Raw genomic sequence first — 57180 nt, 5'->3', positions numbered from 1 at the left:
ATCCGAAGGAACCGGGTTGATTGCGGGTGGAGCCGTCAGGGCAGTGCTGGAAGTAGCCGGAATCCGAAATATCCTTACAAAATGCTTAGGCTCTCACAATCCGCATAACCTTGTTAAGGCAACTCTTGAGGGACTGCGTCGATTGGACAGCCCGGAAAGGATTGCTTCTCTGCGCGGCAGGACCGTAGCGGAACTATAGAATTAAGGGGACGGTACATTGACTAGGAAACTGAAGATAACGCTCAAGAAAAGTATGATCGGGAGACCTTCCAAGCAGAGGGATATCCTTAGGGGCATGGGACTTTTGAAGATCAACAAGGCGGTCATCCTAAAGGACAGTCCTGAAATAAGAGGTATGGTGAACAAGGTGAGTCATCTTGTGATTTGCGAGGAACTTGAGGGAGGGGAATAATGGATCTCAGTCAATTAGCGCCGCCTGCGGGTTCGAGGAAAAAGAAGAAGAGAGTCGGCAGAGGAAACGGTTCCGGACACGGCGGGACAGCCTGTAAAGGCCACAAAGGCCAGAATTCAAGGTCCGGCGGTGGTGTCAGAGACGGATTCGAAGGCGGACAGATGCCCTTGACGCGGCGTTTGCCAAAAAGGGGATTCCGGAGCAGGCTCTGCAAGGATATCGCTACGCTCAATCTTGATAAGCTGAATGTCTTTGAGACCGGCATGGTCATCGATGTGGATCAGCTGAGGAAAAGCGGGCTGATTAAGAATTCCGCGAAAAACGTCAAGATTCTTGGATGCGGAGAAGTTGATCATCCTTTGACGGTGAAAATAGCGATGATCAGTACAGGGGCACGAACGAAGATTGAAGCGGCAGGTGGATCGGTTATCGAGGTAGTCTGATTTGATAGACGGCTTAAGAAATATCAATAAAATACCGGAGCTACAAAAGAGAATTCTCTATACGCTTTTGATGCTGTTCGTATATCGAGTCGGGGCGCATATTCCAACTCCCGGAATAGATACGGCGGCGTTGATGGCCTTTTTCGAGCAGGCAAAGGGATCGCTGCTGGGGCTCTTTGACATGTTTGCCGGCGGAGCGTTGAGTAACCTGTCCGTCTTTGCCCTCGGGATCATGCCGTACATCAGTGCTTCCATTATTCTTCAACTCCTTACCGTGGCCATTCCTCATCTCGAGCGGCTGTCAAAGGAAGGCGAGGCGGGCCGAAGAAAGATCACCCAGTACACCCGGTATGGAACCGTCGGACTGAGCATCATCCAGGGATTTGGAATATCCGTTGGACTGGAGAACATGGCCGGTCCCACGGGGGTGTCAATCGTTCTTCAGCCCGGCTGGGGATTCCGGTTAATGACCGTATTGACCTTGACGGCCGGTACGGCGTTTTTGATGTGGCTCGGAGAACAGATTACCGAAAAGGGTATAGGAAACGGCATCTCCCTGATCATCTTCGCCGGCATCGTCTGTCGGGGACCGGAAGCGATCATCAATACGTTCCGTCTCTTATCGACGGGTGAGATGGGGTTTTTCCTGATCATTATCCTGATTGTCATGATGATCAGCGTCGTAGGGACCATCGTGTTCGTTGAAAGCGGGCAGAGACGAATTCCCGTGCAATATGCCAAGAGGGTTGTAGGTAGGAAAGTATACGGAGGCCAGTCGACGCACCTGCCTCTGAAAGTGAATACGGCAGGGGTCATTCCGCCGATCTTCGCCTCTTCCATCATCATGTTTCCCGCCACGATCGCGAATTTTATCCCGCATCCGTGGATGAAGGCCGTGGCGGATGCATTAATTCCGGGAAGAATAGGCTATGAACTTTTATATGTGGGATTTATCGTCTTTTTTTGCTATTTTTACACAGCTGTAACATTCAATCCCACCGATGTAGCCGAAAATATGAGAAAGTACGGCGGATATGTCCCGGGAATCCGACCCGGGAAGAAAACGGCGGAATACATAGACGATGTCTTGACCCGGTTGACGTTCAGTGGCGCCATTTACGTGTCTGCCGTGTGCGTCCTGCCAAGCATCCTGATCGCGTATTTCAACGTACCGTTCTATTTCGGAGGTACGGCGCTGCTGATTGTCGTGGGCGTTGCTCTGGACACGGCAGGCCAATTGGAAACGCATCTCCTCACGAGGCAGTATGAGGGATTCCTGAAGAAGGGCAAGATCGCGAGAAGAAGGTAGCGGAGTCGGTCTTGGCAGCCGCGTGAACGGATCAATGGTTATTATCAAGGCGCCTGAAGAGATTGAGAAGATAAGGACAAGCAGCAGGATTGCGGCCGAGGTCTTGAAGGAACTGGAAAGTCTGGTGGAGCCTGGCATCAGAACCATGGAGCTCGAGCAGTATGCCGAGGCACTGGCCGCCCGGAAAAAGGTGCGCCCGGCATTTAAAGGCTACAACGGATTTCCCTTCGGGTTGTGCGTTTCCGTGAATGAGGAGGTTGTTCATGGGATGCCCTCGAAACGTGTTCTGAGAGAAGGGGATATTGTCAGCCTCGACTACGGTGTCTTTTGCAACGGGTATTATGGAGATACAGCGATTACGGTGCCGGTTGGCAAGATCTCTGAGGAATCGTCGAAGCTGCTGAAGGCGACCAGGGAAGGTCTCTATCGAGGCATTGACGAGACGAAGGAAGGAAATCGTCTAGGAGACATTTCGGCGGCCATACAAAATTACGTCGAGAGCGCCGGTTTTTCCGTAGTGAGAGATTATGTAGGACACGGCATCGGCAAAAGCCTGCATGAGGATCCCCAGGTTCCTAATTACGGCATCAAAGGCAGGGGAATGCTGCTGAAAAAAGGGATGGTCCTTGCGATTGAACCAATGGTAAATGCCGGTAAATTCCAGATAAAAGTTTTAAAGGACCATTGGACTGTCGTGACGGAGGACGGTAAAAATTCTGCTCACTTTGAACACACCGTTGCGATAACGGATAAGGGACCGGAAATATTAAGCTACGTAAACTGAACGGCCGTTCTCAGCTTGGCGGCTGGCAAAGGGTGAGTCAGAATCAGGGATCCGCATGAACGCGGATTTGTGAACTTTCGTAGCGATTTAGAAACAGGATAGGATAGGTTATGGCCAAGGAAGAACCCATAGAAGTAGAGGGGCGCGTGATCGAACCCCTGCCGAACGCGATGTTCAGGGTGGAGTTGGAGAATGGCCATCGTGTTCTGGCTCACATTTCCGGTAAAATGAGGATGCATTTCATAAAAATTTTGCCCGGCGATAAAGTGACCGTGGAGTTGTCCCCTTACGATTTGACAAGGGGGAGAATCGTCTATCGGACAAAATAAAAAAGCAGGCGGAGAAAAGCTCTCTGCTTGTCAGGCGCATCAACGTCCTGGGGCAATAAATAATATTCAGATAGAGGGGTGGAATTAACATCGTGAAAGTAAGATCATCTGTCAAAAAAATCTGCGATAAGTGCAAGATCATCAAAAGGCGCGGACTGCTGAGAGTTATCTGCGAAAATCCAAAGCATAAGCAGCGGCAGGGATAGCATATCGAATTTGTGAGCAGGAGGAAATCCGGTGGCAAGAATTGCAGGAGTAGATTTACCAAAAAATAAAAGAATCGAAATAGCGTTAACATACATCTATGGAATTGGCCGGACCAAGGCCAAGGAAATACTGGATATGGCGGAAATCAGCTATGATACCAAGAGTGATGAGCTTGCTGATTCTGAAATCAATGCTATCAGGAATATTATCGACAGGGACCACAAAGTGGAGGGAGATCTGAGAAGAGAGATTTCCATGTCGATTAAGAGACTCATGGATGTGGGGGCATACAGAGGCCTTCGTCATCGTAAGGGGCTACCCGTAAGAGGACAGAGAACTCATACCAATGCGAGGACACGCAAAGGTCCGAGACGAGCCATTGCCGGAAAGAAAAAATAAACCATAAATAGAATACAAAAGAATTGGACAGGGGAAGGAAATGGCAAAGCAAGTCAGAAAGACAGGCAAGAAGAAGGAAAAAAAGAATATTCCCGAGGGAATTGCGCATATACAGTCCACTTTCAATAACACGATCATAACCATTACCGATCCGGTGGGCAACGTGATCGCGTGGTCGTCTTCCGGAATGCAGGGGTTTAAAGGATCGAGGAAAAGCACACCCTTTGCCGCTCAGATGGCTGCTGAAGACTGCGTCAAAAAAGCGAAAGAGCACGGTTTGAGAAAGGTGCAGGTTTATGTGAAGGGCCCTGGCTCCGGTCGTGAATCTGCGTTGCGTTCACTGCAGGCTGCCGGGTTGACCATATCCCTGATTCGAGATGTAACTCCGATTCCGCACAACGGTTGTCGTCCCCCGAAGAGACGAAGAGTCTAAGATCTCTGTACCACAGATGTATTTGCAGAAAACTAGTCGATTAAATCAATAAATATAAATATGAAAGACATGATGGAAAAGGGAGGCATTCTTGGCAAGATATAAGGAATCCGTGTGCAGGCTGTGCCGTAGGGAAGGCTTGAAGCTCTTTCTCAAGGGAGACCGCTGTTATGGTGAAAAGTGTGCGTTTGAACGGAGAGGATACGCTCCTGGAGAGCACGGTCAGCTGAGAAGGAAACAGCAGTCGGACTATGGGGTGCAGTTGAGGGAGAAGCAGAAGCTCAAGAGGATGTACGGGCTGCTTGAAAAGCAGTTCAAGGGATACTTTGAAAAAGCCGACCGGAAAAAGGGAATAACAGGTACAAATCTTTTGCTTTATCTTGAGAGAAGGCTGGACAATATGGTTTATCGTCTGGGTTTCGCGAATTCAAGAAATGAAGCGAGACAGCTCGTCAGGCACAATCATTTCACCGTCAATGGGAAGAAGGTGAATATCCCTTCCTACCTGGTTGATATCGGGGACGCCATAGAAATTACAGAGGCAAGCAGAACCAACAATAAAATTATCGAAGCGATGGAAACTGTTGCGAGACGAGGAGTTCCGCAATGGCTTGAGCTGGAGCAGGAGAATTTCAAGGGAAAGGTAAAAATGTTCCCAACCCGCGAAGAATTGACGATGCCAATTCAAGAACAATTAGTCGTAGAGCTTTATTCAAAATAAAGCGTTGTGTATTCTGAATACGATGTCAGTTGTCAAGACCCGAAGGGTAGGGAATGAACAATGGTTAAAAATTGGTGCAGCTTAATCAGACCAAGAAGAATAGAAATTGACGAAAATACCCATACCAGGTTTTATGGGGAATTTGTCTGTCAACCGCTCGAAAGAGGCTTCGGCATCACCCTCGGTAATGCATTGAGAAGGGTATTGCTTTCCTCCATCCAGGGGGCAGCAATCGTTTCGGTAAAAATTGATAACGTTCTTCATGAATTCTCAACGGTTCCAGGGGTGAAGGAAGATGTGACCGACATCATCCTCAATCTTAAAGGGGTTCGGTTGAAGCTCTTCAGCGATGGTCCGAGAGTCATCAGAATCGATACAAAGAAGGAAGGCGTCATCACCGCGGCGGATATCATTACAGACGGTACGGTGGAAGTGCTGAACACAGACCATTATATCGCTTCGCGATCGGGTGAAATTCCCTTCCGAATGGAGATGGTCGTCAACATCGGAAGAGGCTATGTGCCTGCAAAAAAGGAACGGGATATCGACCAGCCGGAGGGGACAATCAATATTGACGCCCTGTATTCGCCCATAAAAAAGGTGAACTATACCGTAACGCATGCCCGTGTAGGGCAGGTGGCCGATTATGACAAGCTGTCTCTTGAGGTGTGGACGGATGGCGATGTGCTTCCTGAGGATGCCATAGCGCTGGCGGCGAAGATATTGAAGCAGCAGCTACAGGTCTTTGTTGGGTTGCATACGGTCATCGGCACTGAAGAGATTGAAGAGGAAGAGGAGACAATCAGCGAAAAGGAAAATCTCAACGATATCCTCCTGAGGCATGTGGAAGACCTGGAGCTGTCGGTAAGATCCGCCAACTGCCTTAAAAATGCTGGAATCAATCAGATCGGGGAACTCGTTCAGAAGAGTGAAGCCGAAATGCTCAAGACCAAGAATTTCGGCAGGAAGTCTCTGAGTGAAATCAAGGAAATACTTGCAGAGTATGGTTTGACCTTTGGAATGAAACTGGAGTTTCCCCCTTGGAATAAGGAACTGAGAGAAGAAACAGCCGAAATCCCAGAGGAAGGATAAACATTACGAAAAAGGGGTTAAGATCGTATGCGTCACGGGAAATCAGGAAGAAAATTAGGTAGAACATCGAGCCACCGGGCTGCCATGTTGAGAAATATGGTGACTTCCTTCTTGAAGTATGAATCTGTGAAGACAACAGATACAAGAGCGAAGGAATTACGGAAAATTGCAGAGAAGATGATCACCCTGGGGAAGCGGGGCGACGTGCATGCGAGACGGCAGGCGCTTGCCGTGATCCGGGATCGTGATGTAGTGGCGAAATTGTTCAATGAAATATCTCCGCGGTACCGCGAACGCTCCGGTGGATATACCCGGATCATTAAAATGGGATACCGTGAAGGGGATAACGCTCCGATCTCCATTATCGAGTGCGTTCGATAAGGCGGTGGGGTGCCAGAACCGTTAACGAGAGACCGAGCGTGGTGGCCAGGACTAAACAATGCTAGCTTTTTAAGATGTGCTGACGGAGGAGATTTCGTTATGGCAGAAGAAAAAGTCGGTGAAGTGGTCAAGTTTTTTGCAAAGCCGAGTGTTGCGGCGGTAAAAATAACGCAAGGTCAACTCAGCATCGGGGACACCATCAAGTACGTGGGGCACACAACGGATATTTCCGATACCGTTGAGTCCATTGAAGTGGACAACAAAAAGGTCGACAAAGCGGTTCCCGGCGATTTTATCGGGATCAAGGTATCCGGCCGCGTGCGTCCCGGTGACGAGGTTTTCAAGGTCACCTCCGATTAAGCAAGCTGCTTAAAAGCTGAAAAGTCAGAAGAAGCCATGGATGATTTGATTTCAAAAAGAAAAGTCCGTGGCTTTTTTGTTTTGAATCGGATTTGAAAGAAAGACCGGAATTGACGAATGGGCAAGAACAGCAGGCTCCCGATATTGCCGGATTTGAACTCGGATGTCGTTCACCTTGGCCTGGGGCCCATCACGCGCCTTCTCGAAAGAATCGGCAATCCGCAACGGGCATATCCCGCGGTTCTGATTGGAGGAACCAACGGAAAAGGGTCTGTTGCCGCCATTCTGTCATCTATCCTGGGGCACAGCGGGTTCAAAATCGGGACGTATACGTCTCCTCACCTGATCGACATCTGCGAGCGGATCAAAATCAACGATCGCCTGATTTCTGAAAAGAGAATGCAGGAGTGCATCGAGATCGTCCGCAGCTGTCTTGAAGAATCTCTGACGTATTTTGAATTTCTTACGGCGGCGGCATTCCTGTATTTCTTCCAGGAAAAGGTGGATGCTGCCGTTCTGGAAGTGGGCATGGGGGGGCGCCTTGATGCGACCAATGTGGTGGATCCAGAGGTATCCGTGATTACGAATGTTCATCAGGATCACCAGGACTACCTTGGCCGCCATCTGAAGGATATCGCCGCTGAAAAGGCGGGGATCATCAAGGAAAAGAGCGTCTGCGTGAGTGCTGCAAATCAGAGGGCGGTCCTTGGCATTCTGACGGAGGCGTGCCGGAAAAAGGGGATCCCCTTTTTCCGGCTGGGAAAGGAGATACGGATTCGATCGAAAGGGGCTGGAGCCTTTTCCTATTCAGGTATAGGCTGTAAGATCCCTCACCTTACCTGCCCGTTATCCGGTGCGCATCAGCTCAGGAATGCGGCTCTTGCCCTGGCTGCGGCGGAGCTCATGGCCATCAAGGGGCGAAGGGTAGATGAACAGGACATGCGTATGGGGCTGGCCGGGGCAAAATGGGAAGGGCGCCTGGAGATTCTCCAGGAGAGGCCCACCGTCCTCGTCGACGGGGCTCACAATCCGGCAGGGGCCAGTGCGCTCTGCGAAGCTCTTCGGAGCCGCCGCGGAGACAGGCGCCGGCTGCTCGTCTTCGGTGTTCTTGCTGATAAGGATTATCCCATGATGCTGAAAAAACTGCTGCCTTTTTTTCACCATGTCATTTTTACCAAGCCGAAGACAGGGCGAGCCGTGGACTTGGATCAGTTGGTCCCGATCGCAGGATATCATGGCCATGCGGCCGATGCCGTGGAGGACAGCCTGGAGGCACTGCAAAGAGCCCTGTCTCTTGCAGAAGAGGATGACCTGATCTGTGTCACCGGTTCACTTTATCTGGTCGGAGAAATCAAAAAGCGATATACGGAAACAGGCCGAAGCGACAGGAAGAATTCCTTGACAACAAGCGTAAACTGAACATTTGTCGGCGTTGAAGGTGAGAATGAGCCCGAATGGCGCGTCTTTCGGAATCAGGAATATGAAATTCAACCGTTATGCAGGTGGAACCGGGAGAATTCTTTTTTTAATTCTCCTGTTCCTGGCCCTCTTGCTTCCCGCGGAAGACCTTTCGGCAATGACCCGGAAGATTCAGGGACCGGTTAATATTGAATCGGATTTCTTGGATTACAGGAAGGATGAGGACACGTATTTTGCCAGGGGAAATGTGATCATCCGCTTTACCGACGGGGTTCTGGAAGCGGATCGTGTTTCCCTGAACAAGGCGACGAATGAAGCGTTGGCCGAAGGGCATGTCGTCCTGAAAAGCGGGGGGGATATTCTCCAAGGGGATACTCTTCGCTTCAATATAGAAACAAAAAGCGGGGCCACTGAAAATGGGCGGATTTTCATGGTACGCAACAATGTCTATTTGAAGGGGGCTCGCATCGAAAAGGAAGGGGAGGCGCATTACCGGATTTTTGACGGAAAAGTCACGACATGCGATGGAGAAATCCCGGAATGGAGCATCTCGGGCAAGGAAATGGCTGTGACGATCGACGGGTACGGGACCGTGAAACATGGGAAATTCAACGTTCTCGATCAGCCGATATTTTACACCCCCTATCTCATCTTCCCCGTTAAAACGACCCGGCAATCCGGTCTGCTGATGCCCACCCTCGCCTATTCACGGGATAAGCACGGCGTGGATGTTGAAGTTCCATTCTTCTGGGAAATCTCCAAGAACCTTGACGCGACCTTTTACCAGAGGTATATGTCCAAGCGCGGCTTCAAGGAAGGGGTGGAATTCCGTTACATGATCAGCCCGGATACCTATGGGACGTTTTATGCGGACTATCTGAATGACACCAAGGATATCAGGGAGACTTCCGGGTCCATCAAGCGTGACTGGCACTCTGATCAACAGCGTGGGTCCTTCTACTTCAACTCCCAGACCACCTTCAGCCCGGGCTTTTACCTGCGCACCGACATCAATAAAGTTTCCGACAACTGGTATTTCAAGGATTTCTCCTCTCAGAACTATTACAAGAGCAACTATTCCACCGATCCGATGCAGCGGTTCAGGAAGGTTTCCTTCGATGCCGACAAGGCCCTCAACTCCCTGGATTCCACGGTAAGGATGGTGAAGGATGAGGAACTTTACAATATTACGGCCCTGGCGCGCTATACCGATGATTTCAGGAGCCCGTCCAACGACGAAACCCTGCAGAAATATCCGGAAATCTCTCTTTATACCGTCAGGCGGCCTCTCCTGAAAACGCCTCTGTATGGAATGGTGAATGGGACCTACGATTATTTTTACCGGTCCGAGGGACAGAAGGGGCACCTGTACGATGTCCAGCCGGTGGTTACTCTTCCCGTCCGCCTGGGGCGTTATGCCCGGTTTGTTCCGGAATTCAGTGTGCAGCAGACAATCTGGGATCGGAATGACCATGATGAAGAGAACTCATCCGAGGGAACCCACCAGGGAGACCGCCAGGTCTATAGGATGGAGGCCAATCTGAATACGGAATTCTCCCGGATTTATTCTGTCGGGTGGAAGCTGTTCGACAAGCTAAGGCATGTGATCAAGCCGGAATTGACCTATGCGTATATTCCTGATCCCCATCAGGATGATGCCCCGGATTATGTGCAGCGGATTGATGAAACAAACGGGCTGACCTATGCACTGACCAACACACTGACGGCGAGGATGAAGGGCGAAGACGGGACAACCACATACAGGGAAATATTGAGATTCAAGGTGTTTCAGACCTATGAGATCGATAAGGTGGAGCATTATTACCATGAGGTCGGACAGCCCGAGGATGAGCACTTCCAGGATCTCAATATGGAACTCAATCTGGACCCCTGCTCCTTTCTCTCCTTTTCCGCACGCAACAGGCTGAACGTGAACAACGGGGAGTGGTGGAAAACGGACTACGATCTCGTGGTGAGGGACCAACGGGGAGATTCGGCCCATCTGCAGTATCGGTATACCGAAGATTTGGTGAAAGAAATCAATTTACGGGTCAACGCAAAATTGACTCGCGACCTGGACGCCCTGTTTACCATAAAGAGGAACGAACAGGACGGTAAAGATGTGGAAAAATCCGTGCTGATAAAATATCACAGACAGTGCTGGAGCGTTGATGTCGGCTTTGCAGACGAGGGTGACGACCAGCGTTTTCTTCTGTCCGTTTCCCTTTATGGCATTGGAAACTAAGTGCATTCAGGGATGAGGGAGTATCGGCGCTGGAAGGCGGGCTCTGGATGGAAAGGGAATAATATCGAAACCGATTCGGTTTTTCTCTTGACAAACATCCTGAAATTGCATAGGTAGTGCTTTTGAATTTTCAAGGATCGGTGTTTCTATGAAGACATATCAAGCGAAGGAATCTGAAGTTGTACGGGACTGGTATCTGATTGATGCCGAAGGGCAGGTGCTGGGAAGAATGGCCAGTGAAATTGCCAGGCGGCTTCGCGGTAAACATAAACCTGTTTACACGCCCCATACGGATACCGGTGATTTTATTGTTGTCGTCAATGCGGAGAAGATGGTCCTTACAGGCAACAAGCTTCGCGACAAAATGTACTATCATCATTCCGGATATCCCGGCGGATTGAAAGAGACTACCGCGGGCAAGATGATGAAGGAAAAGCCTGTTGAAGTGTTGAATATGGCCGTAAAGGGTATGCTTCCCAAAAATTCCCTGGGAAGGCGGATGTTGAAGAAGTTGAAGGTTTATGCCGGAAACGACCATCGCCACGAAGCGCAGTGTCCCAAGCTGCTTTCGCTGTAGGGACCGGGGATGGCTTCCCCGGCTTATGATTAATACTGTAAATTTGCGGATGTGGAGAATCGTATGTTAGAAAAACGCTATTATGCGACGGGGCGAAGGAAAAGCGCCATCGCGAGGGTCTATATGAAGGAAGGCAGCGGAGTGCTGACGATCAATAAACGGGGCTTTGATGATTATTTTCCGCGGGAAAGCCTGAAGATGCTCATTCGTCAGCCCTTTGAGGTTGTCGGAAAGCCCGATGCCTTTGACTGTTACGTCAATGTCAGAGGGGGCGGGATTGCCGGTCAGGCCGGAGCCGTGAAGCATGCCATTTCGAGGGCCCTTCAGGAGTATGACGCAGACCTGCGTTCCCCCCTTAAAAAAGCGGGTTTTCTGACGCGGGATCCTCGGGCGAAGGAGCGGAAGAAATACGGCCAGCCCGGTGCGCGGAAACGCTTCCAGTTTTCAAAGCGCTAAGAACGTTACAGAGGGGGCCATGGCCCCCTTTTTTTTGCTGTTCGAACATTCGAATTTCTTTCTTCCATGCGGAAGCGCCCAGCTCCGGCATCGGAACCAGGAACCGTAGAGTGAGAGAGGGATAATCTATGATTAAAATAGGGATTTACGGCGCCAGTGGTTATACGGGCCAGGAATGCCTCCGCTTGCTTCTCCGTCACTCCGGCGTTGAGGTGGTGGCGATTACCTCACGGCGGTATGCCGGGCTTCCCATCGCTGATGTCTATCCGGTTTTTTCCGGGTTGACTTCCCTGAGTTTCATGGATGCTTCGCCGCAGGAGGTCACTGAACTGGCCGACGTGATTTTTCTGGCGCTGCCCCACAGCGAATCCATGAAGGTTGCCCCGCTTTTCTGGGAAAGCGGGAAAAAGGTAGTCGATCTCAGCGCGGACTATCGGTTGCGGGACATCGCCGTTTACGAATCCTGGTACGGAAAACATGCTTCCCCTCACCTCGTTCCAGAGGCCGTTTACGGAATTCCGGAGCTGTATCGGGAGGAAGTGGCAAAGACCCGTTTTGTGGCAAACCCCGGCTGTTACCCGACAAGCGTCATCCTTGGAATGGCCCCCGCCTTGAAAAACAAGCTCATTGACCCGGCATCTGTGATCGTGGATTCCAAATCCGGCACCAGCGGCGCCGGCCGTGAACCCCAGGTAGGGTCTCTCTTCTGCGAAGTCAACGAAGCGTTCAAGGCCTACAAGGTCGGCAGCCATCGCCACACACCCGAGATCGAACAGGAGTTGAGCCGCCTGGCCGGTGAGGAGATGAACATCTCCTTCACCCCGCACCTCCTTCCCATTGATCGGGGCATTCTGAGCACCATCTATGCGACGCTCACCCGAGAGGTGACCTCAGCGGAACTATCGGAAATTTACCGGGACTTTTATGCGGGAGAACGCTTTGTCCGGATATGCCGGCCGGGAACATTTCCAAATGTGGCCTTCGTCCGCGGCTCCAACTACTGCGATATCGGCACCGCTGTCGATCCCCGGACCCATCGCCTGATCGTCGTCTCGGCCATTGATAATCTGGTGAAGGGCGCGGCCGGTCAGGCCATCCAGAATATGAATATACTCTGTGGATTTCCGGAGGACATGGGGCTCGAGATGATTGCTCTGTTCCCCTGAGATCCGGCATGACCCGCTGAATGGTCTCAAAAGGCGTTTTTACGCGGAGGATTCCATGACTTTGAAGCTTTACAACACCCTTAGAAACAGAAAGGAAGTCCTTGTTCCCCTTCAGGAGGGGCGGGTCGGACTCTATGTGTGCGGAATCACCGTCTACGACATCTGCCACGTGGGTCATGCCCGGTCGGCCGTTGTCTTTGACGTCCTGAGAAGATACCTGGAGTACCGGGGTTACGAAGTCATCTATGTCAAGAATTATACCGATGTCGACGACAAGATCATCGCCCGCGCCAATGCGGAAGGGGTGAGCATCTATGATATCTCCAACCGCTATATCGCCGCCCACGATGAAGACATGTCGGGCCTGGGGGTTCTTCGGCCGACGGTCACTCCACGGGCGACGGAACACATCGACGGAATGATCAGGCTCATTGAAAAGCTCGTGGAGCGCGGACTGGCCTATGCCGTGAACGGCAACGTCTATTATGCCGTGGAGCGGTTCCCCGGTTATGGAAAGCTTTCAGGGCGCCAATTGGAAGACATGATGGCCGGTGCCCGGATCGATGTCGATGAGCAAAAGAACAATCCCATGGACTTTGCCCTCTGGAAGGCCAGCAAACCCAATGAACCTGCCTGGGACAGCCCCTGGGGGCCGGGACGGCCGGGTTGGCACATCGAGTGCTCCGTGATGAGCCAGAAGTATCTCGGCGACAGCTTTGACATCCATGGCGGCGGCGAGGATCTGGTTTTCCCCCATCATGAAAATGAAATCGCCCAATCCGAGGGGGCCACGGGCAAGCCGCTGGCCAATCTGTGGGTTCATAACGGCTTTGTGAAGATCAACAGCGAAAAGATGTCCAAGTCGCTGGGGAATGTCTTTTCCATTCAGGAGATGTTGTCCCGCTACTCCGCCGAGGCCATCCGACTGTTCATGCTCCAGAGCCACTACCGCAGCGCTGTGGATTTTTCCGAGGAATCCCTGTCGGAGGCGCGCCAGGGCATGGATCGGTTCTACACAGCCCTGAAGGCCATTTCGGACCTTCTAGCGGCATCCGGGGGGGATTCCGCGCCCCCTTCGCCCGAATCCCTGTCGGGAAAAACGGCTGAGCTCTTCACCCTTATTCAGAGTTTGCCGGATCGTTTTGTCGAGGCCATGGACGATGATTTAAACACCGCCCGGGCCATCGGGTACCTTTTTGATGCCGCCCGCCAGCTCAACGCATTCCTGAGTGATGCGAAAGCTGCCAGGTCCGATGCGGGACGCAACGTCCTGGCGCTGGCGGAAAAGACGATCAAGGAGATCGGTTACGTCCTGGGGCTGTTCCAGGAGGATCCCGATCTCTATTTCCAGAGGGACCGCGAACGGGAAACCCGCAAACGGGGCATCGAACCCGCCGAGATTGAACAGCTCATTGCCGAGCGCTGGGCGGCCAGAACAGAAAAGAACTGGCAGCGGGCTGACGAAATCCGTAAAATTCTGACGGAAAAAGGGATTGTCCTGAAGGACACCCCGACCGGGACGACCTGGAAAGTGGCCTAGCGCCATAGACCTCTGACCACCCGGCCGGGATGGTAAGGTCACCTTGCATCAGTTTCCGATTGCCACAAGGAAGAACTCTGCAATCTTTTCACATATGGCTTTTGTCTTTCCCGAACAGGTCATCCAATGGGCTTTTAGACGCTCCAGTCCTGTCTCAGCACGTGGGCAAGATCATTGGTCCACCATTGGCATTGGTCGTTTCGACATTTTTATGCCCAAGAAGCCCCTGAACCTCCCGAATCAGGCGATTTTTCCAGACATTATATGAGTGTTTTTCTTGCTTCCTCAACCGATAAGGCAACAGGAAAGCGTTGTCCGCGTTTTGAACGAACCGCGTTGGACAGATCGCCGGTTTCTCAGCCAAGCACGTTACGGAACAGAAATAGAGCGGCATTGCATCATCTGTCTGTCTGATCTGCCACTCAGAAACATTTGGGACTGTTTTGAGAGTCTCGATAAATTGAACAGCAGAAGGATGGGATATAAATGATTACCCCGGATCAATTTCGAGTAAATGAAGCATGGATTGCAGTCAGAATTAATGAACGTTTCTTGTTTATCCAGGATGAACCTTACGATGTTTATGTATTGGTGGATGCCGCCAGCTGTTATGTATTGGGGCATGTTTTATTCCGTGTCGTGGATGAAGCGCCCCAAGAAAAGGATTTAAAAGAATTATTTCAAACAGCATTTGAGGCCAAAAACCAGTGGGCGGACATGTTAATCTTAACTGGAAACTCTCCAGCGGATGATGCCTTTAAAAATCAAGGGCAGCAAAAAGGGCTCTCTGCAAAAACAGTTGATCCATCAGAGTTGGAGCCAATTTTAGGCCCCTTGAAAGAATCTTTTGCTTCAGATTTCATGAGAGGCTCCTCATGATATTTTACTCGTGCCGACCCGGAAAGACGGGCGGCGCATTCAATGGTATCAAGAGTCAAGAAACCAGGACTATACGAGTTTTTTAAAACATCGGAGATCTTACAGCCGCCGTTGATTTCGGCGTTCTATTCTACTGAAAAAAGGGGGACCATGAAAATCGGCTTGGCTTTGGGAGGTGGCGGCGTTCGAGCTTTGGTGCATATTCCTGTCCTGGAGACGCTCGATGATTTAGGCATCAAGCCGTGCATTATCGCAGGAACCAGCATGGGTGCGGTTATCGGCGCGCTGTATGCCTCCGGGATGTCCGGCAGGGAGATCAGAGAACGCATCAGCAGGCACCTCATCCTGAAAGATGATACCTGGCGGGACATCATGGCGAAAAAAAACCATCTCTTGAAATGGGTCACGGCCCTTTCCGCGGAATTTCCACGCGGCGGGTTCATTCAAACGCAGGGATTTTTGGAGTATCTCTTCAGCGAGATAAGGATTCGGACTTTCGAAGAATTGGAGGTTCCTCTTTTGGTCATTGCCGCGGACTATTGGACTGCGGAGGAGATCGTGTTTGAGAAAGGCGATCTGATCCCTGCGCTGCAGGCCACGATGGCTGTGCCGGGGGTCTTTGCCCCGGCGTCCATCGAGGGGAGAGTCCTTGTGGATGGAGGCGTCGTTAACCTGGTGCCCTACGACCACCTTTTAGAGCGGGCCGATTTCACCATCGCCGTGGATGTGAGCAAGGTGCGCAACCATGGAAAAGGAGAAATTCCCGGCGCTCTTGAGTCTGTTCTGCGGGCTTTCAATATCATGCAGGCTTCAGCCATTGCGGAAAAGATGAAGCACTGCAAGCCCGATATTTATGTTCAGCCGCAGATCCAGGATGTGCGAATGCTTGATTTTGGAAAGGCGGAGGAGATTTTCCTGCAGGCAGCGCCAGCCATCGACTTGTTGAGAAAAAGACTGAAAACAGTGACTTATCGGACAGGGGGCCTCCGAAAAACGGCCATAAAGCGGACCCCGTGCCCATGAAACGAGACCATTTCATCCTCATCGGGGATGGCGCTAAGCCGTTGCGTGAATCATCTGAAGAAACTCGAAGCACCCTCCCGTTTTATTGACCGAACGATCGCCATCACTTCCAACGGAACAGCTACTTGGTCCAGCCGTAAAGCGGCGGAGCATGATCTTTCGTGAAAGTCGGCTTAGCGTTATAACAGGCCCGATTTATGCTGTCACGGAAGTCCATCACGGAGAAGTGCGCCTTTTCCGTCATTTTAGAGGGTGGGGACGATCCTGTGCCGTTTCCGGACAGTAAAAGAATGAGTTCATCTTTGCGGAAAACCAGTGGAATGTCCTTTGAGCGGATCTCGGGAGACTGCCTGGAAATTCGGGAAGGAGGCGGCTGTCTGACCCTCTTCGGTTTGCTCTTTTTCGCGGTGGGGATCTTTCTGACCCTTGCTGGCCTCGGCCTGATTCCCCTGGAAAACGCCCAATCCATGGACTGGTGGGGGAAGCCGCTACTGATCGCCATGGGGCTGGCCTTTGCTTCTGTGGGTGGCTGTCTCGTTTTCTCACGAACCCGGATTACTCTTGATGCCGCCAGAGGGACGTTGACGCGCCGCTGGTGGCTGATTATGCCGATAAAGAGTGAAAATTTCCGCCTGGAGTCCTTCAGAAGCGTCGAACTGGGGCTTTCATCCGGCGATTCCGATTCTCCCGATACATATCCCATTGTCCTCAAGGGAGATGCCATCTGTCCCGATGTTCAACTCAAGAATGGTTCCAGCTACGGTGAATCCCGTCAGTTGGCCGTACACCTGGCCGAGCTGCTCCGGGTGCCGCTGGAAGAGGCGACAAGCGACCACAAGACGGTCCTGGAGAGCGGAGAGCTTCGGCAGTCCCTGGCGGAGAGGATCCAGGGGCGAATGTCCGGCACGGAGGAGCCAACGCGGCCGGTTTCTCTGCGCAGCCGGGTTGAGATGATTCCCGGCGGCGTTCTTATTCGAATTCCCGGGGACGGCTTCAAATGGACCCTCCTTCTTCCCGTTGCGATTTCAGTGGGAGTGCTTCTCTATTTCGGACCGGGTTTTCTGGAGTTCTTCGACCGCACCCGGACACCCGTTCCGGTCCAGATGTTTTTCCTGGGGTTTGCCTTGATCCTGTTCGGATTGATTCCCCTCTTCCGTTTCATCTCCAACATCGTGAATGCGCTGCGAAGCTATACGGAAATAATCGCCACATCGCAGGAACTGCGCTTGACGCAGCAGGGGGCCTGGAAAAAATCGGTGACAACGCTCCCGGCAGGGGAGATTGTGGACCTCGATTACAGCACCGCCTCCGGCCTGTTGGAAAAGGCCATGGATTCTGCCGGGAGCCCTCCACGCCGGCCCCATCTGGGGACGCAGCCGCCGGTTCCGCCCCGCTGGCTGAAGGCGCTGGTCCGGCTGAACAGGTCCACCGGGGTGATCGTCAAGCACCGGACGGGACGGCTGGCCTTTGGTGCGGGGCTACCCGATGAAGAGGTGACCTATCTTTATGCAGAGGTGAAGCGCGCTTTGTCTGGGAAGTGAAACAGAGGAGAAAACATGACAGCCATGAAGCAATTCAACCGTGGACAGCCGATAACGTGAAGGGTTGAAAATAAGCAAATGACCTGTCCGGCAGGGTACCGGGATTGCTTAAACGTCTTTATTGCTTGATTTTCGATTTGAACCTGTTGTATCTTATCCACCAATTACCGACAATAAAAGGAGGATCAGCATGAAAAGAACGATTGTAGCATTGTTGAAGGGCATGTTTTCTGTAATGGTTGTTCTGGTATTTGTTGTTGGAGTGTCCGGCTGTCAGAAGCAGGAAGGTCCCATGGAGCAGGCCGGAAAGGAAGCTGATAAAGCGGTTGAAGCAACAAAGGATGCTGTACAGGATGCCGGTAAGAAGGTTGAAGAAGGTGCTGAAGCTACAAAAGACGCTGCGGGAAAGGTTGGAGAGAAGATCGGCGAAGGTGCTGAAAAAGCTAAGGATGCTGTCAAGAAGGGAGTTGAAGGCACCGCTGCGGCAGTGAAGGACACCGCTGCGAAAGTGGAAGAAAAGGCCAAGCACTAACCTAGCAGACGATAGAATAATCAAACGGTCCGAAGAAGTCAGGCAAGGTCCTGATCCATTCGGACCGTTTTTTATTTTTAAGGGGAACCGGCACCATTCGAAAAGGCCGAATTTCCCCCGGTATCCCTATCCGATCTAAATCAGTTCTTCCAGGCGCTTCAAGGCCTGTTCCAGATTTTCCGGATTCGGGCCGCCGGCCTGGGCCATATCCGGACGGCCTCCGCCCCTGCCGCCGACGATGGGGGCGATCTCCCGAATGATATTGCCGGCGGAGTAGCGGTCCGTCAGATCCTTCGTAACCAGGCACAGCAGCATGGCCTTTCCCTCCGCCCTGCTGCCGATCAGGATGATTCCGGACTGGAGGCGATCCCTCAGCTTATCCCCGAAATCACGGAGGGTCTTGGCGTCGGGCGCGTTCACGGCGGCGGTAAGAACCTTAATTCCCCCGATCTCCTTCGCCTGGCTGAGCAGGTCGGCCGAATCCTTGGCGGCCAGCCGGCTTTTGAACGTCTCCAACTCCTTTTCCATCTCCTTCTGGTTTTTGACCAGCTTCTCCACGCGTTCCGAAAGCTCCGAGGGATTGGACTTGAGGAGATTTGCAGCCTTTTTCAATTCGTTTTCGACCCGACGGGCGTATTTGACGGCCTCACCGCCTGTGACGGCTTCGATGCGGCGCACGCCGGCAGCAATGGCGGATTCGTGAAGTATCTTCAGGAACCCTATGTCTCCCGTCCTCCGGATGTGCGTCCCGCCGCAGAGCTCCATGCTGAAGTCGCCCATTCGAACGACCCGCACGCGGTCGCCGTATTTTTCATCGAAGACGGCCGTGGCTCCGGTTTTCAAAGCCTCTTCAATGGGAAGGACCTGGGTAACGACAGGCATATTCCTTCGGATCACCGCATTGGCCAGGGTTTCGATCCTCTCCAGTTCGTCGTCCTCTATCCTGGAAAAGTGGGTGAAGTCAAAGCGAAGCCGTTCTGAGGTGACCAGCGAGCCGGACTGCTTGATGTGATCCCCCAGAACCCGCTTCATGGCAGCCTGAAGCACGTGGGTTCCTGAATGATTGGCCTCCGTGGCCCGGCGCTTTTCTTCGGCGACGGTCAGATTGACGGAATCTCCCTTCCTGATCCGCCCTGTGCGGACCCTGCCGACATGGGAGATGAGGTTGTCCAGGGGGCGCCGGGTGTCAAGGACGTCGAAGACGAAATCCTTCCCCTCGATCGCTCCCGTATCTCCGATCTGCCCGCCGATCTCCCCGTAGAAGGGGGTTTCGGCGACGATGACTTCCCCTTCCTCGCCCTCCCCCAGCTCCTCGGCGAGGCCGTCTTTGTTCAGCAGGGCCGTCACCCTCGATTCTGCTGCGCAGACGCCTTCATAGCCCACAAAGACCGTGGAAATTCCCTGTCCGGGAAGCTTCTGGTACAGGATGGAAACGGCCTCCTCGCCGCTGCCTTTCCAGGATTCCCGGGCCTTTTCCCGCTGAATCTCCATGGCCTTCTGGAAGCCCTCTTCATCAAGGGTCAATCCGTCGCGGCGCACGATATCGGCGGTCAGGTCCGTGGGAAAGCCGAAGGTGTCATAGAGGCGGAAAACAATGTCCCCCGGAATGACGGTCTTGCCTGCTGTTTTCAGCCTGGCGACCTCGTCCTGGAGAATTTTCAGGCCGGCGTCGAGGGTTTCCATGAAGCGCTGTTCCTCGTTGAGAATAACTTTTGTGATATAGGATTCCTTGTCACAGAGATCCGGGTAGGCGCCCTTCATTTCCTTGATAACGATCGCCGCCATCGCGTGGAGAAAGGGCCGATTCAGGCCCAGCAATTTTCCGTGCCGCGCGGCCCGCCTTAGAATGCGCCTCAGGACGTAGCCCCGGCCCTCATTGGAGGGGAGGATACCGTCTCCGATGAGAAACGTGACGGATCGGCTGTGGTCGGCAATGACGCGGATCGATACATCGTCTTCCTCATTCACCCCGTAGGGCCGATTGGCCGTTTCGGTGATGGCTGCGATCAACGGGGCGAACAGATCGGTGTCGTAGTTGCTCTTTGCACCCTGGACGACGGCGACAAGGCGCTCCAGCCCCATGCCGGTGTCGATGTTCGGTTTGGGAAGCGGGGTGAGCGTTCCCGTTTCATCCCGGTCAAACTGGGTAAAGACCAGATTCCAGACCTCCAGGTAGCGGTCGCAGCCGCATTCGATGTGGCAGTCGGGACGGCCGCAACCGGTTCCCTCGCCCTGGTCGTAGATGATTTCCGAGCAGGGACCGCAGGGGCCGGTTTCTCCCATCATCCAGAAGTTGCTCTTTTCCCCCAGCCGGACGATGCGCTCCGCCGGGATGTGCATCTCGTCCTGCCAGATCCGGTACGCTTCGTCATCATCCAGATAAACGGTCACCCAGAGCCGCTCCCTGGGAAGCTTCATGACTTCGGTAAGGTATTCCCAGGCCAAGGAGATGGCTTCCCTTTTGAAGTAGTCGCCGAAGGAAAAATTGCCCAGCATCTCGAAGAAGGTGTGATGGCGTGCGGTAAAGCCGACATTTTCCAGGTCGTTGTGCTTCCCCCCCGCCCGGACGCATTTCTGGCAGGAGGCGGCGCGGGTGTAGCCCCGGTCTTCGAGTCCCAGGAAGGCGTTCTTGAATTGAACCATCCCGGCATTGGTGAAAAGGAGCGTCGGATCGTCCTTGGGGATCAGGGATGAACTGCTGACCCGCGTGTGACTCTTTTCCTCAAAAAATCTTAAAAAACTTTCGCGAATATCACGCCCCGATAGAATCATTCAACTCTTCCTCCTCTTTTATGCTCTTTAAAATCTTGAAGATCTGGTCGATGGGAAACCCCTTTCCCTCCAGACTCCGGACGATTTTTTGAAAATGCCGATTCCCCGGTCCGGGCGGCGGACCACCTTTCAGCATACGGAAAATCAAGCGCTGCAACGCCTCCGCTTCGGGAAAGTCCTGGCGGGTTTCCCCGATGGCCACGGCGATGAGGTCCGCATCCAGTCCCTTCTCGCGCAGGGCCAGCTCAATGCGGCGGTCGCCAAGCAGCCGGTCCACGGCTAGATGCCGGGCCTTCAGGCGGGCATAAGCGGCATCATCCAGATAGCGGTAGTCTTTGAGCTCCTGGAAGACATCCGCCAGGACTTCCGGTGGAAAGCCCCTGTCCCGGAGCTTTTTCCAGAGCTCCCGTTCACTGTGAGGCCGGATTTGCAGCAAACGCCAGGCCTTTTGCCGCGCTTTTTCCCTGGGATCTTTCCCTGGAAGGACGTCGTCGATCATCCAGCGGGTTCTTCCGGAGCCGGCTGCCGGGGATTCAGGCCGTATTTGATTCTCACCTGCTCCTCAATGCGGGCCAGAAGATCGGGATTTTCTTTTAAGAAGTTTCTGGTATTGTCCCTGCCCTGGCCAAGGCGTTCCCCCTCATAGGAATACCAGGCGCCGCTCTTTTCCACGATGTTGCTCTCCGCCGCCAGGTCGAGGATGTCCCCGGTCTGGGAAATCCCCTCGCCGAACAGGATATCGAATTCCGTCTCCCGGAAGGGCGGAGCCACTTTGTTTTTCACAACCTTGACCTTGGTGCGCATGCCGATGACATCCTGCCCCGATTTGATGGAACCGGACTTGCGGATGTCCAGGCGCATGGATGAATAGAACTTCAAGGCGTTTCCCCCGGTCGTTGTTTCCGGGTTACCGAAAAACACCCCGATCTTCATCCGCAACTGGTTGATGAAGATCACCGTTGTGTTCGATTTGCTGATGCTGCCCGTGAGCTTGCGCAGCGCCTGGGACATCAGCCGGGCCTGCAGCCCCATCTGGGCATCGCCCATTTCCCCTTCGATTTCCGCCTTGGGGACCAGAGCGGCCACGGAATCCACGACGAGAACGTCCAGGGCGCCGCTTCGAACCAGGGTTTCCGCTATCTCCAGGGCCTGCTCGCCGGTATCCGGCTGGGAAATGAGCAGATCGTCGGTGTTGACGCCGATCTTCCGGGCATAGGAGACGTCCAGGGCGTGCTCGGCGTCGATAAAAGCCGCCAGCCCGTTTTTTTTCTGAGCTTCAGCAATGATATGCAGGGCCAGGGTCGTTTTGCCTCCGGATTCGGGGCCGAAGATCTCGATGATCCGCCCCCGCGGAATGCCGCCGATGCCAAGGGCGATATCCAGACTGAGTGAACCGGTCGGAATGACCGCAATGTCCTCGATCTTCTCTTTGGCCCCCAGCCGCATGATCGAACCCTTGCCGAACTGCCTTTCAATCTGGCTGATCGCCAGATCCACCGCCTTTGCTCTATCTCCATCTGTGCCCATGATGACCTCCGGAAAAATTACGAAATATTGGGAATCTCCTGTTCGCGAGTATCCTGCATTAATACAGGTGAAATTTTTTCAGCTTCTCGATGCAAATTCTCCGCCGCTGAGGAAGGGATAGTCCGCCAGTTTACTGTAGACGGCTCCCCGGGGAGTCAAACGACTCCGGAAAAGGGTCAGGCTGACGGCCTGAAAACGGCCTGCCTCGAAGGCCTCGGCTTTGTTCATGACCCGGTCAAGGCCGGACAACCCTCGGGCCGATTTTATCCGGGCCAGCGTCAGATGGGCACGAAACGGGCGCTCCTCCCGCTGAAACCCGAAGCGGGCCAGCTCTCTGTCCACTTCTTCCTGAAGGGCCTTAAGGGCGCCCAGGTCCCCTGACAGGCCCAGCCAGAGAACGCGCGGACGCCTGGAATCGGGGAAAAGGCCAAGCCGCCGCACCTCCAGATTCAGGGGGGCAAAGCGGGCCGTGACCGGTTCGACAGCGGCGGAAATCCGGGGAATGTCTCCTTCGGAAATGTTTCCAAAAAATTTCAGCGTCAGATGCATGCCTTCCGGACGGACCCAACCGAGTGCGCCGGACAGGCTGTATCGCAGGCGGCTTTGCAGGGTGGCTGCCGCCTGGCGCACGGACTCCGGCGGCTCGATGGCCAGAAAGGCCCGGATGGGCTCCAGTTCAGTCACGCCGCCAGCCTCCCTCCCTGCGGAAAGGCGCACGCGGAGTACTGCTGCACTCCGGGAAAGCAGACGTCTTCCATGCCAATGTCGCGTCGAGGCGTTCCTGCCCGGATATCATGTCTGCCCGGGAATCGAAATAAGATATCGTTTCAGCAGCGTCAGAGCCGCCTGAGAGGTTGCGACTTTGACGCGCCGCCGTTCCCACCGGAAGAGATATTTTCGGCAGACCGTTTCTCTTCCGTCTGCAAGGGCTATGTACACGGTGCCCACCGGCTTCTCCCTGCTTCCACCGGTCGGTCCGGCAATGCCTGTGGTGGACAGGCCGAGATCGGTGTGCCCCAGTTTCCGAACCCCCTCGGCCATCAGCCGGGCGGTGGGTTCGCTGACTGCGCCATGCACCCTGAGCGTTTCTTCCGGAACGCCGAGCAGTTCTGTTTTGGCGAGATTGCTGTAGGTGACGGCGCCCCTCTCCAGAAAGATCGAACTTCCGGAAATGTCCGTCAGGCGGTCGGTAATCAACCCACCCGTGCAGGATTCCGCGACGGACAAGGTCAGTTTCCGTTCAGAAAGTAACGCTGCAACCGTTCCTTCCAGGGTTTCCAGATCGTAGGCGAAGATGTGGCGCTCCAGCCTTTCAACGACTTGAGCTTCGGCGATTTTCAGTAGCGACCGGGCTTCCTCCTCCGTCGGCTTCCTGACGGTAAGGACCAGCCGGAGTTCCGGAAAATGGGGATAAAAGCCCACGGACACCCCCTGGCCTTCCAGATCCGCATCGGCCAGGCGCTGATCCACTTCGGCTTCCGATATTCCCGAGAGCTTGATGGTGCGGGAGGCCACCGCCTGGGCGGCCTCCGGGAAGGTTCGGCGGAGGGTCGGCAGGGCGCCCTGGGACAGCATCCGTTTCATCTCTGCCGGAACGCCTGGAAGGACCGCAATGAGCTTGCCCTTCACATTCAGAGAGAAGCCCCAGGCCGTCCCGACCGGGTTGGCGATGGGTTCGGCCCCTTCGGGAAAATCCGCTTGCTTGGAGTTGCTGGGGGCCCAGTAGAGGCCGTAACGGTCAAAAATGGCCTTGATTTTGGAAAGAATGGTTTCATCGCGGTACAGTTTCAAACCATAAGCCCTGGCAATGGCCTCCGTCGTTTTGTCATCTGTCGTCGGTCCCAGTCCCCCCGTTACGATGACGGCGTCCGTCTGGGCCAGGATATGGTCCAGTGCCGTTTTGATGGCGGCTTCGTCGTCATCCACCGACATCAGGATCGGGACCTGCCATCCCTGTATATTCAGCTCCCTGGCGATATGGGAGGTGTTCGTGTCCTGGGTCCTGCCACTGATCAGTTCATTGCCGATGGTCAGAATGCCGACCTGCATTGCCTGCCTCCTTGTCCTGTCCCTCTTCCAACAGCCTGTTCGTTTAAAACCTCCCGCGGGCTTTTCATGCCCAGAATCCGCTTAAAAACCAGAGCAGCAGAGCGCCATAAATTCCCGCCACAACATCATCCGCCACGATGCCGTAGCCGCCCGGCAATTTGTCCTGAACCCATCCCGCCGGAAAAACCTTGACGATGTCGAAGAATCGGAAAAGCAGAAATCCCATGATGATCAGAGAGATGTTCTGTTCCGCTGGAAGGAGAGCATACTGAAGGCCGACCACCTCGTCAATGACGATGTGCGGAGAATCTTTCTCCATGAAAAGGGCCTCCGCCCTCTGGGAAATCCCGATGGACAGACCCGTCAGGGCCAGGATGGCCAGGATGTGAAGCGGCTGGGACAAGAGTGAAATGGCGAGATAAAGGGGAATGCCCAGGACTGTGCCCACAGTACCCGGTGCGGCGGGGGCATAACCGGCTCCCAATCCGGTGGCGGCAATTCTGATCCATTTATCCGTCGGGGAAACACCTCTTTCTGTGCAATATCGGGCAGGTGAACTCTGCGTCAGGCGCTAAGCTATCCTTTTTCCACCCATCTGTCAATTCTTTTGGTTATCTGGTCGGGGGCATCCGGGTCCTTCGTGATCGGTCTGACCCAGCCCATGAAACCGATCATGAGATTAAGGATTTGGATTCCTGGAAAATCATCGGAGTTCTACACCAATCTCTTAGATAAAATACGGTTTTATCTGTATTTACTTTTTCCTGCTGACTTCGGTAATGTTAAAATATCAAATTTCAGATTTCCTGCCTTACCTGCCGACGGACAAATGACGTTCCGTCTCCGGGCGGAGATTTCGGAAAGCCTGAGTTTGGGAAGTCACCGATTTCGAAGGATTGATTGAATAACAGAAGACGGGATGGAAAAGGGGGTGGGAGGCCGCTGACCGCAGGCAATGTGAAGATGGTTGCCATGTCAATGAGTCATCAGACGTAGGAGAAGAGGAGAATAACCCATACAGATATAAGGAGGAATCTATGCGTAAACTTGTGATGGCTGCCCTTTTTGCTTTCGTTTTCGGCAGCCTGATGTTTGGCGTTGCTGCCCAGGCAGCACCGTCTTTCACAACCTTGACACTTCCTGCACTGAACACGAATATTTCCACGTGGAGCGATGGCAGTACGTACAACAGCGTTTTCCCTGGCCTCCGCACGTGGAACGGCGTCCCTTTCAAGTTGGAAGTGGAAGAAAACACCGGAAATAATGTGTTTTATAACGGAACTCTTACCATACCTGTGAATGTCTACGGCGCAACCAATGCCTATACGCTCATCAATTCCTATTGTGGCGAATACGGGACGGTTATCGGGAAAGTCGAGTTTAACGGTTCCGACGGAGCCTATTATTCCGCAGATCTCGAGGAGGGAAGAAATGTGCGGGATCACTTTGCAGGCGGCTACAATAACATCATCGACGGTACTAATGCCGTAGCCGCATTCGACAACGGCAACGGAAGGGCCAGGCTGGACATGCAGATTTACTGGCTGCCGGCGGATTTTTCCGACGAAACGCTGACGAACATTGTATTTACGGCCTATGACAAAGGTCGCAGCGGTATTCCCTTTATTGCCGCCGCTACGGTAGAGGTGAATCCTGTCCCGGTTCCTCCGTCGGTTCTGCTCCTCGGCAGTGGTCTTGTCGGGCTTGGAGCCCTGAGTCGAAGAAAACTAAGGTTTCGGGAATTATTCAAATAGTTACAGCTAAAGCACAAAGGACTGCAGATTGATTATGGAGACGAAGGAACATTTGAAAGGAGGTACGGCAATGATCAGGATGAAAAGCGTTAAGGGATGGTTGTGTGCCCTTGCTGCAGCGGCAATCGTTTGTTTGCCTGCAGCGGGCATGAGCGCCGAGGTGAATGTGGCCTTGGGAAAGGCGGTTACGCTCAATGGGACGATGTATGGTGCAGCGGGGAGTACCCTGACCGATGGGATTTTCCGCCCTAGAGGCACTTCCTGGACAAGTGGGACCGTTTACTGGAACGGGACGGCCGCGTATGCGGAGATCGATCTGGGCGGCACCTATGTCATCAACAGTATGATTGCCCAGGCCGATGATAATGATCAGTACATGGTCCAATTCCGTGACATAGCAACAGATTCCTGGTGGACTGCGTGGACAGTGCCGAACTATGACGGTTATGGCAGTGGAATGCAGACTCGCCCGAATCCCGCCGACGATACGGAAAAGTATGTTCTGGAAACACCCATTACCACGGATGCTCTTCGCTTCTATGCTCTTTCCGGTGACAATTCCTATTCGGTATCCGAGATCCAGGCCTATGGGAGCGCGGTCCCGATTCCCGGCGCTTTGTGGCTATTTGCCCCGGGTCTTGCCGCGCTGGCTGGCTTCAGGAAGAAATTGGCCGGAGCTCGATCCCGTTAAGAACAGACACAAAACACCCCCGTTACAAAACGTCACTTTCAAAGAGGCCATGGCCGGTTTCAACCGGTTGTGGCCTCTTTGGTTTGATGTCCTGCAACCCTACGTGAAAAGAAATAAATTGAAAATATTTTAGATATTTAGTTCAGATCATTTTTGTGTTAATTTGTAAAACAAGGCGATCAAGGTGATGGCCTTGAAAGCTCCCGGCAAAACCGGGCCTTGACGAGGTAAAACCAAGAATGAAGGGGGAAACCGCCATGAGCAGATCGTTTTTTTTAGATCGCATCGGGAAAAAAGGAATATTCCGGAGGACAGGCAGAACCTCCGGGGTCCGGATCAGCCGTTCACCCTTTTCTTTGCGGGGCGGATTCCGGTTCGGGTTGTATCTGGCCGGGTTATCGGCGTTGGTGCTGATGGGTCCGTGGTCGGTCTACGCTCATCCTCCGGGGGACGTAAAATTGTCCTACCTGAAAGACCAGCAGGCGCTTCAGGTCACCATCACGCACAGCACACCGTTCCCGGGTTCTCATTATGTCAAGCAGGTCCAGATTCAAAAGAACAGGGATAAACCGGAGATTTACGAATATAAGAGCCAACCGGATAAATCCCGATTTGTTTATGTCTACAAAATGACATTGGCGGATGGTGACCGGGTGGATGTCAAGGTGTTCTGCAACATCTATGGGACCCGTACCGTCAGCATCGTGATGCCCAGCCCGTCAGCAAGGTAAGGCCCCATGAACTTGTTCTATCTGCATATCGGATTCATGCTGGTCTCGATGGCACTGCTGCTGGCCGGTGTGGCCGTGGCCATGGTTTTCCGCCGCAAACGCTGGTGGTTGAAGGTGCATCGGCGCGCCGGCATCGGGGCGGGTTTCGTTCTGCTGGGCGGCTTTCTGGCCGCCATCCTCCTGGTATCGCAGTCCGCCGGGGCGCACTTTGCGTCACCCCATACCTGGCTGGGGGGCGCCACGCTGCTGGGTGCTTTCATGACGCTTCTGCTCGGGTTATCTTCCTTCCGTTTTCCGGGCCATGCTCCTGAAATCAGGGCGATTCATCGCGTTTCTGGACGGTTGACCGGGGCAATGGGGCTGATAACCGTCCTGTCCGGACTGATCCTTATCGGGGTTTTGTAAAAGGATGTAAAAAAGGGTGTATTGGAACGGGTTTCAACCATTCACGGAGGTTCAATCATGAAGATTATGATCGTTTATTATTCCGCCTATGGCCATGTTCACCGCATGGCCGAGGCCGTGGCTGAAGGTGCGGGAGAAATGGCGGGCGCCGAGGTCGTGATGCGGCGGGTCCCGGAAACACTCCCGGAAGAGTTGCTTAAAAAGATAGGCATTTTCGACGCGCAAAAGGCCTTTTCCCACATCCCGGTCTGTGCTGCGGATGAACTGGTTGCAGCCGATGCAATCATCTTCGGCACACCCACCCGTTTCGGAAACATGTGCGGTCAGATGCGCTCCTTCCTGGACGCAACGGGAGGCCTGTGGGCCAGGGGGGCGCTGGTCGGAAAGATCGGTAGTGTGTTCACCAGCACGGGAACACAGCATGGCGGCCAGGAATCTACAATCCTCAGCTTTCATACGACTCTGCTGCATCATGGCATGATTATTGTTGGCCTTCCCTATTCATTCCAGGGGCAGACAAGGAATGACGAAGTCACGGGTGGATCACCCTACGGAGCTTCAACAATAGCTGGGACGGAGAATGAACGATGGCCCAGTGAAAATGAACTGGCTGGAGCCCGTTTCCAGGGGCGCCATGTGGCCGGCATCGCGGGAAGACTGTTCCGCTGAAAGACAGGCAGGGCGGGATCTTTCCACCCCGCTGGCTGAAGTGTGAAAAAGGACAGGGGACTTCTTGACTTTCCGGAAGTCCTTTCCTATACTCCGCGCTCACAAAGGGAATAGGAACGGAATATCTATCGCATGGAAATCCTTGTCACTGTTATTGATTTTTTTGTTCATCTCGACCGGTATCTGAGTATCCTGGTGTCAAGCTTTGGTGTCTGGGCCTACGTTATTCTTTTCCTGATTATTTTCTGCGAAACGGGACTGGTCGTGACCCCTTTTCTTCCGGGGGATTCCCTGCTTTTCGGGCTGGGGGCTCTTGCCGCTGCCGGAGCGCTGGAGCTGGACCTCCTGTTGCTGATGCTCCCAGTTGCTGCAGTGGCCGGGGACAACGTGAATTATACCTTGGGCAAATATATCGGGCCCCGCGTCTTTCATCAGAACAATCCCCGGTTTTTCAAGAGGGAATATCTCGATCGGACCCACAGGTTTTATGAACGGCATGGGGGAAAAACCATTGTCCTCGCACGGTTTCTCCCTATTGTCCGGACGTTTTCCCCTTTTGTGGCGGGAATCGGCAGAATGGCATACCTTCGGTTTCTCTCGTACAGCATCGCGGGCGGCCTTTTCTGGGTTGTCCTTTTTCTATTGGGCGGCTATTACTTCGGTAACCTGCCCCTGGTGAAAGAGAATTTCACGCTTGTCATTCTGGCGATCATCATTGTTTCCCTGTTGCCCGGTTTCTTTGAGCTGATCCGCCGGCGTCGGGGGATGGTTGAAGGATTCGAATCCTAGTGCCGTTCCGGATTGTGGAGCAGGGCGCTCGGAGGGATGGAAACGGGGATAGCACCGAGCGCACGGGCGTGGAGACTCTAATAACGGACTGAGTCAAGAAGTGCTATAGTGGTGGGCCGAATTGAACCGGCGGACTTTTTTGGGGGCGGGAGCAGGGGCTTCTTTACATATGAGAATCTTCCAGTCGGGGTGGCGGGAGAACATGAGGCGGATCGGAGTTTGTCTTTTTGGATTAATCCTGCTCTTCTGCTTTGTAACGGAGGCTTCCGCCGAGAAGAAGACGATCGTCAAGATCAATGAAAATGTTCATGTCGCCGAAGGGCAGTGGGCTCGCAACGTCATTTCCTTCGGGGGGCAGATTACCGTTTCCGGGACCGTGCAGTCTCATGTCGTCTCTGTGGGAGGGCCGATCGTACTGAGCCGCACCGCCAAGGTCGGGGGGGATGTCGTCTGCCTTGGGGGGGTTGTCGTGCTGGGTAAGGGGGCGCAGATCGCAGGGACCCTGACGGAAATCAACTCTTCGAATCTTTCCGAGGCGATTTCCGATGTCCTGAATGACAACTGGGAAGGGTGGTCATGGGTCTTTACGATTTTTTCCATCCTGGTTTTCACCGGTTTGTTGATACTGGCCCTGCTGATCGTCACCCTGATTCCCAAACCGGTCAATCTGGTTGTGGAGGCCATCGAGACCCACCTGCTTCAGGTGGGGCTCTGGGGGCTCCTTGTTCTCATCCTCATGGTCCCCCTGGCGGTCTTATTGACCATATCCGTTGTGGGGATCGTTCTGGTCCCCCTTGAACTCACCCTGATTGCCTGTGCGGCGCTTCTTGGGTTGGTTTCCATCGCCCGGCTGATCGGAAGCAAGCTCCTGGCGCTGTTCAAGAAAAGCAACTCCAGGGCTCTCAAGGAGACCTTCTGGGGATTGTTCCTTCTGTGGATCGTGGGTTGGATCCCCGTTTTGGGATGGATGGTCAAGATTCTTGCCCTGGTCGTCGGCATCGGCGGGGTTTTCGCGACCCGTTTCGGCACCCACCCGTTGACAACTTCCCGTCCTGCCGCTTCTCAGGAAACGCCATGAAATTCCATTGGAGATGAACGGTTATGGCCGGGGCGGAGCGTCGCTTCTCATTACCCTTTTAAATATACCCTACGGATCAATCGGTGAGGAATAGGCACTGTGGGAACGGGCAACGCCCGATTCCCTCGCCGCTTCCTTTACGGCTTCTGCAACGCGGGGCTGCACGGCGGGGTCAAAGATGCTTGGGATGATCCGATCCCGATTGAGCTTGTCTGCTTCAACACTGGAGGCGATGGCATGGACGGCGGCCAGCAGCATGGCCTCGTTGATGTCCCGGGCGTGGCAGTCCAGGGCCCCCCGGAAAATGCCGGGAAAGCACAGGACGTTGTTTACCTGGTTGGCGTAGTCGGAGCGGCCCGTGGCCACGAGGGCTGCGTACCCTTCCGCTTCTTCCGGCATGATTTCCGGAATCGGATTGGCCATGGCAAAGACGATGGGGTCCCTGGCCATAACGGCGATGTCCTTACCCTGAAGCAAACCGGGTCTGGACAGACCGATAAAAACGTCAGCGCCCCGCAGGGCGTCATAGAGGGTGCCTCTTCGTTTCCCGGGGTTGGTTATCAGGGCGAGGTCCGCCTTGACAGGGTTCATGTTTTCCTGCCGCCCTCGATACAGGATGCCGCTGCGGTCGCAGCCGATAATCCGGCGGACGCCGGCAGCCCGGAGCAGAAAGATGGAGGCTGTCCCGGCCGCTCCCAGACCGTTTACGACAACCAGAATTTCTTCGAGGCGCTTGTTGACAAGCTTCAGGGCGTTCACGAGGGCCGCCAGGATAACGACCGCCGTGCCGTGCTGATCATCGTGGAAGACGGGAATGTCGAGCTCCCTTTTCAAACGCTGTTCAATTTCAAAGCAGCGGGGAGCGGAAATGTCTTCCAGGTTGATCCCGCCGAAAGAGGGGGCCATCCATTTTACCGCCGAGATGATCTCTTCCGGGTCCCTGGTGTCCAGGCAGATCGGGAAGGCGTCGATGCCGCCGAAGGTTTTGAACAGAACGGCTTTTCCCTCCATGACGGGCAGGGCCGCCGTCGGACCGATATCACCCAGCCCCAGGACTGCCGTCCCATCGGTAACAATCGCCACCGCATTTTTCTTGATCGTTAGATCGCCGGCCCGTTCAATGTCATCCTGGATGGCCATGCAGATTCGGGCGACGCCCGGGGTATAGGCCATGGCGAGATCGTTGCGGTCCCTGAGGGTAATCTTGCTGGTTATCTCGATTTTCCCCCCCCTGTGGAGATGAAAGGTGCAGTCGATGAGTTCGAGGATGTGACAGTTTTTCAGATTCCGGATCGCTTCGACCGTTTTTTTTTCGCTGTCTTCATCGGGTGCCTGGATCAGAATTTCCCGGGTGATTCTGCCGTCGCGCCGGGAAAGGATCTTCATCTCCATGATCTCGCCGCCCGTGCCGCGCGCCGCAGCCTCAAGGCTCGACCGGCAATCCGATCCATCCGGCATGTCCAGAGAAATGCGGAAACTGTGACTCGGGCTTGGTTTCTTCATCATGCCACCCGCTTTTAAAAGCCACTGAGCGTGCTGTCCCTTGCCTATACGTCATCCTGTGCGTCTACTGTCTCGAAATTACATGAATTTTAACATTATCCCCTGGTTGGATCAAGATGGATTTTCCAACAAGTTTCCATTCAACAAAAAGCGCCTGCCTTCGGGGCTTCTTAGGTCCCTGAAAGCAGGCGCCATTAAAAATAAATGGATCATGAAAAGCGGCCGGACGCTTGCCCGATCAGCAAAGCATCCTATTGTTTACCGGCAGGCACTTTCCTGACCAGGGGCCACTTGTCAAAGAAGGTGTTGTAGTACAGGAACGCCATGAGCCAGACGAACTGGCCTGCCAGGATGCCCATGACCGGGTAGCCCATCCCCATGTCGGTGCCGGCGTAGGGGACCATTTTGAAAATTTTCACCCAGATGATGCCGTAAGCGAGGCCGATGACCCACCAGATGGCGATCCGGGTCAGGATCCGGGCGACCGGATTCGGGACCATGGCTGCCGTGGGCCAATCGTCAAAGACGTGATGCCACAGCAGCGTCGCGATGACAATGGACAGCGCCACGGATGCAACCGGAACGTCCGGCGGCACTCCCGGCATCAGGTTCAGCGGATTGACGATAGCCCGCACCACGTAAAGCATGGCAAAGGCGCCGAGCCAGGTAATGATGAGACCGATGATTCCCATCCAGGGCTGCTTCTTGGCGAACAGTTTCATGGGATAATGCTCGCCGCCCTCGGCCGGAATCAGGAAGAACCAGATGAAGCACTGGGCGTAGGCCACAAAGGTCGGCCAGGAGCCCATGGGCTTGGATACGACGTGATGTCCTTCGAGATCCAGGTGAAACCAGAAGCTGGGAATGATGATGGCGAACCACACCAGCAGGCAGAAGTAGGAGCTCAGCGACCAGGCGCCGAGGCTGTCCCAGGGGGCCTTGATGTTTCCGGCAAAGGGCCATTTGTGGAACAACGCCGCATAGCCGATATTGGCCAGGATGACCGGAAGCGCATAGAAGTTGCTGGCTTCCCATCCTTCAATGGCCAGTTTGACTTCATCGGCATTCTGAGGCGTAAACAGAATGGCAAAGCTGAAAGGATGCCACCAGAGGCCGGAAAATCCCACAATGACAAAAAAACCGATTAGGCCGACCAGCAGACCGACGGCGGAATACCAGAGACCGGCACCGGGCTGGCGCTGCGTTACGGCATATTTCCCGTAACCGCCGAAGACCAGGGCCTGCCAGATCCACGCGTTGATGCACATCCAGAAGAAGGTGGCCTCGGCAAAGCACTGAAGATACTTGTTGTATGTCTTGGGATCGACCTCCTGGAGCCCCGGAGCCCCGAACGCCAGAATAACGGCTTTGGAGATCCAGCCCCAGACAGGCCAGTAAAGAAGACTGACAATAACCGTTAACACAACGGCAACAATTCCTGTCGTTATAAGACTATTGAAACTGCGTTTCACAACATACTCATCTGCCATTTTTTTCTCCCCTTTTTTATGAATAACAGATTATACAGAACAGATCAGAATTCCTGCCTCCGTCACAGAAGACAGGTTCAGGCGAAATGCCTGAAATTAAAATGCCACCTGGAACCATGTCCGGAAAAAGCGGTAGCCGGACATGACGATCAACACCCTGTTCATTTCACCTCCTTTCCATAAATTTTATCAAGCAGATTCCTCGTTTGCAGTGTCTCTGAACAATGCGCGGATACATTCATGTTCCCGTGATGGCTATGATTTTTTGCCACTGCCTTGAGCGGTGAATCATCGGGTAGGAAGAAATTCGCTCCTTTTGCTCTATTCTGATTAAAATGCAATCACAATGCGGCTAAAATTTCACAGTTGATGGACGATGTCAACAGGAAGTTCTGGATACATGCGATATTCCTGTCTCGATCATCGTTCGATCCCGGTGTATGCCGGGGGGAAGATCCTTGAAATCCATCTTTTTTCCCTGTTGCATTATAAGGTCAGGTATTGTACGTAAACTCTTCTTTCACGTTGCCGATGCATCCGCTCACAGTCCGAAAGACCGGGCCGGGGCCATCAAGACGAGAAAACGGTGGGACAGGAAAAGCGAGAATAGAACATGGTCAGCAGAATTGAAGTCGGCTTTCTTCCGGGGGTCCGGGACGCCCTGGGGGAAAAAACCCGGCGCAGGATACTCCACGATCTCCATCTTTCCGTGGAGCGGGTGGAGACGATCGAAGTCTATACCCTGGAAGGGAATCTGACGGACGATTTGCTGGAGCGGGTCGCGGCGGGGCCTTTTTCGGACCCGGTCATTCAGCGCTATGCCATCGACGGCAGTCTGGCCGATCGTTTCGACTGGCTGATCGAAGTGGGTTTCAGGCCGGGCGTAACGGATAACGTCGGCCGAACGGCAACGGAGGCCGTGCAGCTGCTGATGGAGGGGACGCAGAAAAACGGCGTAAAGGTCTACACGTCGCGTCAATATCTTCTCACAGGGATCCTGGAACGCGGGCAGGTGGAAGAGATCGCGTCGGGTCTGCTCGCCAATGACCTGATTCAGAGATTCGAGATTGTGGACGGCCGGACCTGGCAGCCGGGGAAAAGCATCAAACCCTATGTCCCCAAGGTGGTCGTGGCGGATGCGCCCCGAACGGATTATGTGGACCTTCCCGATGATGATGCCCGCCTTCAGGAAATCAGCAGCAGCCGCGTTCTCGCGCTGACTGTAGAAGAAATGCGGATCATCCGGAATTATCTTCAGGACGAGACGGTGCGGCGCGGACGCAGGGAGGCGGGGCTGGGCGAAGGGGTCACGGATGTGGAGCTGGAGTGCCTGGCCCAGACCTGGTCGGAGCACTGCAAGCACAAAATCTTCAACAGCTTCATTACCTACGAGGATGAGCGGGGAAACATCCGGGTCATCGACTCCCTCTTTAAAAGCTGCGTCAAGGGCTCTACGGCCGCCATCCGGGAAGAGCTCGGTTCCGAGGACTGGTGCCTGTCCGTGTTCGTCGATAACGCCGGGATCATAAAATTCAACGAAGACTACAACCTCGTCTTCAAGGTGGAGACCCACAACTCGCCTTCGGCGCTTGATCCCTACGGCGGCGCCCTGACGGGCATCGTGGGCGTGAACCGTGATCCTTTCGGCGCCGGCAAAGGGGCGAAACTCATCTTCAATACGGACGTTTTCTGCTTTGCCTCCCCCTTTCATGAAGGGCCGCTGCCGCCCCGCATCCTCCATCCGCGCCGCATCTATGAAGGCGTGAGGGAAGGTGTGGAACACGGGGGCAACAAGAGCGGGATCCCCACCGTCAACGGCTGCCTCGTCTTCGATGAGCGCTTCCTCGGCAAGCCCCTGGTGTACTGCGGAACGGGAGGAATCATGCCGGCCCGGATCCTGGGCGAACCTTCCCACATCAAAGAGGTCCATCCGGGCGACATTGTGGTCATGACCGGCGGCCGGATCGGTAAGGACGGCATCCACGGGGCGACCTTTTCTTCGGAAGAACTCAATGAAAATTCACCGGTTACGGCCGTTCAGATCGGGGACCCTATCACGCAGAAGCGGATGACCGACTTTCTTCTCGTGGCCCGCGACCGTGGGCTGTACCGCGCCATAACGGACAACGGCGCCGGCGGCCTCTCATCTTCCGTGGGCGAGATGGCCAGTCTGTCCGGCGGATGTGAGATCGACCTGAAAAATGCGCCGCTGAAGTATGCGGGTCTTCACCCCTGGGAGATCCTCATCTCCGAAGCCCAGGAGCGGATGACCCTGGCGGTCTATCCCGAAAAGATCGAAGCCTTTCAGGCCCTGGCCGCCAAAATGGGCGTGGAGGCGACCGTCCTGGGCCGTTTTACCGATTCGGGCAAATTCCACGTGCGCTACGGCGGGCAGACGGTGGCCTTTCTGGATATGGAATTCCTCCATGAAGGGCTTCCCCAGATGAAGCTGAAAGCCCGCTGGACGCCGCCCATCAACCCGGAGCCCGATTTTCCCGAACCGTCCAGTCTGGGGCAGGCTCTCAAGGACCTGCTGGGCCGTCTCAACATCTGCAGCAAGGAAGCGATCGTTCGTCAATACGACCATGAAGTCCAGGGCGGAAGCGTCGTCAAGCCTCTTGTGGGGATCGCCGAGGATGGTCCCGGAGATGCCGCCGTTCTGCGGCCCCTTCTGGAATCCTTTGAAGGGATCGTCGTGTCCAACGGGATCTGTCCCCGCTACAGCGATATCGACACGTACGCCATGGCCGCCTGCGCCATTGACGAGGCGGTTCGGAATGCCGTGGCCGTCGGGGCGCCGCTGAGCAGAATGGCCGGGCTGGACAATTTCTGCTGGTGCGATCCGGTGGAATCGGAGAAGACCCCCGATGGGCAGTACAAACTTGCACAACTGGTGCGGGCCAACGAAGCCCTGTATGAATATACCCGGATTTACGGCGTGCCGTGCATTTCGGGGAAGGACAGCATGAAGAATGACTACATGATCGGGGGAACGAAAATATCCATTCCGCCGACGCTGCTCTTTTCCGTCATCGCCCGGATGGAAGACGTGCGCAAGGCCGTGACCATGGACGCCAAGAAGCCGGGAGACCTGGTCTACGTTCTCGGGGAGACACGGAGGGAACTGGGAGGATCTGAGTGGTATGCCCTGAACGGATTTGTGGGCAACGGTGTGCCCCGGGTTGATGCGCGCAGGGCGAGAAGCCGTTACGAGGCTCTGAGCCGGGCGATGGATGCCGGACTGATTGCCTCCTGCCACGATTGCGCCGACGGCGGCCTTGGGATCGCTCTTGCGGAAACGGCCTTTGCCGGGGGCTTCGGGATGGCCGTGGATCTTTCCCGGGTGCCTTCCTCGGGGATTGATCGCAATGACGAGCTGCTCTTTTCCGAATCTCAGAGCCGGTTTGTCGTCACCGTGGCACCGGCGGCGAGGGAGGCCTTCGAAGCCATCATGGCCGATTCGGAGACGGCCTGTATCGGCTGCATTACCGGGGATCGGACCTTTGTGGTCACTGGGCTGCAGGGCGCGGCCATTATCGAGGAGGACCTGGCTTCCCTGAAGGAGGCCTGGCAGCAGACGCTTCGCGATCTGTAGAAGCTCACGGGCGTGGAGCTAACGATAAAAAGACGCTGAATGGAAGATGCCTCCATCAGGAAGTACTGGAAAAAACAGGGTAAGCAGAGGGCGTTATAGGCGATGTTGCAACGGGTAAGATCCATGGTGATCACGGGAAACGGGACGAACTGCGAACGGGAAATGGCCCATGCCTGCCGTCTTGCCGGTTCGGACGAGGTGGACATCGTCCACATCAGCGAACTGCTCAGCGGGGAAAAGCGCCTCGACGACTATCATTTTCTCAACCTGCCCGGAGGATTTGTCGATGGCGACGATCTCGGCTCCGCCAAGGCCAACGCAAACCGTCTGCTGCACGTCCGAGTCCGGGGAACGGAAGAGCGCCTTTACGATTCGCTGCTGCGTTTCATTGATGAAGGGAAACTGATCCTGGGCGTCTGCAACGGGTTTCAGCTGATGGTGAAACTGGGGCTGCTTCCCGGTTTTGATGGCGGCTACGGAACTCAGACCGTCACCCTGACCTACAACGATTCCGGAAAATTTGAAGACCGGTGGGTCTACCTGAAACCGGATGCCGCTTCTCCCTGCGTGTTTACGCTGGGCCTGGGAGGGGTTTATCTTCCCGTCCGCCACGGGGAGGGGAAACTGGTACCCGGGGACAAAGCGGTTTTGGCGCGGCTGCACAACCAGAACCAGGTGGTTTTTCAGTACTGTGACGAATCCTTCCGGGAGCCCGAAATGACTTATCCCCGGAACCCCAACGGTTCTACGGACGCCATAGCCGGCATCTGCAATGAGACGGGGCGCCTTTTCGGTCTTATGCCCCATCCGGAGGCCTATCTGCATGCCACCAACCATCCCCGCTGGACGCGGGAAACGTTACCGGAAGAGGGGCAGGGACTGCAGATCTTCCGCAACGCCATAACCTTTATCCGCCGGGAGTTCTGAAATCCCGCCTTCAGACCAAATTCCGCAATCATCGGCCCGATGGGCGGCCGATTTCCCGCCATCGCTTTGCATTCCTATACCTGATAAATTTTTCTTCCTGGAAGTTCGATGCAGGTCAGTTTTCCTCCGTAGACCGCGCCCGTGTCGATGCCGATGATGTGTTCCGAAAGCAGGGGCCGGGCGAACGGGGTATGTCCGAACACCACAACCTTGGAGAAATCGGCGTCTGAAAGGAAAAATTCGTGGCGGATCCAGAGCAGATCATGAAGGTCCTGCTCTTCCAGGGAAAGCCCTGGGCGCAGCCCGGCATGGACGAAGAGGAAATCGCCGGTTTCAAAGTAGAAGGGAAGGGTTTGAAAGAACTGAAGGTGCGCGTCCGGCAGCCGGAGGGACGATCCCTCGGATTTTTTCTTCAACCCATAGGAATGGAGGGTTTCCAGGCCGCCGTTATTGAGAAAGAGCGGCCCGTTTTTCCCCTCCAGATAGAAGTCGAGAAGCAGCTCCTCATGATTGCCCCGGAGGCAGACCACATTCCTTAGATCCCGCTTCAGCTCGAGGATAAAGTCCACAACGCCTTTCGCATCGGGTCCCCGATCGATGTAATCGCCGACAAAAACGAGGATATCCCGCTCTCTGTCGATATCCAGGAGGGAAATCATCCCCTGCAGCTGGTGCAGGCAGCCATGGATATCCCCGACGGCAAAGATCCGTTCCATTGAGCATCTCCGGTACGAAACATCTCCCGATGCCGGACTGTCGTCAACCGGATCCGGCGGGGAGTCGACGCCGCTTCCATGAAAGGCTCCGGAAAGACGCCGCCGCCGCCGCGGAAGACAAGGCCGTCAGCTCCATGAAGGCGCAGACAGGCAGGAAGTCTTCCAGGTGGACTACTGCAGATCCTCGTCCTGTTCCGGTTCGGTATTCTGATCCGGATTTCCGTTTTCCTTTGCATTTTCCAGGGTCACAAAGAAGGATGTCCCAGCTCTTTGAATGAGCAGCAGCCAGCTGCTGTTTTCCGGCTTCCGTGCCAGGGCGTTCGAGTAATCCTTCAGAGTACGAATGGGCCTCCTGTTGATCGAGAGGATGATGTCCTGGACCTGGAGCCCTACCTCGTCGGCCGGTGATCCCGGGCGGATCTTGGTGATCATGACGCCCCCCGGTGTTCTGCGTTTCAGGTGACGCGCCAACTCCGGAGTGATCTCCTGGACGGTCATGCCCAGTGTATCGGGAACCGCTTCCCTGGATGCCTGGAGGGTGTCTTTTCTCTCGCCGACGATGGCCGAAAAGTTCATCTCCTTCCCGTCCCTCAGCGCCTGGAGCTGCACCGTTCTGCCCACTTTCAGCCCGGCCACGGTGTTGAGCAGATCCCTGGTGCTGTCGATGTCCTTGCCGTCAATCCGGGTGATGATGTCACCCGATTTCAGGCCGGCCCGGTCACCCGGTTCACCTTCCAGAACCTGGCTGACCAGCGCGCCCTGCTGATTCTTCAGCTTCATGTTGGCGGCGATCTCTTCCGTGATGTCCTGCACGGTGATTCCCAGCCAGCCGCGGGTCACCTTTCCCCTGAATTTAAGGTCGTCCAGAATTTCCCTGGCCATGTTGATGGGAATGGCAAAGCCGATTCCCTGGCCGTGGGCTACGATTGCCGTGTTGATTCCCACCACCTCTCCGCTCATGTTGAACAGGGGGCCGCCGCTGTTACCCGGATTGATGGACGCATCGGTTTGGAGAAAATTGTCATAGGGTCCGGAGCCGATCATCCGCCCTTTTGCGCTGATGATGCCCGTCGTGACGGTGTGGTCCAGGCCGAAAGGATTGCCGATGGCAAACACCCATTCACCGACCCGCAGCTGGTCGGAATTGCCCAGTGTAACAATGGGGAGAGGCTTATCCGCCTTGATTTTGATCAGGGCGATATCGGTGTTTGGATCTTTTCCCTTGATTTCGGCGTCATATTCTTTCCCCGAGGATAATTTTACCCGGATTTTATCGGCTTTTTCCACGACGTGATTGTTGGTGAAGATATATCCGTCACTGGAAATGATAAATCCCGATCCAAGACTTCGCTGCTTGAGTTCCCTTTCAGGAAGATCGCCAAAAAACCGACGGAAAAATTCATCGTTGCCAAAAAATCGGTCAAATGGCGCCTCCCCGCCGGAACCTCTGCCGGATCTGCCTTTTATGACCTTGGTGGTGCTGATATTCACGACGGAGGGACCAAGTTTCTCTGTCAGATCAGCCAAAGAAGCGGGAGCCCCAGAGTCTGGAGTTCCTTCGCGGGCGAAAGCCTTTCCCGATTCACATAAAAGTGTGGCCACCGGAAAGGGGTAAGCGGGCATCAGAACCCAGCTCATCATCAGAAACATCAGAATCCCCAAGATAAATTTACTTTGACCGTTTTGTGTCATTTTAAACAACCCCCTGATCTCTTGTGATGCCAATTTAGAAATGCCCTGCGGGAGATTTCCTGCCGATGCCATTTTCTATCGAACGCAGGCAGAAATTAACCATAGATTCAAGCTTTTGTCCAATTTGTTTTTTTTGACGCGTTCTGGGGATGGGAGGGGGCTTCCGACGACGCTGTGGAAAGGGAAAAGGGGCGAAAACAGGGTCTATCGAGACGGTCCTGCGCGGTTCCGGACATTCCGGACATTCAGGAAATTCAGGAAATTCAGGACGTGCAGGAATATTCGCTTCTACATTCTGAACAAAATGTGTTATTAAATAACAATTATATGTATGGATTGTCGCTTCCCGTGTCAGGCGAGCCTCCGGGGGCGAGACATGAGGCCTTGTTTTACAGGATGAGGGAAACAGGGGAAAACGCTGAATTGAAGATGATAAGGAGGCAGATGATGGTAACAATTCGATTGACCGAAGAAGAAGCCGCCGAAAGCCGTGCAATGCTCAAGGCCGTGATTAATCCGCTGGATCGGCAGATAGCCGCTGTGGATCTGGGACACAGGGATTTCCGCCAGTTCCTGAAAGCCAGGCGCGCCCTTGTCGATGAACTGTTGAGGCGTCTGGAGACCATGACGACCTTTGATCTGACCGACGAGGAAGCGGAGGGCAGTATTGCCATGCTCAAGGATGCGATTCCAGTCCTGGATCGGTCCATAGCCGCGACAAAGCTGGCAAACAGAGATTATCTTCAGTTTCTGAAAAGCAGGCGCGCCCTGATAGACGAGCTGATCAGCCGCCTGTCGAAATAAAAGAAATAAAAGCCGGATTTTTTAAAAGGGATCACTATGCCGAGCCCAAGGGGTGGAAAACGCCCCTTGGGGCCATTCGGGGATGTCGTGCGAATCCTCTCTTTCGAAATGCCGTCCGGGACAACGGCAGAAAGGTCATTATGGAACTGAAGGTTCCTCAAACACTGAGGCTCGAACATCTGGAGCTGAGGGAACAGCTGTACGCCCTCACGAAGGAGGACAATGATCTTGGTGCGGCGGCGCGCGCCGTGATGGAGCTGTTTTACATGCACGCCGTCAAGGAGGAGGAGCGGGTCCTCCCCGCTCTGGAAGCCCTGCCCCGGCTTGCGGAGGGACGGATTCCTGAATCAGTGAAGTCGATGGAGGACATTGCCGCCGATCTGAAGGGAGGGCTCTACGAGGAACTCTTCGAAGACCACAAGAATCTTGAGGAGGCTCTCCGCAGAATCTCAAGTGCGGCCCTGGCCCTGGGCCGAAATGAAGAGGTCCGGTTTGTTGAACGCTTGACCCTGCATTTCCGGACGGAGGAGGAAATCCTTTACCCGGCGGCCCGGGTGGCTGCCGAATATTGCCGACTGCTGATGCAGTGCGGAGAACAATAGGCCCCGATCCTACTGGCTGATCTGGAGGAAGATCTTGGCCTTTTCAATTTCCTCCAGCACCGCGCTTTGAAGGCTGTAGAGCGAAGACTGGTCCATGTTGGCGTCATGAATCCGGATCAGGGCCGGCAGGATGTCCTGGTTTTTCACCGGGTTTCCCGCTGAGCCGATCCCCAGCGTGTTGATAAGAAAATCTGCCAGAGAAACGATGGAAATGAAGGAACGCTTATCGCCCTGAGCGTCCGCCGGGCGGTGATGATGGCGAAGCGTATTGAGAAACAACCCCCCCAGCTGCCACTTGTTGATGATCATTTCTCCCACAAGACAGTGGTTGAAGCCGAAAATCTCCTCTTCCATCGTGTGCAGCGACCTGTTTTCCTCCTCCGCTTTTTTCATGGCCATCGAATATTCCATGGCATATTCACGATTCAGGGGGATTTTACCCAGATCGTGGAGAAGCCCTGCGACGAAGTACTCTTCCCTGTCCGCCAGGGGGACCCCCAGTTCAGCGGCAAGAAACTTAGATGCTACCCCTACGCCGAGAGAATGAAGCCAGAAGTCATTTGAGGACAGGCCTCGGAAGGAATCCTTCCCTTCCAGGCATTTCAGGACGGCGGCGCTTAAAGCGAGATTTTTTACGGTGTTGATGCCCAGCAGCATGACGGCCCGGGTCAATGACTGGACGGGGGTGCGCAGGGAATAATAGGCGGAATTGACCAGCCTGAGCACCTTGCCGGCCAGGACCGGGTCCAGGGAGATGACGCGGTTCAGGTCATCAGGCGAGGCTTCGGGGGAATTGCAGATTTCCAGAACCTTCATCATGGTGACGGACAGGCTCGGCATGCGGGCGACGGATTGTGAAAGCTGTTCCAGACGGTTATCTTGATTGGAGATCGGTTCCATCATTGCATATTCATAGAATTCGAAGAGTTATGATGCGGTCATGTTCGTCGGCTCCTCGACGCACGGCTTTGGCGTGCGCCTGGCATGCCCTGATGTTCTTTCCCGTTCCGCGTTGAAATAACAGGCTGATACATCAACGCATGACCAGCACTTTACCCCCGCGGACTTTTCCCTCCTTGAGTTCAGCCAGAGCTCTGTTGGCATCATGCAATTCATATTCCTGTGTTTCCGGCTGAAGGGAAAGCTCGGCGGCTAATTCAAGGAACTCCCTGATATCCCGGCGTGTTACATTGGCCACGCTCTTGATTTCCTTCTCCAGCCAGAGATGATCGGGATAATCCAGATTCAGCAGCTCGCTTTTGTCCCGTTCTTCCTTGCGGATGGCATTGATGACGAGCCGGCCTCCTTTTCCCAGATTTTTGAGGGCTTCCACAATGGGTTTCCAGGCCGGCGTTGTGTCGATGATGGCGTCGAGTTTCCGGGGAGACGGCTCGGAGGTGTCTCCCGCCCAGACAGCGCCGAGCTGCCGCGCGAAGTCCTGCTCACTGGTGTTGCGGGCAAATACATAAACGTCGGTCGAGGGGCAGCGTCGTTGGACCATCTTGAGGACGAGGTGGGCCGAGGCACCGAACCCCGTCAGGCCGAGATTCTGGCCGTCTACCAGCCCCGTCAGCCGCAGCGACCGGTACCCGATGGCCCCGGCGCACAGAAGAGGCGCCGCCTCGATATCGGAAAAGATTTTCGGAAGAGGGATGGCGAAAGACTCCGGCACCACCATGAACCGGGCATAGCCTCCGTTGGCGTCCCGTCCCGTCGCCCGGAATTCCGAGCAGAGGTTTTCCCGCCCCTCCCGGCATTCCCGGCATTGTCCGCAGGAGGAGTAGATCCAGCCGACTCCGATCCGGTCGCCGATCCGGTATGCGGAGGCGTTCGGCCCGTTTTTTTCGACCCTGCCGACCACCTCATGCCCCAGGATGACGGGAAAACGGGGTGGGGGGGTCCGCCCCTCGATTTCATCCAGTTCCGTATGGCAGACTCCACAGGCGGAAACCCTCAGAAGGATTTCACCCGGGCCGGGTTCCGGGATCGGGAGCTCCACAAACTCCAAGGGGCTCCAGGATTCCCTGTATCGGGACAGGCCTTTCAGAATCATGGCTTCCATGCGCATGCGACGTATCCTCCTGCTGTTCTAAAATTCACTCCAGAGACATGAGGGACTGCCAGCGCTCCTCTTCCGAGTCGCAGGGGAGTCCCAGTTCGCGAAGGAGACGGACAATGGGTTCGTCGTTGAAGCGAAGATAGGGGTTGATCCTCATCTCCTCCGCCAGGATTGAATAGACGTGATTCGGATCGTAAAAGGAAAAAAACCGATCCAGGGCGGGATTGCCCGGTTCGAGATGGCGGGCCATGGCCAGGGAATCCCTGACGTAATCATGCCCGGCATAGATGACCGTTGACAGGGGCAGCGTCAGGATTTTTTTGATGGACAGGTAAAAGCTGTGCGTATCGCCGGAAAAACAGTTGCCGACCGTTCCATTGAACAGGGTGTCTCCGGTGAGGAGAATCGAATCCACGTGAAAGCACAGAGAATCAAGGGTGTGGCCGGGAGTGGCGTAAATGGTGATGATTTCACCGTCCAGCTCCAGCCGGCCGCGGCCGGCCAGGGTCGCGCAGTCCACGAAGGCCGCCCGGGAATGCCTCAGCAGGTCTTCATTGCCCTGGGTATGATCATAATGGCCGTGCGTATTTGTTACGAACACAAGGTCGAGTCGGCGCTTCTGCAGAAATGTCAGGATTTCATCAACGGCGCCCCCGTCCACGGCGATGGCGCCCCGCTCGCCGAAGATGAGGTAACCCAGATTATCCGGCCCGTAGCGGAACTGTTCAACGGCTAAGGCAGTCATGAGCGGCGCCTTCAGGGTTTGACCGTGACCCGCTGGAACGTTCTCTCCTTTTTGGGAAGGATGATCTTCAGCATTCCATCCACAAAAGAGGCCTCGATCCGGTCGGTCTGCAGGTCATCGGGCAGCCGGACATTCCGGACGCTGGTCTTTTTGATCACCTTCCGGTGTGATGCTCCTTCTGAATCATGTTCGTAATCTTCGGCCTTCAGAGTCTTGACGGTCAGATTATTGCCCTGGACCGTCACCTCGATATCATCCTTGTCCATATCGGGAAATGCGATGACCAGGATGAATTCCCGCTCGTTTTCAAAAACCTGGCCGTCGGCGAAGGTCCCCACGGCAGGAATGAAATAGCGGCTCGTCAGGTCGCCGAAGAAGGAATCGAACAACTCCTCCATCTGTGCTCTCAAGGTCGAAAATTCGCTTCGCTCCCATTCAATCCGATTAAGCATGGCTGAAAACTCCTCAACAACTCTTGCACTTGTCCCTGGTGTTGTCTTTCTTCTGCTCGTCCTCTTCCTCGCCGAATTCCTTTAACCCCTTTGCCAATTGCTCCAGCTTGTCATGAACGCGGGCGTGGATCGTTCCTTCCGGGTAGATGCCCTCGGCGTCGGGTTCGCCTGCCGGGATTCCCGTGAGCAGTTCGATCCCCTGATCGACGGTGTGGACACGGTAGATGGCAAATTCTCCGCGGGCGACGGCCTCGATGACGTCCGGGCGCAGCATGAGGTCCTGCTCGTTGCTGGCCGGGATCAGAACGCCCTGTGTGCCGGTGAGCTTCCTCGCCCGGCAGCAGTCGAAAAACCCCTCGATTTTTTCGTTGACTCCGCCGATGGCTTGAACCTCGCCCTTTTGATTGACGGAGCCGGTAACGGCGAGGTCCTGGCGGAGCGGGCACTCTGCAAGACTCGACAGGATGGCGTAGATTTCGGTTGAGGAAGCGCTGTCTCCATCAACGCCGGAATAGGATTGTTCGAAAGCGATGCTTGCCGTCATGCTCAGCGGCTTTTTCTGGGCGTACTTCCGCCTCAGGTAACCGCTCAGGATGAGCACACCCTTGTTGTGCGTGCTTCCTGAAAGATCCGCCTCCCGTTCAATGTTGATCACGCCGCCACGGCCCATGGATGTCACGGCGGTGATGCGGGTGGGCTTCCCGAAGGCATAGTCCCCCAGCATGTACACGGACAGGCCGTTGATCTGCCCTGCGACGGATCCTTCCGTGTCAATGAGCAGGGTCCCGCGGTCAATCATTTCCTGGATCTGCTCTTCGATCAGGTTGGAGCGGTAAATCCGGGACCGGATGGCCTGCTCCACATGCCGGGCTGAAACGATGTCGGCGCCCTCCTGCTGTGCACGGAAATCCGCTTCAATCAGCAATTCCCCGACGGAAAGGAGGTGGGTGGAGATTTTTTCCTTCCGCCCGGTCATGCGCACCGCCTCTTCGATGATCCCGGCGACGGCCGTCCGGTCGAAGGGTTTCAGGCCGTCTTCATCGGACTTCATGCGGATGTAGCGGCCCACCCGCCGGATCGTTTCTTCCGTCGTGTCCATGGTGTTTGCGAAATCCGCCCGGACCTTGAAGATCTTCCGCGTATCCTCGTCATAGGCATTCAAAAGATAATAGAGATAGGCGTTGCTGATCACCACGACCTTCAGGTCCAGGGGAATCGGCTCGGGGGCCATGCCGCCCGTCGTGAAGATGTAGAAGGGGTCAAAGGTCTGGGGCTCAAAGCAGTTTGCCTTGAGGGCGCGTTTCAAACCCTGCCAGACTCCCGGCTCCAGGATGGCATCCAGGAGATTGATGACGAGGAAGCCTCCGTTGGCCTTCAGCAGGGAACCGGCGTGGATGCGGCTGAAGTCGGTCGTCCAGATACCCGTGCGGTCCACCACCCGCTCGATGGTGCCGAAGAGGTTTTTAAAGTTGGGGTAGTTTTCCACGATGATGGGCCGGGTTTCCGTGTCACCGTTGTCCACGAGCAGATTCACCGAGTAGGGCAGGAAGGGGTTGCCCTGGGTGAAGGGAAGGGCTACTCCCGCCGCCATTGGCTGCTGCGGCCCCATGCGCAGCACGTTGAGATTGTCCGCCATGTCCTGGATCATCTCATCCAGATAGGCATGGACCTTTTCATTGTCGTACGTTTTCTTCAGCTCATCCGTTGGATTGGTGACGCTCTTGAGAAAGACGTACCGATCCATCTCTTCCAGCTGCTTCTGGACCTCGCGCTGCATGTCCCGGATCTCCATGAAGATGCGGTCCACCTGTTCCGTGAGCTGATGGTGCTTGTTTTTGATCGCGTCATACTTTTCCCGAGGATACTCCCCCCGTTCAACGATGGATTCCAGCTTTTCCATGGGGGTCGGTTGATCATTGACGATGGGCATGACCACGGGGCGCGTCATCTGTCCGATTTGAACCTGGACGATGGCAAAACCCTCCTCCTTGACGCGGGCATCCAGGTCCTTGAAGAACTGCTTTCCCTTTTCCTCGTACTTTTCAAGGATTTCCTTCTTCATGGTGAGGTAGTCTTCGCTCTCGAAGAGCATGGGGACGTCTTTTTTCAGATTTTCCACAAAGGAGTGGATATCGTCGCGGAACTTTCGCCCCATTCCGGCCTTGAAGCGCAGCAGGTGAGGCGATTCCGAATTCTTGAAGTTGTAAACGTAGCAGAGGTCGTCGGGGATGAATTCCGTCCCGGCCATTTCCTGAAGAATTTTCAGGACCGTGGTCATCCGGCCCGTACCGGAGGAACCGGTAACAAACACGTTGTAGCCCTCCTTCCGGACGCCCAGGCCGAATCGGAACGCCTCCAGGGCTCTGTCCTGGCCGATAATTTCCGTCAAGGGATCGAGTTCCTTGGTCGTTTCAAAAGGCAGGGTCCGGGGGTCCAGTTTCCAGCGAAGATTTTCCGGGGGTATGGATAAGAGAGTTTGAATGTCCGACATGGCGTATCATCATCCTTTCTGTCTTTTAAGGCATGCAATCCAATGGTTAAGATTTAACGGCTGAATTCAGTCTTCATGTAAGGAGCGATGAAAGCATGCTATCAAATGTCCATTATAAATACAATCAGAGCATCGAAGTTCCCTCTCCGTTTTGCCGCGGGCTTGACAAAAGGGAAGCGTTTCTCTACTGTTCAAATAAGGGATTTCGCGGGAACCACCGGAAGACTTTAATGACAGTATCCGGAAAGAATCAAGGAAGCAAAAGGAGGATAGCATGGAGTGCAAAAAAGAAAAGAATCTTGAGTCCTGTTCGTGCACGTATTATTCCTGTTCCAGAAAAGGGGTGTGCTGCGATTGTATCCGCTATCACCTTAAAAGCCGTCAGCTTCCCGGCTGCTGCTTTTCCGCGGAGGCGGAATCCACCTATGACCGTTCCTTTGAGCATTTTGCCCGTCTTGTTGGGGAGGGAAAGATTTAATTCTTTTCTCCCGCCTTCATTTTCTCATCTTTGTCCATGACCCTTAAGAGAAATCTAATCCTATGGAGGATGTCGGATTAAGGGATAAAATGGGTAATAATACATAATTGCCTGATTGCATCTTCTTGGGCCTGTGTGTTACATTTCCCCGCGAAAAAGTTGTTTTCGGGGGCAGAGCGTTACGAATCCTGCAGGGAAAAGTATGTTCAGGAGGTGAATGCCTCCTGGAGGGCTCAGAAAATGCATTGCCGAATGTCCATACCGGCAGCGATCCTCCGGGCAGCAGCCTTTGGAATCCAAGGGGCGGAGCTGTACCTGGCAGGCACTTAAGGCCGGACGGCTTCAGCAAAAGAATTCCTGCAAAAGATCTTTCCTGAGATCAAACACCTCACCCCCCGAACAGGCAGAATCCGGACATGAAAACCCTGCAGCGATTTTCCGGGAAACCGGAAGCTATCCCCGCATCCACATCCTGGCACATTGCCGATCTGGCCGAAGCGTGCGGAAGGCATACATCGTATACACGGCAGTCGTCATCCCGGCTCATGACCCTGCAGAAGCACGCCCTGGTGGAGAGCTCGTCTTCCGTGATCCGGAACGACGGCATGAGGGAAAGGGCAACGCCTCACGGCCAGGCGCTTTCGGTTAAGCGGGTACCGCGCAGGGACGATGAGGCGATTCAAGGGTATCGCAGGGCGCTGGAGCTGATCATCCGGCAGGGGGCAGAGCTGCCCTTCTCGGTGGCCACTCTGCTTCATCTTCACGTGCTTGTCTGCGGAGAAGATTCGCAGGTCAGCGCCCCGGAAGGGCTGGAGGATCTTGTCGGCCTGTGGATGCACTCCCTCCAGGAAAAATGGGTCCACCCCCTCCTTCTGTTGGCGGCTTTCAATCTTGATTTTCTGTGCCTTCACCCATTTCCCGATGGAAACGGCCGGATGTCCCGGCTGCTGCTCGGGCTCCAGAGTTGCCACCTCGGCTACGATGTGGGACGATACATCAGCCTTGAGCGCCTGATCGAGCAGAACAGAAACCGATATCACGAGGCCCTCCAGGAGAGTTCGCGGGGATGGCAGAACGGCAGCCACAACCCATGGCCGTACATCGATTGTCTCCTGTTCATCCTTGAAGCGGCCTACCAGGAACTGGAGAGCCGCCTGAATGCGACCCGAGGCGAGAGAGGGGCGAAAACCCGGCGGATCGAAGCGGCCATCCAGGGGTTTACGGGTCCTTTTACCTTTACCGAATTGGAAAAGACCTGTCCCGGGATCAGCCACGATATGGTCAGAAAAGTACTGCGCGATCTCCGGGATGACGGGTCTGTGGAATGCCTCGGCCGTGGGCCGGGTGTGCAATGGAGAATACGGAAGCGCTGAAAAGGCGCGTGAAAGGAGAAGTGGATGAAAATTCTGGTGACGGGCGGCGCCGGTTACATCGGCAGCCATGTTGTGAAGGCGCTGGGCGAGGAGGGCCATGAGCTGCTCGTCTATGACAATCTTTCCACGGGGCACGACTGGGCGATCCTTTACGGCAAACTGGTAAAAGGGGAGCTGGCGGATTCCAGTGGCTTGGACGAGGCTTTTTCCGCGTTCAAGCCGGAAGCGGTTCTGCACTTTGCCGCATCGATCCAGGTGGAGGAGTCGGTCCGGAAGCCTTTGCGCTACTATCGCAACAATGTTTCCAATTCCCTGAACCTCCTGGATGCCATGGAACGCCATGGGGTCCACAATCTCATCTACTCCTCGACCGCCGCTGTTTACGGCATCCCCGACCGGATGCCCGCCGATGAGACCATGCCCCTGAATCCCATCAATCCCTATGGGACCTCCAAGGTCATGATGGAGACCGTTCTTCGGGATATCGCCTCCGCGGGAAATTTCCGCTACATTGCCCTGCGCTACTTCAACGTAGCCGGCGCGGATGCGCAGAGCCGTATCGGGCAGGCCTATGCGGACGCCACCCACCTCATCACCCGGGCCCTCAAAACCGCCCACGGTGAGCATCCCAAATTGTCCATCTTCGGAACGGATTACCCCACCGCTGATGGAACCTGCATCCGGGACTACATCCACGTGGACGATCTTGCCGATGCCCATATCCGGGCGCTGAACTACCTGGTCGAGACGGGCAGAACGGAGATTATGAACTGCGGTTACGGTCATGGCTTCTCGGTGAAGGAAGTGGTTTCCGTTGCCAAAAAGGTGACGGGGATCGATTTCCCCGTCGAGGAAACGGAACGCCGGGCCGGAGACCCGCCGGAGCTCATAGCGGACAGCACGAAGCTCCGCCGCCTCACGGGCTGGCAGCCTCGCCATGACGATCTGGAGTTCATTATCCAAACTGCTTGGGATTGGGAGTTGAAATACTCGTCCCAGCTCAAGAAAACGACGTGACTTCAGCCGAACCGGACACCCTCCATGATGAAAGAGGAAATCTGCCTTAAATGAAAAAGATCCTGGTCACCGGCGCCGCCGGTTTCATCGGCTTTCATCTGTCCCGGCGGCTGCTGACGGAGGGTCATTCCGTCGTCGGCCTGGACAATCTGAACACCTACTATGACGTCCGCTTGAAAGAGGCCCGACTGGCCCGGCTGGCGCCCATCCCGAATTTCCGTTTTATCCGACAGGGTTTGGAAGACCGGGATACGTTGCACGGGCTCTTTGCAAACGAAAAGTTCGAGATCGTTGTCAACCTGGCCGCCCAGCCCGGGGTGCGCTATTCTCTGACCAATCCCTATGCCTACATCGACAGCAATATCGTCGGGTTTATCAATCTCCTGGAGGGATGCCGCCATTCCGGAGTCCGGCATCTGGTCTATGCCTCCTCCAGCTCCGTCTACGGCGCCAATACGGCGATGCCCTTCTCCGTGCACCAGAATGTGGATCATCCCGTTTCCCTCTATGCCGCCACCAAAAAGGCCAATGAGCTGATGGCGCATACGTACTCCAGCCTTTATGAACTGCCCACCACGGGCCTTCGCTTTTTTACGGTGTACGGCCCCTGGGGGCGTCCGGACATGGCCTATTTTCTCTTCACCCGGGCGATTCTCGAAGGCAGACCCATCCCTGTGTTTAACTATGGGAAAATGCAGCGCGATTTTACCTACATCGATGACATTGTCGAGGGCGTTGTGCGGGTGATGGATCGGGTTCCCGAGGCCAATCCGGACTGGAGCGGCGCTTATCCCGACCCCGGAACCAGCTATGCACCGTTCAAAGTCTACAACATCGGCAACAACAACCCGGTGGAACTGCTGACCTTTATCGAGGTCCTGGAAAACTGCCTGGGGAAAAAGACCGAAAAGAATTTCCTGCCCCTCCAGGCCGGCGATGTTCCAGCCACCTATGCCGATGTGGACGACCTGGTGCGGGATGTGGGCTTTCAGCCGGCGACCCCCATCGAAGAGGGGCTCCGGCGGTTTGTGGCCTGGTACCGGGAGTATTACGTACAAGGGTAAATCACTAAGGGAGAAACTACTTTGAAAGAAAGTTCAGCAGCACATAAATGGATCCTGGTGGTTGGCGCCAGGCCGAATTTTATGAAGATCGCTCCTCTGATCCGGGCCATTGCCGCGCACAACAACAAGAACGGCACCAGGATTCAGCCGTTTCTCGTTCATACGGGGCAGCATTACGATGTCCGCATGTCCGATGCCTTTTTCCGCGATCTCCAGCTGCCGGAGCCGGATGTCCACCTGGGGGTCGGGTCGGGAAATCACGGCGAGCAGACGGGTAAGGTCTTAATCGAATTCGAAAAGATCCTGCTTCAGGAACAGCCGGATCTCGTTATCGTGGTGGGGGATGTCAACTCCACCCTGGCCTGCGCCCTTGCGGCTGTCAAACTGCACATTCCCGTGGCCCATGTGGAAGCGGGCCTGCGCAGTTTCGACCGGGACATGCCGGAGGAGATCAACCGGATCGTCACCGATGCCATCTCGGATTTTCTCTTTACTCCGTCACCCGATGGAGATGAACATCTCCTTGGGGAGGGAATCCCAAAAGAAAAGATCTTTCTGGTCGGCAACATCATGATTGACAGCCTTCTGTTCAACCTGGAGCAGGCAAAAAAAACGTCAATCCTCTCTCTCCTGGGACTTTCCAATTCTAACGTCGCCGAGAATCCGGCCGTGCCGTCGATTCCCTATGCCCTGCTGACGCTTCATCGGCCGGCCAGTGTCGATAACCTTGAAACCTTCAACCGCATTCTGGCGGGTCTGCTCGAAGTGGCCCTTCGCATTCCCGTTATCTTTCCCATGCATCCCCGGACCCGGAAGCAGATGCACACCTTCGGACTGGACGGGAACTTTGTTTTCCACGATGCGTTGCCCGTCGACATGTCATCCTACAGGGATCAGAATGGATTAATGCCGAAAATCCACTGTTTTGAACCTTTCGGTTACCTGGACTTTTTGCAGCTCATGGCCAACGCGAAGGTCGTTCTGACGGATTCCGGGGGCATCCAGGAAGAGACCACCGTCCTCGGCATTCCCTGCGTTACCCTCCGGGATTCAACCGAGCGCCCCATTACCGTCACGGAGGGGACCAATGTCCTGGTCCACGATGATCCGCAGAAAATCGTTGCGGAAGTGAGCAATGTGCTGGAGGGACGAAGCCGTAAGGGCAGACGTCCTGATTTGTGGGATGGGCAAACCGCCGAACGGATTGTAACGACCCTGAGGGAGAAATTATTTTCTGCAATTGGGTGAACCCGTTTTTTTGCACGGTGCCGGCACGTGAAACATTTTCAGGACATCTCCGAAGATCACAGAGATGATGATCAAGTAAACACCAATCACTGAGGAGAGAATGATAAATATGAAATCAACCATACTGGTAACCGGTGGTGCTGGTTTTATCGGCAGCAACCTGGTCCATTACTGTCTGGAGCACAACGATTTTACCCTGATCAATCTGGACAAGCTGACCTATGCGGGTAATCCGGAATCTCTCGGCTCTGTCTCCAATCATCCCCGGCACGTCTTCATCCAGGGAGATATCTGTGATCGGAATCTTTTGAAGAAACTATTCCAATCCTACCAACCCCGGGCCGTGATGCACCTGGCCGCAGAATCCCATGTGGACCGGTCTATTGAAGGGCCGGGCGAATTTATCCAGACCAATATAGTCGGCACGTTCCAGCTTCTGGAAGCGGCGCGGGGATATTGGACAGCCTTGCCGGAAGAAAGGAAAGGGAGCTTTCGCTTTCTGCATATTTCAACCGATGAGGTTTATGGGACTCTGGGCAGCGAAGGATATTTTACGGAAGAATCCAGGTATCAGCCCAGTTCGCCCTATTCGGCTTCGAAGGCCTCTTCGGACCACCTCGTGCGGGCTTACTATCATACCTATGGTATGCCGACCCTGATTACCAACTGTTCCAACAATTACGGTCCCAGGCAGTTTCCGGAAAAACTTATTCCCCTGATGATTCTCAATGCCCTTGAAGGCCGGGAATTGCCGGTCTACGGTGACGGTCAGAATGTCCGGGACTGGCTGTATGTGGAAGATCATTGCCGGGCTCTGCTTAAGGTCCTTGCCGGCGGGGTGCCCGGGGAAACTTACAATATCGGTGGGAATCACGAAAAGAGCAACCTGGATGTCGTTTCGACCCTTTGCAGCCTTCTGGATGAGATCAAGCCACGTTCGGGCGGGAAACCTTACCGGGAACAGATTGTGTTCGTTAAGGATCGGCCGGGTCATGATTTCCGGTACGCGATTGATGCCTCAAAAATCCAGCAGATTCTGGATTGGAAGCCGAAGGAAAATTTTGAAAGTGGATTGCGCAGGACCGTAACATGGTACCTGGATAATCTTGACTGGTGTGCACATGTCCAGGACGGCAGCTACCAGCGCCAGCGTCTTGGCGTGATAGACTCATAAGGCATTTGGGAGGAACTATGGTCGAGAAAGGGATCATTCTTGCCGGCGGGTCAGGAACCCGTCTTTATCCATTGACCCAGGTGGTGAGCAAACAGCTTATGCCTGTCTATGACAAACCCATGGTCTACTATCCCCTGAGCACGTTGATGCTTGCAGGGATCAGAGACATCCTGGTGATTACCACTCCGCAGGACCAGCCATTATTTCAAGCCCAGCTGCAAGACGGAAGTCAGTGGGGTATCCGGATTTCTTATGCGGTGCAACCCAGTCCGGATGGTTTGGCGCAGGCCTTTATTATCGGCCGGGACTTTATTGCCGGTGATCCCTGCGCCCTGATCCTGGGGGACAATATTTTTCACGGGCAGGGCTTGGTGGAAAAACTGAAAGCTGCTTCAGCACAGACGGGAGGGGCCACGGTGTTCGCTTACTGGGTGACCGATCCGGAAAAGTACGGCGTGGTGGAATTTGACAGGGAGCGCCGGGTGGTCAGCCTGGAGGAAAAACCGCAAAAACCAAAGTCGCACTATGCCGTGACGGGCCTCTATTTTTATGATGAGCAGGTCGTTGACTTTGCCCTGGGCATGAAGCCTTCCGCACGGGGCGAACTGGAAATTACCGACTTGAATAAATTCTATCTTGAGAGGAATCAACTGAGAGTGGAAATCCTGGGCCGGGGATATGCCTGGCTGGATACGGGGTCCCATGAGTCTTTGCTGCAGGCATCCAATTATGTCCAGGTCATAGAAGAACGGCAGGGCCTCAAGGTGTCCTGTCCCGAAGAAATCGCCTATAGAAAAGGATATATCTCAAAAGATCAGCTTCTACAGATTGCGGAATCTCTCAAGAAGAACGGCTATGGACAATACCTGCTTCGATTTGTGGGAAAATGAACCGGGGATCATCGCACATTGAACAAACTTCATGATGAGGGCATACGGCATGACCAGTAAAAAACCGATCTACGTGACCCAGCCTTTCGTTCCGCCATTGGAAGAATTCATCCCCTATCTGGAAGAAATTTGGGAGCGTAAATGGCTGACCAATGCCGGCCCATTCCATCAAAAGTTGGAAAAAGATCTCGCCGAATATTTGGGAGTCAAACATCTTGCGTTATTTACCAACGGCACACTCGCATTGATTACAGCCTTACAAACCTTGCGAATAACAGGTGAAGTCATCACAACACCTTTTTCCTTCGTCGCCACCGCCCACTCTCTCCTTTGGAACAACATCAAGCCCGTCTTCGTAGACATTGACCCCGTAACCCTGAATCTGGCTCCCGATAAGATTGAGTCTGCAATTACGCCCCAAACCACCGCTATTTTACCGGTTCATTGCTATGGCACCCCGTGTGATGTGGAACGCATCCAGCAAATAGCCGACACATACGGATTAAAGGTAATCTATGATGCCGCTCATGCCTTCGCTGTGAGGCACAAGGGCGAAAGCCTTCTCAACCAGGGAGACCTTTCCATTCTCAGCTTCCATGCAACCAAGGTTTTTAACACGTTCGAGGGGGGCGCTATTGTATGTCCGGATGTCAAGACGAAACAACGGATTGATTATTTGAAAAATTTCGGCTTTGCCGATGAGGTGACGGTTGTGGCGCCGGGCATAAACGGGAAGATGAACGAAGTACAGGCGGCCTTCGGACTTTTGCAGCTCAAGCATGTTGACAATCTTATTGCCCGCCGCCGTGACATAGATGCCTGCTATCGTCAAGCCCTGGCTGACCTCAAGGGGATTACCTGCCTTGAGATTCCTGACGACATGGAAAGCAACTTTTCGTATTTCCCCATCATGGTCGACGGCAATTATCCGATTTCGCGCGATGCCCTTTATCAAAAGTTACGCGATAACGGGATCTTTTCCCGTCGTTATTTCTATCCGCTCATCAGTGATATGCCAATGTATCGCGGTTTACCCTCCGCTGCCGCATCAAACCTGCCCGTGGCAAAACGAGTCTCGAAGCAGGTTTTGTGTTTGCCGATCTACCCGGCTCTAAAGCGAGAAGAGGTCGATATGATTTTGCGATTGATAAGGGGCTGATGTTTTTTTCGGTCTTGACGCCATTAAGACTTCCGCTGTTCATGGGCGGATATACTTTTCTGAGAAATTCTGAAATAGCTGAATGACCGTTTCTCTCAAGCACAAAACTATCGGTGCCCTTTTCTGGAGTTTCTTTGATCGTGTTGGCCAGAATGGGATGCAGTTTGTCATCGGCATCATCCTAGCTCGCCTACTTGCACCGGCAGAATTCGGGCTCATTGCGATGCTGACGATTTTCATGGCCATTGCGCAGTCTTTTATAGACAGCGGTTTTGGCTCAGCACTTATCCAGAAGCAGGACGCCAGCCACATAGATGAGTGCTCCATCTTTTATTTCAATATCCTTGTCGGTATTGTTGCAGCTGGGATGTTGTGCATTGCCGCCCCTTGGGTTGCGGAGTTCTATAACGCGCCCATCCTTGTTCCACTCACAAGAATACTTTCCCTGAATCTTGTCATCAATGCTTTTGGCCTCATTCAGACCTCATTACTCACAAAGCATATCGACTTTAAGCTACAGCTTAAGGTAAGCCTATTGGCGACATTCTTTTCCGGCGTAATCGGAATCTTCATGGCTTACAAAGGCTTCGGTGTGTGGAGTCTGGTGGCCCAATCTCTGAGCCAGAATTTATTCCGCACCTGTTTGCTTTGGCTTGTTATGAGCTGGCGGCCATCCTGGACATTTAGTTTCAAATCCTTGCGCAATCTGTTTGCTTTCGGATCAAAACTTCTTTTCTCGGGATTACTGGAAATTATTTTTCAGAATATCTACCTCGTTGTCATCGGAAAGTTGTTTTCACCTGCGGATTTGGGATTCTATAGCCGGGCCAAGATGTTTTCTCAGCTTCCTGTGCAGAATTTGTCTTCATCCATAGGAAGAGTTACATACCCTGTGTTTTCCACCATCCAACATGAAAAACAGCGACTACGAGAGGGGGTGCGGAAGGCACTTTCGATGATTACCTTGCTGACATTTCCCTTAATGATA

General features: G+C 54.4%; 57 protein-coding genes and 1 pseudogene (1 of these 58 only partly in view). 43 read left to right on the top strand and 15 right to left on the bottom strand.

From position 1 onward, the window contains the following. The 23 genes and pseudogenes from rpsE to AB3175_RS09190 all read left to right on the top strand — a co-directional run. Positions 1-199 carry the 3' end of a 30S ribosomal protein S5 gene (gene rpsE / locus AB3175_RS09300; protein WP_367360669.1) on the top strand. It extends 296 nt beyond the left edge of the window, so only the last 199 of its 495 coding nucleotides appear in the window; the start codon falls outside the window, past its left edge; its stop codon occupies positions 197-199. Positions 200-217: 18 nt separating this feature from the next. Beyond that, positions 218-412, top strand: coding sequence for a 50S ribosomal protein L30 (gene rpmD, locus AB3175_RS09295; protein ID WP_367360668.1), 195 nt, complete (start codon positions 218-220; stop codon positions 410-412). Continuing rightward, the gene (rplO, locus tag AB3175_RS09290) at positions 412-855 is read left to right on the top strand and encodes a 50S ribosomal protein L15 (RefSeq protein WP_367360667.1); all 444 of its coding nucleotides are present in this window, start codon (positions 412-414) and stop codon (positions 853-855) included. Before rpmD ends, rplO begins: the two co-directional genes overlap by 1 nt. 1 nt (position 856) lies before the next feature. Continuing rightward, positions 857-2164, top strand: a complete 1308-nt coding sequence (gene secY / locus AB3175_RS09285) for a preprotein translocase subunit SecY (protein ID WP_367360666.1) — start codon at positions 857-859, stop codon at positions 2162-2164. Positions 2165-2198: 34 nt separating this feature from the next. After that, complete coding sequence (gene map / locus AB3175_RS09280; RefSeq protein WP_367360665.1) at positions 2199-2948, top strand: type I methionyl aminopeptidase; 750 nt, start codon at positions 2199-2201, stop codon at positions 2946-2948. Positions 2949-3058: 110 nt separating this feature from the next. Continuing rightward, a complete protein-coding gene (gene infA, locus AB3175_RS09275; protein ID WP_093881988.1) occupies positions 3059-3277 on the top strand; it encodes a translation initiation factor IF-1 in 219 nt (72 codons plus the stop codon). A gap of 92 nt (positions 3278-3369) precedes the next feature. Next, the gene (rpmJ, locus tag AB3175_RS09270; protein ID WP_367360664.1) at positions 3370-3483 is read left to right on the top strand and encodes a 50S ribosomal protein L36; all 114 of its coding nucleotides are present in this window, start codon (positions 3370-3372) and stop codon (positions 3481-3483) included. Positions 3484-3514: 31 nt separating this feature from the next. Then, positions 3515-3883 carry a 30S ribosomal protein S13 gene (gene rpsM / locus AB3175_RS09265; protein WP_367360663.1) on the top strand — a complete coding sequence of 123 codons (369 nt, stop codon included), beginning with the start codon at positions 3515-3517 and terminating at the stop codon, positions 3881-3883. Positions 3884-3923: 40 nt separating this feature from the next. Continuing rightward, positions 3924-4316: a 30S ribosomal protein S11 gene (gene rpsK / locus AB3175_RS09260; RefSeq protein WP_093881985.1), complete on the top strand. Its 393-nt coding sequence runs from the start codon at positions 3924-3926 to the stop codon at positions 4314-4316. A 91-nt stretch (positions 4317-4407) separates the two neighbouring features. Continuing rightward, on the top strand, positions 4408-5037 hold the full coding sequence (gene rpsD, locus AB3175_RS09255) for a 30S ribosomal protein S4 (RefSeq protein ID WP_367360662.1): 630 nt from the start codon (positions 4408-4410) through the stop codon (positions 5035-5037). A 60-nt stretch (positions 5038-5097) separates the two neighbouring features. Continuing rightward, on the top strand, positions 5098-6129 hold the full coding sequence (locus tag AB3175_RS09250) for a DNA-directed RNA polymerase subunit alpha (RefSeq protein WP_367360661.1): 1032 nt from the start codon (positions 5098-5100) through the stop codon (positions 6127-6129). A gap of 27 nt (positions 6130-6156) precedes the next feature. Then, positions 6157-6504 (top strand): annotated as a pseudogene (gene rplQ, locus AB3175_RS09245) (50S ribosomal protein L17); the annotation flags it as partial. A gap of 105 nt (positions 6505-6609) precedes the next feature. Continuing rightward, positions 6610-6870 (top strand): EF-Tu/IF-2/RF-3 family GTPase, encoded by a 261-nt coding sequence (locus tag AB3175_RS09240; protein WP_367360660.1) that lies wholly within the window; start codon positions 6610-6612, stop codon positions 6868-6870. Between the two features lie 144 nt (positions 6871-7014). Continuing rightward, positions 7015-8289: a folylpolyglutamate synthase/dihydrofolate synthase family protein gene (locus AB3175_RS09235; RefSeq protein WP_367360659.1), complete on the top strand. Its 1275-nt coding sequence runs from the start codon at positions 7015-7017 to the stop codon at positions 8287-8289. Between the two features lie 61 nt (positions 8290-8350). Continuing rightward, a complete protein-coding gene (locus AB3175_RS09230) occupies positions 8351-10534 on the top strand; it encodes an LPS-assembly protein LptD (protein ID WP_367360658.1) in 2184 nt (727 codons plus the stop codon). A gap of 148 nt (positions 10535-10682) precedes the next feature. Beyond that, positions 10683-11111: a 50S ribosomal protein L13 gene (gene rplM, locus AB3175_RS09225; RefSeq protein WP_367360657.1), complete on the top strand. Its 429-nt coding sequence runs from the start codon at positions 10683-10685 to the stop codon at positions 11109-11111. A 63-nt stretch (positions 11112-11174) separates the two neighbouring features. Further along, positions 11175-11567 carry a 30S ribosomal protein S9 gene (rpsI, locus tag AB3175_RS09220; protein WP_367360656.1) on the top strand — a complete coding sequence of 131 codons (393 nt, stop codon included), beginning with the start codon at positions 11175-11177 and terminating at the stop codon, positions 11565-11567. Positions 11568-11695: 128 nt separating this feature from the next. Then, a complete protein-coding gene (argC, locus tag AB3175_RS09215) occupies positions 11696-12733 on the top strand; it encodes an N-acetyl-gamma-glutamyl-phosphate reductase (protein ID WP_367360655.1) in 1038 nt (345 codons plus the stop codon). A gap of 55 nt (positions 12734-12788) precedes the next feature. Next, on the top strand, positions 12789-14273 hold the full coding sequence (gene cysS, locus AB3175_RS09210) for a cysteine--tRNA ligase (RefSeq protein WP_367360654.1): 1485 nt from the start codon (positions 12789-12791) through the stop codon (positions 14271-14273). A 486-nt stretch (positions 14274-14759) separates the two neighbouring features. Beyond that, positions 14760-15152: a hypothetical protein gene (locus tag AB3175_RS09205; protein WP_367360653.1), complete on the top strand. Its 393-nt coding sequence runs from the start codon at positions 14760-14762 to the stop codon at positions 15150-15152. A gap of 150 nt (positions 15153-15302) precedes the next feature. Then, positions 15303-16175 carry a patatin-like phospholipase family protein gene (locus AB3175_RS09200; protein WP_367360652.1) on the top strand — a complete coding sequence of 291 codons (873 nt, stop codon included), beginning with the start codon at positions 15303-15305 and terminating at the stop codon, positions 16173-16175. Between the two features lie 290 nt (positions 16176-16465). After that, on the top strand, positions 16466-17716 hold the full coding sequence (locus AB3175_RS09195) for a hypothetical protein (RefSeq protein WP_367360651.1): 1251 nt from the start codon (positions 16466-16468) through the stop codon (positions 17714-17716). Between the two features lie 190 nt (positions 17717-17906). Then, the gene (locus tag AB3175_RS09190; protein WP_367360650.1) at positions 17907-18248 is read left to right on the top strand and encodes a hypothetical protein; all 342 of its coding nucleotides are present in this window, start codon (positions 17907-17909) and stop codon (positions 18246-18248) included. Positions 18249-18383: 135 nt separating this feature from the next. Here AB3175_RS09190 and alaS read toward each other — a convergent pair whose 3' ends face one another. The 6 genes from alaS to AB3175_RS09160 all read right to left on the bottom strand — a co-directional run bounded on the left by alaS (position 18384) and on the right by AB3175_RS09160 (position 25080). Continuing rightward, complete coding sequence (gene alaS, locus AB3175_RS09185; RefSeq protein ID WP_367360649.1) at positions 18384-21020, bottom strand: alanine--tRNA ligase; 2637 nt, start codon at positions 21018-21020, stop codon at positions 18384-18386. Next, positions 21001-21519 (bottom strand): regulatory protein RecX, encoded by a 519-nt coding sequence (locus tag AB3175_RS09180; protein WP_367360648.1) that lies wholly within the window; start codon positions 21517-21519, stop codon positions 21001-21003. Before AB3175_RS09180 ends, alaS begins: the two co-directional genes overlap by 20 nt. Continuing rightward, a complete protein-coding gene (gene recA, locus AB3175_RS09175) occupies positions 21516-22547 on the bottom strand; it encodes a recombinase RecA (RefSeq protein WP_367360647.1) in 1032 nt (343 codons plus the stop codon). The genes AB3175_RS09180 and recA overlap by 4 nt, the downstream gene beginning before the upstream one ends. Positions 22548-22625: 78 nt before the next feature. After that, entirely contained in the window at positions 22626-23231 is a 606-nt protein-coding gene (thpR, locus tag AB3175_RS09170) for an RNA 2',3'-cyclic phosphodiesterase (protein WP_367360646.1), read from the bottom strand. Positions 23232-23339: 108 nt separating this feature from the next. Beyond that, positions 23340-24596: a competence/damage-inducible protein A gene (locus tag AB3175_RS09165; protein WP_367360645.1), complete on the bottom strand. Its 1257-nt coding sequence runs from the start codon at positions 24594-24596 to the stop codon at positions 23340-23342. Between the two features lie 64 nt (positions 24597-24660). Then, entirely contained in the window at positions 24661-25080 is a 420-nt protein-coding gene (locus AB3175_RS09160) for a phosphatidylglycerophosphatase A (protein WP_367360644.1), read from the bottom strand. 553 nt (positions 25081-25633) lie between these two features. Here AB3175_RS09160 and AB3175_RS09155 point away from each other — a divergent pair. The 7 genes from AB3175_RS09155 (at position 25634) to AB3175_RS09125 (ending at position 30713) form a co-directional block, all read left to right on the top strand. Continuing rightward, complete coding sequence (locus AB3175_RS09155; RefSeq protein ID WP_367360643.1) at positions 25634-26350, top strand: hypothetical protein; 717 nt, start codon at positions 25634-25636, stop codon at positions 26348-26350. Between the two features lie 34 nt (positions 26351-26384). Beyond that, a complete protein-coding gene (locus tag AB3175_RS09150) occupies positions 26385-27041 on the top strand; it encodes a hypothetical protein (RefSeq protein ID WP_367360642.1) in 657 nt (218 codons plus the stop codon). Positions 27042-27298: 257 nt separating this feature from the next. Then, the gene (locus tag AB3175_RS09145) at positions 27299-27772 is read left to right on the top strand and encodes a hypothetical protein (RefSeq protein ID WP_367360641.1); all 474 of its coding nucleotides are present in this window, start codon (positions 27299-27301) and stop codon (positions 27770-27772) included. A gap of 6 nt (positions 27773-27778) precedes the next feature. Continuing rightward, on the top strand, positions 27779-28177 hold the full coding sequence (locus tag AB3175_RS09140) for a hypothetical protein (protein ID WP_367360640.1): 399 nt from the start codon (positions 27779-27781) through the stop codon (positions 28175-28177). Between the two features lie 57 nt (positions 28178-28234). Beyond that, entirely contained in the window at positions 28235-28846 is a 612-nt protein-coding gene (gene wrbA, locus AB3175_RS09135; protein ID WP_367360639.1) for an NAD(P)H:quinone oxidoreductase, read from the top strand. Positions 28847-28978: 132 nt separating this feature from the next. Further along, positions 28979-29635, top strand: coding sequence for a DedA family protein (locus AB3175_RS09130; RefSeq protein WP_367360638.1), 657 nt, complete (start codon positions 28979-28981; stop codon positions 29633-29635). A 202-nt stretch (positions 29636-29837) separates the two neighbouring features. After that, complete coding sequence (locus AB3175_RS09125) at positions 29838-30713, top strand: hypothetical protein (protein ID WP_367360637.1); 876 nt, start codon at positions 29838-29840, stop codon at positions 30711-30713. A gap of 69 nt (positions 30714-30782) precedes the next feature. Here the strand turns inward: AB3175_RS09125 and AB3175_RS09120 are convergent, their stop codons facing one another. Both AB3175_RS09120 and AB3175_RS09115 read right to left on the bottom strand, forming a co-directional pair. Further along, complete coding sequence (locus tag AB3175_RS09120) at positions 30783-32219, bottom strand: NAD-dependent malic enzyme (protein WP_367360636.1); 1437 nt, start codon at positions 32217-32219, stop codon at positions 30783-30785. A 248-nt stretch (positions 32220-32467) separates the two neighbouring features. Continuing rightward, entirely contained in the window at positions 32468-33706 is a 1239-nt protein-coding gene (locus AB3175_RS09115; protein ID WP_367360635.1) for a hypothetical protein, read from the bottom strand. Positions 33707-34319: 613 nt separating this feature from the next. Between AB3175_RS09115 and AB3175_RS09110 the strand changes: the two genes are divergently transcribed. Both AB3175_RS09110 and AB3175_RS09105 read left to right on the top strand, forming a co-directional pair. Further along, positions 34320-37301, top strand: a complete 2982-nt coding sequence (locus AB3175_RS09110; RefSeq protein WP_367360634.1) for an AIR synthase-related protein — start codon at positions 34320-34322, stop codon at positions 37299-37301. 102 nt (positions 37302-37403) lie between these two features. Further along, the gene (locus AB3175_RS09105; protein WP_367360633.1) at positions 37404-38228 is read left to right on the top strand and encodes a phosphoribosylformylglycinamidine synthase subunit PurQ; all 825 of its coding nucleotides are present in this window, start codon (positions 37404-37406) and stop codon (positions 38226-38228) included. 74 nt (positions 38229-38302) lie between these two features. On the opposite strand, the gene AB3175_RS09100 is transcribed toward AB3175_RS09105, so the two are convergent. Both AB3175_RS09100 and AB3175_RS09095 read right to left on the bottom strand, forming a co-directional pair. After that, a complete protein-coding gene (locus tag AB3175_RS09100) occupies positions 38303-38944 on the bottom strand; it encodes a metallophosphoesterase family protein (RefSeq protein WP_367360632.1) in 642 nt (213 codons plus the stop codon). A gap of 171 nt (positions 38945-39115) precedes the next feature. Further along, on the bottom strand, positions 39116-40471 hold the full coding sequence (locus AB3175_RS09095; RefSeq protein WP_367360631.1) for a DegQ family serine endoprotease: 1356 nt from the start codon (positions 40469-40471) through the stop codon (positions 39116-39118). Positions 40472-41080: 609 nt separating this feature from the next. Between AB3175_RS09095 and AB3175_RS09090 the strand changes: the two genes are divergently transcribed. After that, on the top strand, positions 41081-41440 hold the full coding sequence (locus AB3175_RS09090; protein WP_367360630.1) for a hypothetical protein: 360 nt from the start codon (positions 41081-41083) through the stop codon (positions 41438-41440). 140 nt (positions 41441-41580) lie between these two features. After that, positions 41581-42042 (top strand): hypothetical protein, encoded by a 462-nt coding sequence (locus AB3175_RS09085; protein WP_367360629.1) that lies wholly within the window; start codon positions 41581-41583, stop codon positions 42040-42042. Positions 42043-42051: 9 nt separating this feature from the next. On the opposite strand, the gene AB3175_RS09080 is transcribed toward AB3175_RS09085, so the two are convergent. The 5 genes from AB3175_RS09080 to AB3175_RS09060 form a co-directional block, all read right to left on the bottom strand. Next, complete coding sequence (locus tag AB3175_RS09080; protein WP_367360628.1) at positions 42052-42945, bottom strand: HDOD domain-containing protein; 894 nt, start codon at positions 42943-42945, stop codon at positions 42052-42054. Positions 42946-43075: 130 nt separating this feature from the next. Next, the gene (locus AB3175_RS09075) at positions 43076-44104 is read right to left on the bottom strand and encodes a zinc-dependent alcohol dehydrogenase family protein (RefSeq protein WP_367360765.1); all 1029 of its coding nucleotides are present in this window, start codon (positions 44102-44104) and stop codon (positions 43076-43078) included. A gap of 34 nt (positions 44105-44138) precedes the next feature. Beyond that, positions 44139-44846: an MBL fold metallo-hydrolase gene (locus tag AB3175_RS09070; RefSeq protein WP_367360627.1), complete on the bottom strand. Its 708-nt coding sequence runs from the start codon at positions 44844-44846 to the stop codon at positions 44139-44141. 11 nt (positions 44847-44857) lie between these two features. Beyond that, positions 44858-45298: an Hsp20/alpha crystallin family protein gene (locus AB3175_RS09065; RefSeq protein ID WP_367360626.1), complete on the bottom strand. Its 441-nt coding sequence runs from the start codon at positions 45296-45298 to the stop codon at positions 44858-44860. A gap of 13 nt (positions 45299-45311) precedes the next feature. After that, positions 45312-47789 carry a Lon protease family protein gene (locus AB3175_RS09060; protein WP_367360625.1) on the bottom strand — a complete coding sequence of 826 codons (2478 nt, stop codon included), beginning with the start codon at positions 47787-47789 and terminating at the stop codon, positions 45312-45314. Between the two features lie 274 nt (positions 47790-48063). Between AB3175_RS09060 and AB3175_RS09055 the strand changes: the two genes are divergently transcribed. The 9 genes from AB3175_RS09055 to AB3175_RS09015 form a co-directional block, all read left to right on the top strand. Beyond that, the gene (locus AB3175_RS09055) at positions 48064-48267 is read left to right on the top strand and encodes a DUF6485 family protein (protein ID WP_367360624.1); all 204 of its coding nucleotides are present in this window, start codon (positions 48064-48066) and stop codon (positions 48265-48267) included. A 416-nt stretch (positions 48268-48683) separates the two neighbouring features. Then, a complete protein-coding gene (locus AB3175_RS09050; protein WP_367360623.1) occupies positions 48684-49640 on the top strand; it encodes a Fic family protein in 957 nt (318 codons plus the stop codon). A gap of 24 nt (positions 49641-49664) precedes the next feature. Further along, positions 49665-50657 carry a UDP-glucose 4-epimerase GalE gene (gene galE / locus AB3175_RS09045; protein ID WP_367360622.1) on the top strand — a complete coding sequence of 331 codons (993 nt, stop codon included), beginning with the start codon at positions 49665-49667 and terminating at the stop codon, positions 50655-50657. Positions 50658-50707: 50 nt separating this feature from the next. Continuing rightward, the gene (locus AB3175_RS09040) at positions 50708-51721 is read left to right on the top strand and encodes an NAD-dependent epimerase (protein ID WP_367360621.1); all 1014 of its coding nucleotides are present in this window, start codon (positions 50708-50710) and stop codon (positions 51719-51721) included. A 21-nt stretch (positions 51722-51742) separates the two neighbouring features. After that, entirely contained in the window at positions 51743-52969 is a 1227-nt protein-coding gene (wecB, locus tag AB3175_RS09035; protein WP_367360620.1) for a non-hydrolyzing UDP-N-acetylglucosamine 2-epimerase, read from the top strand. Between the two features lie 100 nt (positions 52970-53069). Next, entirely contained in the window at positions 53070-54143 is a 1074-nt protein-coding gene (gene rfbB, locus AB3175_RS09030) for a dTDP-glucose 4,6-dehydratase (RefSeq protein ID WP_367360619.1), read from the top strand. Between the two features lie 17 nt (positions 54144-54160). Continuing rightward, positions 54161-55033: a glucose-1-phosphate thymidylyltransferase RfbA gene (gene rfbA, locus AB3175_RS09025; protein WP_367360618.1), complete on the top strand. Its 873-nt coding sequence runs from the start codon at positions 54161-54163 to the stop codon at positions 55031-55033. Between the two features lie 49 nt (positions 55034-55082). After that, positions 55083-56192 carry a DegT/DnrJ/EryC1/StrS family aminotransferase gene (locus AB3175_RS09020; RefSeq protein ID WP_367360617.1) on the top strand — a complete coding sequence of 370 codons (1110 nt, stop codon included), beginning with the start codon at positions 55083-55085 and terminating at the stop codon, positions 56190-56192. 82 nt (positions 56193-56274) lie between these two features. Then, a partial coding sequence (locus AB3175_RS09015; protein ID WP_367360616.1) for a lipopolysaccharide biosynthesis protein occupies positions 56275-57180 on the top strand: 906 nt, incomplete at its 3' end.

It is taken from the genome of Syntrophus sp. (in: bacteria) (genome assembly GCF_040768185.1).
Taxonomy (GTDB): Bacteria; Desulfobacterota; Syntrophia; order Syntrophales; family Syntrophaceae; genus Syntrophus; species Syntrophus buswellii.
Note: the sequence above shows the minus strand (reverse complement) of the source record. Positions and strands in the feature narration are given on the sequence as shown.

What these genes read in the sequence shown, in the direction of transcription:
- argC (WP_367360655.1), top strand. Translation starts at nt 11,696, where the DNA reads ATGATTAAAATAGGGATTTACGGCGCCAGTGGTTATACGGGCCAGGAA.
- infA (WP_093881988.1), top strand. Translation starts at nt 3,059, where the DNA reads ATGGCCAAGGAAGAACCCATAGAAGTAGAGGGGCGCGTGATCGAACCC.
- AB3175_RS09205 (WP_367360653.1), top strand. Translation starts at nt 14,760, where the DNA reads ATGATTACCCCGGATCAATTTCGAGTAAATGAAGCATGGATTGCAGTC.
- AB3175_RS09180 (WP_367360648.1), bottom strand. Translation starts at nt 21,519, where the DNA reads ATGATCGACGACGTCCTTCCAGGGAAAGATCCCAGGGAAAAAGCGCGG.
- AB3175_RS09140 (WP_367360640.1), top strand. Translation starts at nt 27,779, where the DNA reads ATGAACTTGTTCTATCTGCATATCGGATTCATGCTGGTCTCGATGGCA.
- AB3175_RS09050 (WP_367360623.1), top strand. Translation starts at nt 48,684, where the DNA reads ATGAAAACCCTGCAGCGATTTTCCGGGAAACCGGAAGCTATCCCCGCA.
- AB3175_RS09055 (WP_367360624.1), top strand. Translation starts at nt 48,064, where the DNA reads ATGGAGTGCAAAAAAGAAAAGAATCTTGAGTCCTGTTCGTGCACGTAT.
- alaS (WP_367360649.1), bottom strand. Translation starts at nt 21,020, where the DNA reads ATGATTCTATCGGGGCGTGATATTCGCGAAAGTTTTTTAAGATTTTTT.
- galE (WP_367360622.1), top strand. Translation starts at nt 49,665, where the DNA reads ATGAAAATTCTGGTGACGGGCGGCGCCGGTTACATCGGCAGCCATGTT.
- AB3175_RS09155 (WP_367360643.1), top strand. Translation starts at nt 25,634, where the DNA reads ATGCGTAAACTTGTGATGGCTGCCCTTTTTGCTTTCGTTTTCGGCAGC.
- AB3175_RS09105 (WP_367360633.1), top strand. Translation starts at nt 37,404, where the DNA reads ATGTTGCAACGGGTAAGATCCATGGTGATCACGGGAAACGGGACGAAC.
- AB3175_RS09020 (WP_367360617.1), top strand. Translation starts at nt 55,083, where the DNA reads ATGACCAGTAAAAAACCGATCTACGTGACCCAGCCTTTCGTTCCGCCA.
- rpsK (WP_093881985.1), top strand. Translation starts at nt 3,924, where the DNA reads ATGGCAAAGCAAGTCAGAAAGACAGGCAAGAAGAAGGAAAAAAAGAAT.
- AB3175_RS09115 (WP_367360635.1), bottom strand. Translation starts at nt 33,706, where the DNA reads ATGGCAGATGAGTATGTTGTGAAACGCAGTTTCAATAGTCTTATAACG.
- map (WP_367360665.1), top strand. Translation starts at nt 2,199, where the DNA reads ATGGTTATTATCAAGGCGCCTGAAGAGATTGAGAAGATAAGGACAAGC.
- wrbA (WP_367360639.1), top strand. Translation starts at nt 28,235, where the DNA reads ATGAAGATTATGATCGTTTATTATTCCGCCTATGGCCATGTTCACCGC.
- AB3175_RS09040 (WP_367360621.1), top strand. Translation starts at nt 50,708, where the DNA reads ATGAAAAAGATCCTGGTCACCGGCGCCGCCGGTTTCATCGGCTTTCAT.
- cysS (WP_367360654.1), top strand. Translation starts at nt 12,789, where the DNA reads ATGACTTTGAAGCTTTACAACACCCTTAGAAACAGAAAGGAAGTCCTT.
- AB3175_RS09195 (WP_367360651.1), top strand. Translation starts at nt 16,466, where the DNA reads ATGAGTTCATCTTTGCGGAAAACCAGTGGAATGTCCTTTGAGCGGATC.
- AB3175_RS09250 (WP_367360661.1), top strand. Translation starts at nt 5,098, where the DNA reads ATGGTTAAAAATTGGTGCAGCTTAATCAGACCAAGAAGAATAGAAATT.
- AB3175_RS09120 (WP_367360636.1), bottom strand. Translation starts at nt 32,219, where the DNA reads ATGATGAAGAAACCAAGCCCGAGTCACAGTTTCCGCATTTCTCTGGAC.
- rfbA (WP_367360618.1), top strand. Translation starts at nt 54,161, where the DNA reads ATGGTCGAGAAAGGGATCATTCTTGCCGGCGGGTCAGGAACCCGTCTT.
- rpsI (WP_367360656.1), top strand. Translation starts at nt 11,175, where the DNA reads ATGTTAGAAAAACGCTATTATGCGACGGGGCGAAGGAAAAGCGCCATC.
- AB3175_RS09145 (WP_367360641.1), top strand. Translation starts at nt 27,299, where the DNA reads ATGAGCAGATCGTTTTTTTTAGATCGCATCGGGAAAAAAGGAATATTC.
- AB3175_RS09130 (WP_367360638.1), top strand. Translation starts at nt 28,979, where the DNA reads ATGGAAATCCTTGTCACTGTTATTGATTTTTTTGTTCATCTCGACCGG.
- AB3175_RS09085 (WP_367360629.1), top strand. Translation starts at nt 41,581, where the DNA reads ATGGAACTGAAGGTTCCTCAAACACTGAGGCTCGAACATCTGGAGCTG.
- AB3175_RS09100 (WP_367360632.1), bottom strand. Translation starts at nt 38,944, where the DNA reads ATGGAACGGATCTTTGCCGTCGGGGATATCCATGGCTGCCTGCACCAG.
- AB3175_RS09230 (WP_367360658.1), top strand. Translation starts at nt 8,351, where the DNA reads ATGAAATTCAACCGTTATGCAGGTGGAACCGGGAGAATTCTTTTTTTA.
- AB3175_RS09080 (WP_367360628.1), bottom strand. Translation starts at nt 42,945, where the DNA reads ATGATGGAACCGATCTCCAATCAAGATAACCGTCTGGAACAGCTTTCA.
- recA (WP_367360647.1), bottom strand. Translation starts at nt 22,547, where the DNA reads ATGGGCACAGATGGAGATAGAGCAAAGGCGGTGGATCTGGCGATCAGC.
- AB3175_RS09150 (WP_367360642.1), top strand. Translation starts at nt 26,385, where the DNA reads ATGGAGACGAAGGAACATTTGAAAGGAGGTACGGCAATGATCAGGATG.
- AB3175_RS09065 (WP_367360626.1), bottom strand. Translation starts at nt 45,298, where the DNA reads ATGCTTAATCGGATTGAATGGGAGCGAAGCGAATTTTCGACCTTGAGA.
- AB3175_RS09110 (WP_367360634.1), top strand. Translation starts at nt 34,320, where the DNA reads ATGGTCAGCAGAATTGAAGTCGGCTTTCTTCCGGGGGTCCGGGACGCC.
- rplO (WP_367360667.1), top strand. Translation starts at nt 412, where the DNA reads ATGGATCTCAGTCAATTAGCGCCGCCTGCGGGTTCGAGGAAAAAGAAG.
- AB3175_RS09190 (WP_367360650.1), top strand. Translation starts at nt 17,907, where the DNA reads ATGAAAAGAACGATTGTAGCATTGTTGAAGGGCATGTTTTCTGTAATG.
- AB3175_RS09165 (WP_367360645.1), bottom strand. Translation starts at nt 24,596, where the DNA reads ATGCAGGTCGGCATTCTGACCATCGGCAATGAACTGATCAGTGGCAGG.
- AB3175_RS09070 (WP_367360627.1), bottom strand. Translation starts at nt 44,846, where the DNA reads ATGACTGCCTTAGCCGTTGAACAGTTCCGCTACGGGCCGGATAATCTG.
- rplM (WP_367360657.1), top strand. Translation starts at nt 10,683, where the DNA reads ATGAAGACATATCAAGCGAAGGAATCTGAAGTTGTACGGGACTGGTAT.
- AB3175_RS09090 (WP_367360630.1), top strand. Translation starts at nt 41,081, where the DNA reads ATGATGGTAACAATTCGATTGACCGAAGAAGAAGCCGCCGAAAGCCGT.
- AB3175_RS09060 (WP_367360625.1), bottom strand. Translation starts at nt 47,789, where the DNA reads ATGTCGGACATTCAAACTCTCTTATCCATACCCCCGGAAAATCTTCGC.
- AB3175_RS09240 (WP_367360660.1), top strand. Translation starts at nt 6,610, where the DNA reads ATGGCAGAAGAAAAAGTCGGTGAAGTGGTCAAGTTTTTTGCAAAGCCG.
- AB3175_RS09075 (WP_367360765.1), bottom strand. Translation starts at nt 44,104, where the DNA reads ATGGAAGCCATGATTCTGAAAGGCCTGTCCCGATACAGGGAATCCTGG.
- rfbB (WP_367360619.1), top strand. Translation starts at nt 53,070, where the DNA reads ATGATAAATATGAAATCAACCATACTGGTAACCGGTGGTGCTGGTTTT.
- AB3175_RS09200 (WP_367360652.1), top strand. Translation starts at nt 15,303, where the DNA reads ATGAAAATCGGCTTGGCTTTGGGAGGTGGCGGCGTTCGAGCTTTGGTG.
- AB3175_RS09125 (WP_367360637.1), top strand. Translation starts at nt 29,838, where the DNA reads ATGAGGCGGATCGGAGTTTGTCTTTTTGGATTAATCCTGCTCTTCTGC.